The organism is Streptomyces sp. WAC 01529 (assembly GCF_003945545.1).
GTDB lineage: Bacteria > Actinomycetota > Actinomycetes > Streptomycetales > Streptomycetaceae > Streptomyces > Streptomyces anatolicus.
Genome location: NZ_CP029617.1, coordinates 4,135,930 through 4,193,600 on the forward strand (window position 1 = coordinate 4,135,930; position 57,671 = coordinate 4,193,600).

Sequence of the window (57,671 nt, forward strand, 5' to 3'; positions counted from 1 at the left end):
CCTTCCAGGTCGTCTACCAGATCCCGACGATGATCTACATCCTCACCGTCGGCGGCGGCCTCAACTCCGTCTTCGTGCCGCAGCTGGTGCGCTCCATGCGGGAGGACGAGGACGGCGGCGAGGCCTACGCCAACCGCCTGCTGACGCTCGTCATGGTGGCGCTCGGAGCACTCACCGTCCTCGGCATCCTGCTGGCCCCGCAGCTGGTGCGCGTGATGTCCGTCCCGGTCGCGAACAACCCCGACGCCACCGCGGTCGGCACCACGCTGCTGCGCTACTTCCTGCCCTCGATCTTCTTCATGGGCATCCACGTGGTGATGGGACAGATCCTCAACGCCCGCGGAAAGTTCGGCGCGATGATGTGGACCCCGGTCCTCAACAACATCGTCATCATCGCCACGCTCGGCATGTTCATCTGGGTGTACGGGACCGCCGCGACGTCCGACATGGAGGTCACGACCATCCCGCCGGAGGCCGAGCGCCTCCTCGGCATCGGCGTCCTGCTCGGCCTCGTCGTCCAGGCCCTCGCGATGATCCCGTATCTGCGCGAGACCGGCTTCAGGCTGCGTCCGCGCTTCGACTGGAAGGGCCACGGCCTGGGCAAGGCCGCCAAGCTCGCCAAGTGGACGATCCTGTTCGTGCTGGCCAACCAGGCCGGCGCCCTCGTCGTCACCCAGCTGGCCACCGCCGCCACCACCGACCTGCCCTCGGTCAGCGGCATCGGCTTCGCCGCCTACGCCAACGCCCAGCTCATCTGGGGCCTTCCGCAGGCGATCATCACGGTGTCCCTGATGGCGGCCCTGCTGCCCCGGCTGTCCCGCTCGGCACAGGACGGGGACGCCGGGTCCGTCCGCGACGACATCTCCCAGGGTCTGCGCACGACAGCGGTCGCGATCGTTCCCATCTCCTTCGGGTTCGTCGCGCTCGGCATCCCCATGTGCACGCTGATCTTCGGCTCCTCGGGCAGCGCCCAGTCGACGAACATGGGCTTCATGCTGATGGCCTTCGGCCTCGGCCTGATCCCCTACTCCGTGCAGTACGTCGTGCTCCGCGCCTTCTACGCCTACGAGGACACGCGGACGCCCTTCTACAACACGGTCATCGTGGCCGCCGTGAACGCCGCCGCCTCCGCGGCCTGCTACTACGCCCTCCCCACCCGCTGGGCCGTCACCGGCATGGCCGCCGCCTACGGCCTCGCGTACGCCATCGGCGTGGGCGTCGCCTGGCAGCGGCTGCGCAAGCGGCTCGGCGGCGACCTGGACGGCGCCCGCGTACTGCGTACGTACGCCCGGCTCGGCATCGCCGCCTGGCCCGCGGCGGTGCTCGCCGGTGGTGCCGCCTACGCCATCACCAAGACGCTCGGACAGGGTGTCCTCGGATCGCTGGCGGCCCTCGCCGGGGGCGGTGCCGTGCTGATCGGTGTCTTCTTCCTCGCCGCCAAGCGCATGCGCATCGAGGAGCTCAACTCCATGGTCGGCATGGTCCGCGGCCGCCTCGGCCGCTGAGATGAGGGGTACCGCACAACCATCACCGGGTACCGCGTGTCGTGCATAGCACTGGACTGTGGGCACAATTGGCTTTGGCGTCTGACGAAGCGCAACGGATGGGGAGGCAGGAACGACGGTGGCGGAACGGAGCACGGCTGCCGTCGACGTGGCAGACAACAGCGGTGACAAGCCGCTGACCGCCAAGGCGGAGCAGCCCACGGCCGACGGGGTGGCCCAGACCCGGGAGCGGGACACGGCAGCAGACGAAGACGCGGCGGAGGCCCATAAGCCCATGAGCCGTGGGGCCTCCTCACCCCCGGAACTGCACAGCGGCCACAAGCTCGCGAGGCGCTACCGCCTCGAGGAGTGCGTCACCCGTCTGGACGGTTTCAGCAGTTGGCGCGCGGTGGACGAGAAGCTCCGCCGCGCCGTGGGCGTGCATCTGCTGCCCGCGGACCACCCGCGCGCCCGCTCGGTGCTGGCGGCGGCCCGTTCCTCAGCCCTCCTCGGCGACCCGCGGTTCGTACAGGTCCTGGACGCGGTCGAGGAGAACGACCTCGTCTACGTCGTCCACGAGTGGCTGCCGGACGCCACAGAGCTGACCACTGTCCTCGCCGCGGGCCCGCTGGAGGCGCACGACGCCTACCAGCTCGTCAGCCAGATCTCCCAGGCCATGGCGGCGGCACACCGCGAAGGGCTCGCCCATCTGCGGCTGACCCCGAGCGCCGTCCTGCGCACCTCCTCCGGCCAGTACCGCATCCGTGGCCTCGCCGTGAACGCGGCGCTGCGCGGCATCAGCTCCGACACCCCCCAGCGCACGGACACCGAGGCGATCGGCGCCCTCCTGTACGCCTCGCTGACCCAGCGCTGGCCGTACGAGGACGACGCCTACGGCCTCTCCGGCCTGCCCAAGGACATCGGTCTCATCGCCCCCGACCAGGTGCGGGCGGGCGTCCACCGCGGCCTCTCCGAACTGGCCATGCGGGCGCTCGTCAACGACGGCGCGACCGCCTCCCGCCAGGACCCCCCGTGCACGACTCCGGAGGAGCTGGTCAAGGCCATCGGCGAGATGCCCCGCATCCGCCCGCCGGAGCCCGCCTTCACCGCCCCGCCCGAGTACCAACGCACCACGTACCAGCAGGGCAGCTACGGCCGCCCCGCGCCCCACATGGGCGCGACCCAGCCCGTGGTCGCCCCGCCGCCCCCGCTGCAGAGCCGCACCGGCAGGGCCCTCAAATGGGCCGTCTCCGCACTGCTCATCGCCGCGCTCGGCCTGGGCAGCTGGCAGCTCGCGGACGCCCTCATGGACCGCGAGAACTCGGACGACACCAACACGACGCAGACCACCGGGGGCGACGACAAGGGCCGGCCGAAGCCCAAGAAGCCGATCAGCGTCGAGCAGGGTCAGGAGTACGTCCTCCAAGGCGACGCCCAGGACCCGCGAGCCGTCGGCAACACCTACGACAAGGACAGCTCCTCGCTCTGGCGGACCGCCACATTCAAGGACGGCCCGAAGCTCGCCCCGTACAAGCCCGGTGTCGGTATCGTCTACGACCTCGGCTCGGAGCAGGACGTCTCGGTGGCCTCGATAGCCCTTCAATACGGCGGACCCCACACCACGGTCTCGCTGTACGGCACGGACTCGCTGACGCCCTCGACGCCGATCCGATCGATGAAGAAGATCGGTGGCGTCACCACCTCGGACAAGACCGCGAAGATCGAGGCCAAGAAGGCCGTGAAGACGCGGTACGTGCTTCTGTGGATGACCGCGCTGCCGTACTCCGGCCCCGAGGGGTACTCCAGGGCGGGATACAAGCAGGCCATCACGGACGTGAAGTTCAAGGGCTGAGACTCGGCTCGGCGCAGCTCACTGGGGGAGGGGGTTCGACGGTGGACGGCACCGCGCACGGCGACATGAACGACCAGGACCTCCTCGCCCGCCATGTCGCCGGCGACAAGGACGCCTTCGGTGAGCTTGTCCGGCGCCACCGTGACCGCCTGTGGGCCGTGGCGCTGCGCACCCTGGGGGACCGCGAGGAAGCCGCCGACGCGGTGCAGGACGCCCTCGTCTCCGCCTACCGCGCGGCGCACACCTTCCGTGGGCAGTCCGCCGTGACGACGTGGCTGCACCGGATCACCGTGAACGCCTGCCTCGACCGCGCCCGCAAGGCGGCATCCCGCAAGACCTCGCCCATCGACGACGCCGAGCGCCTCGAACAGCTCTTGGAGCCCGAGGAATCAGCGGCCGCCCCCGTCGAGCGGGACGATCTGCACCGGGAGCTCCTGGAAGCCCTGGGCACGCTCCCGCGGGACCAGCGCGCCGCTCTCGTCCTGGTCGACATGGAGGGTTATCCGGTCGCCGAGGCCGCCCGCGTCCTGGACGTGCCCGCCGGCACGGTCAAGAGCCGCTGCGCCCGCGGAAGAGCCAAGCTGCTGCCGCTGCTCACTCACCTGCGCACGGAGACGCGTCCGCGGACCGGTGACAGCGGCGAGGACGGCGAAGACGCGAAGCCGGGCGCGGGAAGGAACCGGACGCAGGGGACATCCGTCCCACCGGCAGCAGGGCCACAGGACACAGGGCCACGGGATGCGGGACCAAGCGATTCAGCCGCGGTGAAGGGCGGAGGTGGGCGAGCGTGACAGCCACGACCGACTCGGACGGGCACCCGGAGATCACCGAGATCTCCGACCTGACCGAGGGGCTGCTCCCCCCGTCACGCACCAGCGAGGTGCGGCGACATCTGGACGGCTGTGAGCTGTGTGCCGACGTCTACGCCTCCCTGGAGGAGATCCGCGGCATGCTCGGCACCCTGCCCGGTCCGCCGCGCATGCCCGCCGATGTCGCGGGCCGCATCGACGCCGCCCTGGCGGCCGAGGCCCTGCTGAACGCCACCGCTCCGGACGGTCCGCCTTCGACGGACGTGCCCCCCGAGTCTGAGCCCCAGACCGAGACCGAGACCGAGTCCGAACCTGCACTGGCCGCTCCTACGACGTCCGTCTCGGCGCGTGTTTCACGTGAAACATCGCCCGCCCCGGTCTCCGGCACAGCCGCCGACCGCCCCGCCGACCGCCCCGCCGGGCGCCCGCGTGCGGCCACCGGCCCGGGGCGCGGTGCCCGTCCGCGGCGCACCCGCCGCCGTACGGCTGTGCTCGGCGCCGTCTTCACCGCGGCCGCCATCGGCCTCGGCTCTCTGCTGATGCAGACCTGGGGCGGTGACTCGGACGGCGCCTCCGTCGGCCACCGGGACACCGCCGACTCGTTCTCCGAGGGAAAGCTCAAGGGACGGGTCGCCGATCTGCTCGCCAAGAGCCCCGTCAAGGAACCGCGCGGCGGAAAGTCGGAAGGGGCCAAGGAGTCGGACGGGTCCAAGCCGTCCTTCGACACCCGCTCCACCCCGGAGTCCCCCACGGGCAACTCCCCGCTGCGTGGGGAGGCGGTCCAGGTGCCCGAGTGCATCCAGCGCGGCATCGGCTCCAGGACTCCGCTCGCCGCCGAACAGGGCTCGTACGAGGGCAAGCGCGCCTACCTCGTCGTGGTGCCGCACGATTCCGACGCCGGTCAGGTCTCCGCTTACATCGTCGACGCGACGTGTGTGGGCAAGTCCTCACCGAGCGCGGGCAAGGTTCTGCTGACGCATTCCTACCCTCAGGGCTGACACGCTTCCGTACGCGCGGGCCCGTCGGGGAATGCACGCCCCGTAGGATCCGTTGGGTGGGGTGAGTAGTCCTGAGACAGGCACCCACCAGCAGTACGCAGCAGTCCCCAGAGACGAGGAATCAAGCCGTGACCGACGTCCGTAACGTGATCATCATCGGCTCCGGGCCCGCCGGCTACACGGCGGCGCTCTACACCGCGCGCGCGTCGCTGAAGCCGCTGGTGTTCGAGGGCGCCGTCACCGCAGGCGGTGCGCTGATGAACACCACCGAGGTGGAGAACTTCCCCGGCTTCCAGGACGGCGTCATGGGCCCCGAGCTCATGGACAACATGCGCGCCCAGGCCGAGCGCTTCGGCGCCGAGCTCGTGCCCGACGACGTGGTCGCCGTCGACCTCAGTGGTGAGATCAAGACCGTGACGGACACCGCGGGCACCGTGCACCGCGCGAAGGCCGTCATCGTGACGACCGGCTCCCAGCACCGCAAGCTCGGCCTGCCGAACGAGGACGCCCTCTCCGGACGCGGCGTCTCCTGGTGCGCCACCTGCGACGGCTTCTTCTTCAAGGACCAGGACATCGCCGTGATCGGCGGCGGCGACACCGCGATGGAGGAGGCCACCTTCCTGTCGCGCTTCGCCAAGTCCGTGACGATCGTGCACCGCCGCGACAGCCTGCGCGCCTCCAAGGCGATGCAGGAGCGCGCCTTCGCCGACCCGAAGATCAAGTTCGTCTGGGACAGCGAGGTCGCCGAGATCAAGGGCGAGCAGAAGCTCTCCGGCCTGACGCTGCGGAACCTCAAGACGGGTGAGACGTCCGAGCTGCCGGTGACCGGCCTGTTCATCGCGATCGGTCACGACCCGCGCACGGAGCTGTTCAAGGGTCAGCTCGAGCTGGACGACGAGGGCTACCTGAAGGTCGAGGCGCCCTCGACCCGCACGAACCTGACCGGTGTCTTCGGCGCCGGGGACGTCGTCGACCACACGTACCGCCAGGCGATCACGGCGGCCGGCACCGGCTGCTCCGCCGCCCTCGACGCCGAGCGTTTCCTCGCCGCCCTCGCCGACAGCGAGTCCGCGACGGCTGCCACCGTCTGACCCCCCATCTTCCCCACCGCACCAAGTTAAGGAGACTGCCGTGGCCGGCACCCTCAAGAACGTGACCGACGCCTCCTTCGAGGAGGACGTCCTCAAGAGCGACAAGCCCGTACTGGTGGACTTCTGGGCCGCCTGGTGCGGTCCGTGCCGCCAGATCGCCCCGTCGCTCGAGGCGATCGCCGCCGAGCACGGCGACAAGATCGAGATCGTCAAGCTCAACATCGACGAGAACCCGAACACGGCCGCGAAGTACGGCGTCATGTCGATCCCCACCCTGAACGTGTACCAGGGCGGCGAGGTGGCCAAGACGATCGTCGGTGCCAAGCCGAAGGCCGCGATCGAGCGTGACCTGGCGGACTTCATCGCCGAGTAGTCAGCGACGCCGTTTCACGCGAGGCACGATGTTTCACGTGAAACACGAATGGACCAGTCCCTCCTGGGGGCTGGTCCATTCTTCTGTCCGGCGTCAGAGCGGTCGGAGCACGGGCTCCTTCTGCACCGCTCCCAGCAGGCGGTCGAGCGCCAACTCGACATCTTCCTTCCAGGAGAGCGTCGTCCGCAGCTCCAGCCTCAGCCGCGGGTAGGTGGGGTGCGGGCGGACCGTCTTGAAGCCCACCGCCAGAAGGTGATCCGCGGGCAGGAGACACGCCGGCTTCTCCCATCGCGCGTCCCCGAAGGCCTCGATCGCCTTGAATCCTCGGCGCAGCAGATCCTTGGCGACCGTCTGGACGATCACCCTGCCGAGCCCCTGGCCCTGGTAGTCGGGCATGATCCACGCCGTCATGAGCTGAACGGCGTCCGGGGAGACCGGGCTCGTGGGGAACGCGGTGGAGCGCGGAACATAGGCGGGGGGTGCGTAGAGCACGAAGCCCACCGGCACATCGTCGACGTACACGACCCGGCCGCAGGATCCCCACTCCAGCAGGACCGCGGAGATCCACGCCTCCTTCTCCAGCTCCGGGGTCCCCGCCTTTACCGCGGCTTGGCCGCTGACCGGGTCCAGCTCCCAGAAGACGCACGAGTGGCAGCGTTCGGGGAGGTCCGGGAGGTTGTCCAGCGTGAGCGGTACGAGCCGACGCCCCATGAAGGCGGTTCCTCACTTTCCTCGCCCGCCGCGCTGCGGGCGGCTGTCAGAGCACTGCGTTCCCGGAGCAGGCTGCCGACGAACCCGCCGACCGCTCCCAGCCCCAGGCCCGCGGTCATCAGTCCGGTGCGGCTCATCGATCGCATGGCCCCCGCCTCCCCAATGAGGTGCCGTCAGGTGGATGCGCCATACCCAGACGCATCGTATCCACGAAGTGATTCCATCGATACCGTAGGAAAGCAAAGAGCGGGCCGTGTTCCGGTACAGACCGGACACGGCCCGCTCTCGCGGGGTCAGCCCTGGTGGTTCAGGCCTTGTCGTCCTCAGAGGTGTCTTCCAGGTCGTCCTCGGCCTGCCCGTTCCGAAGGACTGGACCCTCGCCCGGAGCCAGCGTGCTCAGGATGCGCTCCAGGTCCTCCAGAGAGGCGAAGTCGACGACGATCTTGCCCTTCTTCTGGCCCAAATCCACCCGCACCCGGGTTTCGAACCGGTCGGAGAGCCGGGTGGCGAGACTGCTCAGCGCCGGAGAGAGCCGGGCGCCCGCACGCGGTCCCTTGGCCTTCGGAGTGCTCTGGGGCCGCGACCCCATGAGGGTCACGATCTCCTCGACGGCACGCACCGAAAGACCCTCGGCCACGATCCGGTGAGCCAGCCGGTCCTGCTCCTCCGAGTCCTCGACGGAGAGCAACGCCCGGGCGTGACCCGCGGAGAGAACCCCGGCGGCCACCCTGCGCTGCACGGCCGGCGAGAGCTTCAGCAGGCGCAGCGTGTTCGAGACCTGCGGGCGGGACCGGCCGATGCGGTCCGCCAGCTGGTCGTGCGTGCAGTTGAAGTCCTTGAGCAACTGGTCGTAGGCGGCGGCCTCTTCCAGCGGGTTCAGCTGGGCGCGGTGCAGGTTCTCGAGCAGCGCGTCCAGCAGGAGCTTGTCGTCGTCCGTGGCCCGCACGATCGCCGGGATGCGCTCCAGGCCCGCCTCACGGCAGGCCCGCCAGCGCCGCTCGCCCATGATGAGTTCGTAGCGCGCGGGACCCATCTGCCGTACGACGACCGGCTGGAGAAGCCCGACCTCCTTGATGGAGGTGACCAGCTCCGCGAGGGCGTCCTCGTCGAAGACCTCACGCGGCTGCCGCGGGTTGGGCGAGATGAAGTCGAGCGGCAGCTCGGCGAAGTGCGCGCCGGCCACCGGCGCGTTCTCCGGTGCCTCCACCGACTGCTGGACCGGCTCCGCCGTTTCATGTGAAACAGGGCTCTGCGGAAGTGCCGTCACCTTCGCGGCGGCCACCCCCCGCTCGGCGGTGAGTACGGGCACAGCCGTGGGAGAGGTCGAGGCTCCCGCCGCGCGCTGCGGCACCTGCTTCTCTGTCGGGGCCGCAGGGATCAAGGCGCCGAGGCCCCGCCCCAGTCCTCTCCGTCGCTCGCTCACTGCATCCCCTCCGTCATGCTGTGCTGGTCGTTCTGAGCGCCCGTGTGGGCGTGTTGGACGTCGTAGCGCACTCCGACTCCGCGCAGCGCGATCTCGCGTGCCGCTTCGAAGTAGGAGAGGGCGCCACTTGAGCCCGGGTCGTAGGTGAGCACCGTCTGGCCGTAGCTCGGTGCCTCCGAGATGCGGACCGAGCGCGGGATGCTGGTCCTCAGGACCTCGCTCCCGAAGTGGCTGCGCACCTCGTCCGCCACCTGGGAGGCGAGGCGGGTCCTGCCGTCGTACATGGTGAGCAGGATCGTCGAGACGTGCAGGTTCGGGTTGAGGTGGCCCCGTACGAGGTCGACGTTGCGCAGAAGCTGGCCGAGTCCTTCCAGTGCGTAGTACTCGCACTGGATGGGGATCAGCACCTCCGCACCGGCCACCAGGGCGTTGACCGTCAGCAGTCCCAGGGACGGCGGGCAGTCGATGAGGATGTAGTCCAGCGGCTGCTCGTAGGCCTGGATGGCCCGCTGCAGCCTGCTCTCCCGTGCCACCAGCGACACCAGCTCGATCTCCGCACCGGCGAGATCGATCGTGGCCGGGGCACAGAAGAGACCCTCGACATCCGTCACCGGCTGGACGACATCGGAGAGCGGCTTGCTCTCGACCAGGACGTCATAGATCGACGGCACTTCGGCGTGGTGGTCGATGCCGAGAGCGGTGGAGGCGTTGCCCTGCGGGTCGAGGTCGATCACCAGGACGCGTGCGCCGTGCAGAGCGAGCGAGGCGGCGAGATTGACGGTCGTCGTCGTCTTGCCCACCCCGCCCTTCTGGTTGGCGACCACCATGACTCGGGTCTGCTCGGGGCGTGGCAGGCCTTCGCCCGCGCGGCCAAGTGCTTCCACCGCCAGTTGGGCAGCACGACCGATGGGTGTGTCGTCCATCGGGGTCGGTGTTTCACGTGAAACATCCTCCCCCGCCGACTCGGTACGGGGACCGGGGACCGGATCGGTCATCGGTCCCGCGATGTTGGCGTCGGACCGCAAGGATTCACTCTCCTCGACATCAGGCTCGCAATGAACAGAGCCTCCCATGCTTTGAGGGGCATGAACCAGCGAGGCCCGGTCTTCTGTGGACGAATCCCCCTCTGTGGACAACTCCGTGCCCTTATCGAGGGAACCGAGGGGCCGACGGTCGCGAGGTTCCGCAGCGCGGCCGCGATTGATGATGCCATGCAGCAGTGAGCGACGTTTCACGTGAAACACGATGCACGGCAGCCGGGGTGCCGCTGGCGCGACACCCCGGTATGCGTACGTTTGGCAGGTTTTGCGGAGTACAGCCCGCACGCCGCCAAAGCAGACAGACAGCCAGGCAGGCAGTCAGTCAGTCGGGCAAGCAGTCAGGCAGCCGGAACTTCCGTCAGCCGCGGCGGCGCCGCGTACGGCCCGTGCGCGCGGCCTTGGCCCGCTTCGCGGCGAAGCGCACACCGCCCGGGCTCTCCCCGACCTCGACACGCACGACGGTGGAGAGCGGATCCACCACACCCTCACCGACATGCAGGACCGAGGTGCCCACCGCACCGAGCTTGCTCAGCGCGGAGCCAGCGGCCTTGACCTCTTCCTCGGCGGTGTCGCCCTTGAGGAGAAGCATCTCCCCGTAAGGACGCAGCAGCGGAACGCCCCAGGCCGCAAGGCGGTCCAGCGGCGCCACGGCCCGTGCGGTCACCACATGGACCGGGGGCAGCTTCCCGAGGACTTCCTCGGCGCGGCCCCGCACGACCGTCACATGGTCGAGGCCGAGCAGCTCGACCACCTCGGTGAGGAAGTTCGTACGCCGCAGCAGGGGCTCAAGGAGCGTGATCTTCAGATCCGGGCGGACCAGGGCCAGCGGGATACCGGGCAGGCCGGCACCGGAGCCGACATCGCACACCGTGACGCCCTCGGGCACGACCTCGGACAGCACCGCGCAGTTCAGCAGGTGCCGCTCCCAGAGCCGGGGAACCTCCCGGGGGCCGATCAGGCCTCGCCGCACTCCCGCATCGGCGAGCAGCTCCGCGTACCGGACCGCGTCCGTGAAGCGATCGCCGAATACCGTCCGGGCCTCTTCAGGCGCCGGGGGGAGCTCCGCATCCTCCGTCACGGGGACCGTCCTTCCGTACCGCACTGGGGTGGCTGACTATCAGGCTGACAAAGACCGGCCCCGCCTGCGAACAGACGGGGCCGGACACACGCGGTACCGCTCAGGCGGGGAGCACGACGACGAAGCGCTGCGGCTCCTCGCCCTCGGACTCACTGCGCAGACCGGCGGCCTTGACCGCATCATGCACGACCTTGCGCTCGAACGGCGTCATCGGCTGGAGCTTGGCCGGCTCACCGGAGCTCCTGACCTCGGCCGCGGCCTTGGCGCCGATCTCCGAGAGCTCCTCGCGCTTCTTGGCGCGGTAGCCCGCGATGTCCAGCATCAGGCGGCTGCGGTCACCGGTCTCGCGGTGCACGGCGAGACGCGTCAGCTCCTGGAGCGCCTCCAGGACCTCGCCGTCCCGGCCGACCAGCTTCTGCAGGTCCCGGCTGGCGGTGTCGCTGATGATCGAGACAGCGGCCCGGTCGGCCTCGACGTCCATGTCGATGTCGCCGTCGAGGTCGGCGATGTCCAGCAGACCCTCGAGGTAGTCCGCCGCGATCTCGCCCTCCTGCTCGAGGCGGGTGAGAGTGTCGCCGGCCTCAACTGCGGCGGAGGTGGTGCCTTCCGTCACGGGATGGACTCCTTCTACTTCTTGGAGGACGGGTGCTTGGGCCGCTGCTGGCCCTTGCGCTGCTGTCCCGACTTGGCTTTGCTGCGCGTTCCGGAGCCGGGCTTGTTGCCCGTGGTGTTGCCGCCCGCCGGCTTGGCCTTGGGGGTGGCGTCCTCAGGCTGGTCCTGAGCCTTCTCCAGCGACGTCTTGGGTTCCTCTTCGCCCTCCGCCTTGGCGGCGGCCTGCGCGATGGCGGACTGGCGCTTGGCCTTGCTCTGCCGCTTGGGCTGCTGGCGCCGCGGGGCACCGGAGGCCGTGGCCCCGTCCTCGGTCGCCGTGGCGACGACGGTCTCGCTCTCCACCACGGTGCCGTCGGCCTGGGCCGCGAGGCCCGCCTTGGTGAGGCCGTTGATGAACTTGCGCTCGAACTCGTTGCGGTCCCGGCCCTTGGCGACGATCGCCTTGATGACGTTCACGTTGCCGCGCCCGCGCACGTTCTTGTGGTGCGTGACCTGCTTCTGCAGGCGCTCCAGGAAGGCGGCCTGCGCCTTGGAGCCCGGCGTCGGGTTCCTGCGGATCACGAACATCTGCTGGCCCATGGTCCACACGTTGGTGGTCAGCCAGTAGACGAGGACACCGACGGGGAAGTTGATGCCGAACACGGCGAACATGATCGGGAAGACGTACATCAGCATCTTCTGCTGCTGCATGAACGGCGTCTTGACCGTCGTGTCCACGTTCTTCGTCATCAGCTGGCGCTGCGTGAAGAACTGCGACGCCGACATCAGGATGATCATGACCGCCGTGATGACACGGACGTCCGTGAGGGAGGCGCCGAGCGAGGCGACCTTGTCCGCGCCGTCCGTGAACTTCGCGGCCAGCGGGGCGCCGAAGATGTGCGCCTTACGCGCGCTCTCCAGGAGGGGGCCGTCGATGACCCCGATTTCCTTGCCCGTCGCGATGCTGTTCAGCACGTGGTACAGGGCGAAGAAGAACGGCGACTGCGCCAGGATGGGAAGGCACGAGGAGAGCGGGTTGGTACCCGACTCCTTGTACAGCTTCATCATCTCTTCGGACTGGCGCTGCTTGTCGCTCTTGTAGCGCTCCTGGATCTTCTTCATCTCGGGCTGCAGCGTCTGCATGGCCCGAGTGGCCTTGATCTGCTTCACGAAGAGCGGGATCAGGCAGATACGGATCAGGATCACCAGGGACACGATGGACAGGCCCCAGGCCCAGCCCGTGTCGGCGCCGAAGATCTTCCCGTACACCGAGTGGAACTGGACGATGACCCACGAAACTGGTGTGGTGATAAAGCTGAAGAGACTGGCAATCGTGTCCACTAATCAGGCTCCTTGAGCATGGGACGGGGTCTCGGTCTCGGCAGCCGTGCTCGGGGGAAGAGCCCCGGTCGGCGCGCCTGCGGCGGAGGGCCCGCCCTTGCGTTCGCGCCAGGCGGCGCGCAGCATCTCGTGCCACCGCGGACGCTTGCGCGGCGGAACATGGTCGACACCACCGAGCGACCACGGGTTGCACCGCAGGATGCGCCAGGCGGTGAGCGCCGTTCCCTTGATCGCACCGTGCCGGTCGATGGCCAGGTAGCCGTAGCGGGAACACGATGGGTAGTACTTGCACACCGGGCCCAGAAGCGGACTGATCGTCCACTGGTACAGCTTGATCAGGGCCAACAGCGGGTACTTCATCGCGCGCCCCCTCCCAGCAACCGCTGCAAGGCGGCATCCAGGTCTCGGGCCAGCTGTGCATGGTCGGCGTCACCCGCTCCGGGCAGCGCTCGTACGACTACCAGGCTACCGGGGGGCACCGCGGCCAGCCGGTCGCGCATGAGGTGGCGAAGCCTGCGCTTCACCGTGTTGCGTACGACTGCTCCACCCACGGCCTTGCTGACAACGAAACCCGCACGTGTCGGGGGAAGGCTCTCCCCAGGCACGTGCGGGTCCGTTGCACCGCTACGTAGATGGACGACGAGAAGCGGGCGTCCAGCCCGGCGTCCCCGGCGTACCGCGGTCGCGAAGTCTTCGCGCCGCCTCAGCCGATGCTCGGTAGGCAGCACGACGTCATGACCTGACTGAGATCAGGCGGACAGGCTGGCGCGACCCTTGCCACGACGGTTGGCGAGGATGGCGCGGCCGGCGCGGGTGCGCATCCGCAGGCGGAAGCCGTGGGTCTTGGCACGACGGCGGTTGTTCGGCTGGAAGGTGCGCTTGCTCACTCGGGGGCTCCAGAAATGATCGTGTGGTGGCGGGACATCGCCTGGCTGTCACCGTGCGCCCACGAGAAGCTCGCGAATACGCACCGAGTGCACCGCTTCACAATCACAGATCGTGATCTTTGCCCATCGGAGGCAGGCGGCAGCAGCCATCGACAACTCGACCTGGTCACGGTACGCGGGGCTACGCCATCCGGTCAAACCGACCGCTGGAGCGAGACACTGTGCACAGCCTGTGGACAACAACTTGAACCGCAGCCGTCGCCCTGACTACCTTGGCTGAACTCCGATTCGTTCCCTTCCCCCTCCCCATCCCGATTTCCGTCCCAAGAACCACACCTTCGTGGGACCCCGTGAGAGAGCGTGCCCTGTGGCTGATGTACCTGCCGATCTTGCCGCAGTGTGGCCACGAGTTCTGGAACATCTGCTGGGTGAGGGGCGAGGTCAGGGCGTCGAGGCGAAGGACGAGCGGTGGCTCAGGAGCTGCCAGCCCCTGGCGCTGGTCGCCGACACCGCGCTGCTCGCCGTCCCGAACGAATTCGCCAAGGGCGTACTGGAGGGCCGCCTCGCGCCCGTGGTCAGCGAGACCCTGAGCCGCGAGTGCGGCCGCCCGATCCGCATCGCCATCACGGTGGACGACTCCGTGGGCGACCCCGCGGGCCTGCTCGCGCCGCCGGTCCAGCACCAGCAGGGCCAGCAGCAGTCGCACCAGCAGCGCTACGAAGAGCCCGAGCTGCCCTCCGGCTCCGGTCAGGGACGCGACTCGTACGACGGCTACGGGCGCCGCCCCTCGGACGAGCACCAGTCGGGCTCCCGGTCCGACCAGATGCCCAGCGCGCGCCCCGCCTACCCGGACTACCAGCGCCCCGGCCCCGGCGCGTGGCCCCAGCCGCAGGACGACTACGGCTGGCAGCAGCAGCGGCTCGGCTTCCCCGACCGCGATCCGTACGCGAACCCGGTCCAGCAGCCGCAGCACGACTACCGCTCGCAGCCGCCGCAGGACCGCTCGTCGTACGAGCAGCAGCGCTCCGACCAGCAGGACCGGCGTGAGCGCCACGACATGCCCGACTCGTCCGGTGATCACCGTGACCACCGCGATCACCGTGACCCGCGTGACCACCGCGATCCTCGCGACCACCGGGGCAACGCCGGGCACGGCGGCCACGGCGTGCACCGGGGCGGCCCGGTGGGCCCCACCTCGTCGAGCGGCGCCCCCGGCCCGCTGGCCGCGCAGCCGGCGCCCGCGACGGGCCCCGGCGAGCCGACCGCACGGCTCAATCCCAAGTACCTCTTCGACACCTTCGTCATCGGCGCGTCCAACCGCTTCGCGCACGCGGCCGCGGTCGCTGTCGCCGAGGCGCCCGCGAAGGCCTACAACCCCCTCTTCATCTATGGGGAGTCCGGCCTCGGCAAGACGCACCTGCTGCACGCGATCGGGCACTACGCCCGCAGCCTGTACCCCGGCACGCGCGTGCGGTACGTCAGCTCCGAGGAGTTCACCAACGAGTTCATCAACTCCATCCGCGACGGCAAGGGCGACAGCTTCCGCAAGCGCTACCGCGAGATGGACATCCTGCTCGTCGACGACATCCAGTTCCTCGCGGACAAGGAGTCGACGCAGGAGGAGTTTTTCCACACCTTCAATACGCTCCACAACGCGAACAAGCAGATCGTGCTCTCCAGTGACCGGCCGCCCAAGCAGCTGGTCACCCTGGAGGACCGGCTGCGCAACCGCTTCGAGTGGGGGCTGATCACCGACGTCCAGCCGCCCGAGCTGGAGACGCGTATCGCCATCCTCCGTAAGAAGGCGGTGCAGGAGCAGCTCAACGCCCCTCCGGAGGTGCTCGAGTTCATCGCGTCGCGGATCTCGCGGAACATCCGTGAGCTGGAGGGCGCGCTGATCCGGGTCACGGCGTTCGCGTCGCTGAATCGCCAGCCCGTGGACCTGGGGCTCACCGAGATCGTCCTCAAGGACCTCATCCCGGGCGGTGAGGACGCGGCTCCGGAGATCACGGCGACGGCCATCATGGCCGCGACAGCCGACTACTTCGGGCTGACGGTGGACGACCTGTGCGGATCCTCGCGCAGCCGCGTCCTGGTGACGGCGCGCCAGATCGCCATGTATCTGTGCCGCGAGCTGACCGATCTCTCCCTGCCGAAGATCGGGGCGCAGTTCGGCGGCCGCGACCACACGACCGTCATGCACGCGGACCGCAAGATCCGCGCGCTGATGGCCGAGCGGCGCTCCATCTACAACCAGGTCACCGAGCTGACCAACCGCATCAAGAACGGCTGACAGCCGCCGCGACACGCCGCTGAGGGCGCCCCGGGACCACTCCCGGGGCGCCCTTTTCCGTCGCCCACGCACGCGTGGAGCCCGTTCCGACCGCACAGGAGCCTCGTACGACCGGCTCCCGCTGTTCGATTTCCCCTGTTCAGACGGGGGTTCTCCACAGATGTTCGAACTTTTTCGCGTCCACACCCTGGGGACTGGAAAGTTGTCCAGACGCTGTCCACAGGGGACGCTGCTGAGAGATCATCAGGCCAGGTCAGGTGGTTGTGGATTCGTGGACGAAGACTGTCCACAGGGTGTGGATGAAAATCTCGTCCACAGGGTGTGCGCGGCGTTGTCCACCGGCGGCCCACAGGCTCAGGCCTGTTGTCCCCAGCTTTCCCCAGCTTCTCCACACGGCTGTCCACTGTTCGGCAACGTGACGCGCCCTCTCACCGGGTCGAGTGAAAGGCGTCACACCAAGGTGGTCGGTTGCCCTGTGGGGAAGCTGGGTAAAGCTGGGGACAGCGCTGGGGAGAAGTGGCCCTTGCCTGTGCACCGGTTGTGCAGAACTTTTCGCCGTCCACAGAAACGCCGGGTTGTCCACCGGCTCCGCCCACAGGGTCAGTGGATAAAAAACCGGTGCTGACCAGCGCATTCACGGTTATCCACGGTTTCCACAGGCCCTACTACTACTCCCAACTAGAGAGTCCAGGGAAATCGTTTGGAAGTGGGTCCTGTGCACAACTCGCGCTCCGGGCCTCCGACGCCGCTCGCCACGACTTGACCCCGACGGGCACCGACTGTCAGTGCCGTGCGTCAGACTGGACCCCGGTGTCCTTCCCACGGCATGGCTGAGAGACACCGAGTCAGACGACGAGGGCCACAGGCCCAGCGGGCGAGAGCAGCCAGCAACAGCAGGAGGGCGGCTTACGGTGAAGATCCGGGTTGAACGCGACGTACTCGCGGAGGCGGTGGCCTGGGCGGCGCGCAGCCTCCCGGCCCGGCCGCCTGCGCCCGTCCTCGCAGGCCTCCTGCTGAAGGCCGAGGAAGGCGCGCTGAGCCTGTCGAGCTTCGACTACGAGGTCTCGGCACGCGTCTCGGTCGACGCCGAGGTGGACGAGGAAGGCACGGTCCTCGTCTCCGGCCGGCTGCTCGCGGACATCTGCCGCGCGCTCCCCAACCGCCCGGTGGAGATCTCCACAGACGGTGTACGGGCGACGGTGGTCTGCGGCTCCTCGCGATTCACACTCCACACGCTTCCTGTGGAGGAGTACCCCGCGCTGCCGCAGATGCCGACCGCCACGGGCACCGTCCCCGGTGAGGTCTTCGCCTCCGCCGCCGCCCAGGTCGCCATCGCCGCGGGCCGTGACGACACGCTGCCCGTGCTGACCGGTGTGCGCATCGAGATCGAGGGCGACACGGTCACCCTGGCCTCCACCGACCGCTACCGCTTCGCGGTCCGCGAGTTCCTGTGGAAGCCGGAGAACCCCGAGGCGTCCGCGGTCGCCCTGGTGCCCGCCAAGACGCTCCTGGACACCGCCAAGGCCCTCACGAGCGGCGACACGGTCACCCTGGCGCTGTCCGGCTCGGGAGCGGGCGAGGGGCTGATCGGTTTCGAGGGCGCCGGACGCCGTACGACGACGCGTCTGCTCGAAGGCGACCTGCCGAAGTACCGCACGCTGTTCCCGACCGAGTTCAACTCGGTGGCCGTGATCGAGACCGCCCCCTTCGTGGAGGCCGTCAAGCGTGTGGCCCTGGTCGCCGAGCGGAACACCCCGGTGCGCCTCAGCTTCGAGCAGGGCGTGCTCATCCTGGAGGCCGGTTCCAGCGACGACGCACAGGCTGTGGAAAGGGTCGACGCCCAGCTCGACGGCGACGACATCTCCATCGCGTTCAACCCGACGTTCCTGCTCGACGGTCTGAGCGCGATCGACTCCCCGGTCGCCCAGCTGTCGTTCACGACCTCCACCAAGCCCGCGCTGCTGAGCGGCAGGCCGGCCGTGGACGCCGAGGCGGACGACGCCTACAAGTACCTGATCATGCCGGTACGTCTGAGCGGCTGAGCCCACAGGTGTGTGCGTGCGTCCGGGCGTAGGCTCGGACGCAGGTACGAAAGTGCCGTAACGCCACGTCGCTAGTGAAGGAACCTCTGATGGAGCTCGGTCTCGTCGGCCTCGGCAAGATGGGCGGCAACATGCGCGAGCGCATCCGCCGCGCAGGTCACACCGTCATCGGATACGACCGCAACCCGGACCTCGCCGATGTCCACAGCCTGGAAGAGCTTGTGGGCAAGCTCAAGGGTCCGCGGGTGGTGTGGGTGATGGTCCCGGCCGGAGCCGCGACCCAGTCGACCATCGACGAGCTGTCCGAGCTGCTCGAGCCCGGAGACGTCGTCGTGGACGGCGGCAACTCCCGCTGGACGGACGACGAGAAGCACGCCGAGGAGCTGAAGGCCAAGGGCATCGGCTTCGTCGACTGCGGTGTCTCCGGCGGCGTCTGGGGCCTGGAGAACGGCTACGCGCTGATGTACGGCGGCGACAAGGAGCACGTCGCCAAGGTCCAGCCGGTCTTCGACGCGCTGAAGCCCGAGGGCGACTTCGGCTCGGTGCACGCGGGCAAGGTCGGCGCGGGGCACTTCGCGAAGATGGTCCACAACGGCATCGAGTACGCGATGATGCAGGCCTACGCCGAGGGCTGGGAGCTGCTGGAGAAGGTCGACTCGGTCACGGACGTCCGTGAGGTCTTCCGCTCCTGGCAGCAGGGCACGGTCATCCGCTCCTGGCTGCTCGACCTCGCGGTCAACGCCCTGGACGACGACGAGCACCTGGAGGGCCTGCGCGGCTTCGCCCAGGACTCCGGCGAGGGCCGCTGGACCGTCGAGGCGGCCATCGACAACGCGGTGCCGCTCCCGGCGATCACCGCGTCCCTCTTCGCCCGCTTCGCCTCGCGGCAGGACGACTCGCCGCAGATGAAGATGATCGCCGCGCTGCGCAACCAGTTCGGCGGCCACGCGGTAGAGAAGAAGTAATCCACAGCCTGTGCGTCGCGCACGGGCTTGCCGGGGGAGGTCGGCGCACACCATGCACGTCACGCATCTGTCGCTGGCCGACTTCCGGTCGTACGCCCGGGTCGAGGTCCCTCTCGACCCGGGCGTCACCGCGTTCGTGGGGCCCAACGGCCAGGGCAAGACCAACCTCGTCGAGGCCGTCGGCTATCTCGCCACGCTCGGCAGCCACCGGGTCTCCTCGGACGCCCCCCTGGTGCGCATGGGCGCCGAGCGGGCCGTCATCAGGGCCAACGTCCGCCAGGGCGAGCGCCAGCAGCTGATCGAGCTGGAACTCAACCCCGGCAAGTCCAACCGCGCCCGCATCAACCGGTCCTCGCAGGTCAGACCACGGGACGTCCTGGGGATCGTACGCACGGTGCTCTTCGCACCCGAGGACCTCTCGCTGATCAAGGGTGACCCCGGGGAGCGGCGGCGCTTCCTCGACGAGCTGATCACCGCGCGCTCCCCGCGGATGGCGGGCGTCCGGTCCGACTACGACCGCGTCCTGAAGCAGCGCAACACCCTCCTGAAGTCGGCCGCGCTCGCACGGCGCCACGGCGGGCGCTCCATGGACCTGTCCACGCTCGACGTCTGGGACCAGCACCTCGCGCGCGCGGGCGCCGAGCTGCTCGCGCAGCGGCTCGACCTGATCTCGGCGCTCCAGCCACTGGCCGACAAGGCGTACGAACAGCTGGCGCCCGGCGGCGGACCGGTCGCCCTGGAGTACAAGCCGTCCGCGCCCGGCGACGGCCACACGCGCGAGGCGCTGTACGAGCAGCTGACCGCCGCCCTCGAAGAGGCCCGCAAGCAGGAGATCGAGCGGGGCGTCACCCTGGTCGGCCCGCACCGCGACGACCTGCTGCTCAAGCTGGGCCAGCTCCCCGCGAAGGGGTACGCGAGCCACGGCGAGTCCTGGTCGTACGCCCTGGCCCTGCGCCTCGCCTCGTACGACCTGCTCAGGGCCGAGGGCAACGAGCCGGTGCTCGTCCTCGACGACGTCTTCGCGGAGCTGGACGCGCGCCGCAGGGAGCGGCTGGCGGAGCTGGTGGCCCCGGGCGAGCAGGTGCTCGTCACGGCCGCGGTCGACGACGATGTGCCGGGCGTGCTCGCCGGTGCGCGGTACGCGGTGGCGGAGGGCGCGGTGGACCGCGTATGAGCGACGAGAAGCCCGCCAAGGGGGACCCCGAGGGAGCGGCGCAGAAGACGCCCGAGCCCTCCGGCGTCGACCTGGCCCGGGTCGCCCTGCGGGCCGCGAAGGAACAGGCACGCGCGCGTGGGGACGCGGCTCAGCAGAAGAAGCAGGCCCGCCGCGGCGGGCTGCGCTCCGGGGCGCGGGCGGACGGGCGCGATCCGCTGCCGCTCGGCTCGGCGATCAACCGGCTGATCACCGAGCGCGGCTGGGAGACCCCGGCCGCGGTCGGCGGGGTGATGGGCCGCTGGCCGCAGATCGTCGGCGACGACCTGGCCAAGCACTGCGTCCCGCAGAAGTACGACGAGGACGAGCGCGTCCTGACCGTGCAGTGCGACTCGACGGCCTGGGCCACCCAGCTGCGGCTCATGGCCCCCCAGCTGGTGGCACGCCTCAACGAGGACCTGGGCCACGGCACCGTGCGCCTCCTCAAGGTCCTCGGCCCCAACGGCCCCGCACACCGCTTCGGGCCCTTGCGCGCCCCGGGCAGCACCGGCCCCGGCGACACCTACGGCTGAGGGTGCCGCCGACCGTAGCTGGCGGTTGACGTCCCGAAGCGCTGAGTGCCGCTGTGAGCCCTCTGGAGCCCCGTTCCGTATATGGGGAGTCGGCCGAGTCCGGTTCAGGGCGGCACATGAGGACTCAGGTACCGGCAAGCCCCCATCAATGTCAGTGCTACCGGTAGACTGGAAGCTAATCCCGCCCCACTTGTGGGACGCACCGAGCAACGCTGACTATCGCTGAACGACGCAGCCGCTCCGGCCACCGCCGGGAGCTTGGCTTGTGCTGTGCCAGAAAGGGCGCTTCGTGGCCGATTCCGGCAACCCCAACGAGAACATCCCGTCCACCGCCGCCGGCGAGAACGGCGAGGCCCCGCCCTCGTACGACGCCAGCGCGATCACCGTCCTCGAGGGTCTGGACGCGGTCCGCAAGCGACCCGGCATGTACATCGGTTCGACCGGTGAGCGCGGCCTGCACCACCTGGTGCAGGAGGTCGTGGACAACTCCGTGGACGAGGCCCTCGCCGGCCACGCGGACGCGATCGACGTCACGATCCTCGCCGACGGCGGCGTGCGCGTCATCGACAACGGCCGTGGCATCCCGGTGGGCATCCACCCCGTCGAGAAGAAGCCGGCCGTCGAGGTCGTGCTCACCGTGCTGCACGCGGGCGGCAAGTTCGGCGGCGGCGGCTACGCCGTCTCCGGTGGTCTGCACGGCGTCGGTGTCTCCGTGGTGAACGCGCTCTCCACCAAGCTCGCCGTCGAGATCAAGACAGACGGCTACCGCTGGACGCAGGAGTACAAGAGCGGCGTACCCACCGCCCCGCTCGAGCGGCACGAGGCCACCAGCGAGACCGGCACCACGGTCACCTTCTGGGCCGACCCGGATGTCTTCGAGACGACCGAGTACTCCTTCGAGACGCTGGCGCGGCGTTTCCAGGAGATGGCGTTCCTCAACAAGGGTTTGACGATCAAACTCACTGATGAGCGCGCTTCGGCGAAGGCCACGGTGGGTGCGGACTCCCCGGAGGCGACCGACGACGAGGCCCCCGAGGCCCGCACGGTCACGTACCACTACGAAGGCGGCATCGTCGACTTCGTGAAGTACCTCAACTCCCGCAAGGGCGAGGTCATCCACCCGACCGTCATCGACGTGGAGGCCGAGGACAAGGAGCGCCTCCTCTCGGTCGAGATCGCGATGCAGTGGAACTCGCAGTACACCGAGGGTGTGTACTCCTTCGCGAACACGATCCACACGCACGAGGGCGGTACGCACGAAGAGGGCTTCCGGGCCGCGCTGACGGGTCTGGTGAACCGATACGCGCGCGACAAGAAGCTGCTGCGCGAGAAGGACGACAACCTCACGGGTGAGGACGTCCGCGAGGGTCTGACCGCGATCATCTCGGTGAAGCTGGGCGAGCCCCAGTTCGAGGGCCAGACGAAGACCAAGCTGGGCAACACGGAGGCGAAGACCTTCGTGCAGAAGGTCGTGCACGAGCACCTGACGGACTGGTTCGACCGGCACCCGAACGAGGCCGCGGACATCATCCGCAAGGGCATCCAGGCCGCCACGGCCCGCGTCGCCGCCCGCAAGGCGCGCGACCTGACCCGCCGCAAGGGCCTCCTGGAGACCGCTTCCCTGCCGGGCAAGCTCTCCGACTGCCAGTCGAACGACCCGACGAAGTGCGAGATCTTCATCGTCGAGGGTGACTCCGCCGGTGGTTCGGCGAAGTCCGGCCGCGACCCGATGTACCAGGCCATCCTGCCCATCCGAGGCAAGATCCTGAACGTCGAGAAGGCGCGGATCGACAAGATCCTGCACAACCAGGAAGTCCAGGCCCTGATCTCGGCCTTCGGCACCGGTGTGCACGAGGACTTCGACATCGAGAAGCTCCGCTATCACAAGATCATCCTGATGGCGGACGCCGACGTCGACGGTCAGCACATCAACACGCTGCTCCTGACGTTCCTCTTCCGCTTCATGCGGCCGCTGGTCGAGCACGGGCACATCTACCTGTCGCGCCCGCCGCTCTACAAGATCAAGTGGTCGCGGGACGACTTCCAGTACGCGTACTCCGACCGCGAGCGCGACGCCCTGGTGGAGCTGGGCCGGCAGGCCGGCAAGCGCATCAGGGACGACTCGGTCCAGCGCTTCAAGGGCCTCGGCGAGATGAACGCCGAGGAGCTGCGCATCACCACGATGGACCAGGAACACCGCGTGCTCGGCCAGGTCACCCTGGACGACGCGGCACAGGCCGACGACCTCTTCTCGGTGCTGATGGGAGAGGACGTGGAGGCACGGCGCTCGTTCATCCAGCGTAATGCCAAGGACGTCCGCTTCCTCGACATCTGAGTCGGCCCGTACAAGCCGCACCTCGAAAGGACTTTGACCAGCAATGGCCGACGAGAACACCCCTGTGATGCCCGAAGAGGAACCCGCCGTTCCCGGTGTGGGCATGCGTGTCGAGCCCGTCGGGCTCGAGACGGAGATGCAGCGCTCCTACCTCGACTACGCGATGTCCGTCATCGTCTCCCGCGCGCTGCCGGACGTACGGGACGGCCTGAAGCCCGTCCACCGCCGCGTCCTGTACGCGATGTACGACGGCGGCTACCGCCCCGAGAAGGGCTTCTACAAGTGCGCCCGCGTCGTCGGCGACGTCATGGGCACCTACCACCCGCACGGCGACTCCTCCATCTACGATGCCCTGGTCCGCCTGGCCCAGCACTGGTCGATGCGCATGCCGCTGGTGGACTCCAACGGCAACTTCGGCTCCCCGGGCAACGACCCGGCGGCCGCCATGCGGTACACCGAGTGCAAGATGGCGCCGCTGGCCATGGAGATGGTCCGTGACATCGACGAGGAGACCGTCGACTTCACGGACAACTACGACGGCCGCAACCAGGAGCCGACCGTCCTGCCGGCCCGCTTCCCGAACCTGCTGATCAACGGCTCGGCGGGCATCGCGGTCGGCATGGCCACCAACATCCCGCCGCACAACCTCCGCGAGGTCGCGGCGGGCGCGCAGTGGGCCCTGGAGCACCCCGAGGCCACGCACGAGGAGCTGCTCGACGCCCTCATCGAGCGCATCAAGGGCCCCGACTTCCCGACCGGCGCCCTGGTGGTGGGCCGCAAGGGCATCGAGGAGGCCTACCGCACGGGCCGCGGCTCCATCACGATGCGCGCGGTCGTCGCGGTCGAGGAGATCCAGAACCGCCAGTGCCTGGTGGTCACGGAGCTTCCGTACCAGACCAACCCGGACAACCTCGCGCAGAAGATCGCCGACCTGGTCAAGGACGGCAAGGTCGGCGGCATCGCCGACGTCCGCGACGAGTCGTCCTCGCGCACCGGCCAGCGTCTGGTGATCGTCCTGAAGAGGGACGCGGTCGCCAAGGTCGTACTGAACAACCTCTACAAGCACACCGACCTCCAGTCGAACTTCAGCGCCAACATGCTGGCCCTGGTCGACGGCGTGCCGCGCACGCTCTCGCTGGACGCGTTCATCCGCCACTGGGTGACGCACCAGATCGAGGTCATCGTCCGGCGTACGAAGTTCCGGCTGCGCAAGGCCGAGGAGCGGGCGCACATCCTGCGCGGCCTGCTCAAGGCCCTGGACGCCATCGACGAGGTCATCGCGCTCATCCGCGGCAGCCAGACCGTCGACATCGCGCGCGAGGGCCTCATGGGCCTGCTGTCGATCGACGAGATCCAGGCCAACGCCATCCTCGAGATGCAGCTGCGCCGGCTCGCCGCACTGGAGCGCCAGAAGATCGTCGCCGAGCACGACGAGCTGCAGGCGAAGATCAACGAGTACAACGCGATCCTGGCCTCGCCCGCGAGGCAGCGCCAGATCATCAGCGAAGAGCTGGCGGCGATCGTCGACAAGTTCGGCGAGGACCGCCGCTCGGCGCTCGTGCCCTTCGACGGCGACATGTCCATGGAGGACCTGATCGCCGAAGAGGACATCGTCGTCACGATCACCCGCGGCGGCTACGTCAAGCGCACCAAGACGGACGACTACCGCTCGCAGAAGCGCGGCGGCAAGGGCGTGCGCGGCACGAAGCTCAAGGAAGACGACATCGTCGACCACTTCTTCGTGTCGACGACGCACCACTGGCTGCTCTTCTTCACCAACAAGGGCCGCGTCTACCGCGCCAAGGCGTACGAACTGCCCGACGCCGGACGCGACGCCCGCGGCCAGCACGTGGCGAACCTCCTCGCCTTCCAGCCGGACGAGCAGATCGCCGAGATCCTCGCGATCCGTGACTACGAGGCGGTGCCCTACCTGGTCCTCGCCACCAAGGGCGGCCTGGTCAAGAAGACCTCCCTCAAGGACTACGACTCGCCTCGCTCCGGTGGCGTCATCGCCATCAACCTCCGTGAGAAGGACGACGGTTCGGACGACGAGCTGATCGGCGCCGAACTGGTCTCGGCCGAGGACGACCTGCTGCTCATCAGCAAGAAGGCCCAGTCGATCAGGTTCACCGCGACGGACGACGCGCTGCGCCCGATGGGCCGCGCCACCTCGGGCGTCAAGGGAATGAGTTTCCGTGACGGCGACGAGCTGCTCTCGATGAATGTGGTCCGGCCAGGTACGTTCGTGTTCACCGCCACCGACGGTGGGTACGCGAAGCGGACCAACGTCGACGAGTACCGCGTCCAGGGTCGCGGTGGCCTCGGCATCAAGGCTGCCAAGATCGTGGAGGACCGCGGCGAACTGGTCGGCGCCCTGGTGGTCGAGGAAACCGACGAGATCCTCGCCATCACGCTGGGCGGTGGTGTGATTCGTACGCGAGTCAACGAGGTCAGGGAGACGGGCCGTGACACCATGGGCGTCCAACTGATCAACCTGGGCAAGCGCGATGCCGTGGTCGGCATCGCTCGTAACGCCGAGGCCGGGCGCGAGGCCGAGGAAGTCGACGGAGACATCGTCGTCGACGACTCGGACGGCGGCGAGCCGGCCGTCGGTACGGACGAGGGCATGGACTCCTCGGCCGAGTAGCGCGAGGAGTGAGTCATCGTGAGTGGAGCCACGGGTGCCGAGGCGAAGCGGTCCGGCACTACCGGTAAGGACGGTGCCCGTGGCTCCGCCGCTGATGCGAAGGACGCCGAGTCTCATGGATCCCAGGGGGGGACTGTGACGGACACCCGAGACGCCGATACGGCCGGCGGGGCGCTGCCCGGGGAGCGCAAGACCCAGCAGCAGGCGTCTCAGCCGTATCACCCGCCGCAGGCGTATCAGCAGGGCGCCGGGGGCGGCTCGGGCGCCCAGGCGGGCGCGGTGCGCAAGCCGCGGACGGGGGCGCGCACGGTGCCGCGTACGCGCAAGGCGCGGCTGCGGGTCGCCAGGGCCGATCCGTGGTCGGTGATGAAGGTCAGCTTCCTGCTCTCCATCGCACTCGGCATCTGCACGATCGTCGCCGCGGCCGTCCTGTGGATGGTCATGGACGCGATGGGCGTCTTCTCGACGGTGGGCGGCACGATCTCCGAGGCGACGGGCTCGAACGAGTCCAACGGCTTCGACCTGCAGTCCTTCCTGTCGCTGCCGCGCGTCCTGACGTTCACCGCGATCATCGCGGTCATCGACGTCGTCCTGGCCACGGCGCTGGCGACGCTCGGCGCGTTCATCTACAACCTCTCCGCGGGCTTCGTGGGCGGCGTCGAGCTGACGCTGGCGGAGGACGAGTAACGGCGTCTTCACCGGGGCCACGGCCCCGGTTCGCCTTGCTCCGTTCCCCGCGCGGCCATCGATTTTGGGACTGGCCCGCAGGTGCGCTAATCTTCAGGGGTCAGCGCGCGGGACACCACCGCAGCGCGGCGGGGCTATAGCTCAGTTGGTTAGAGCGCATCCCTGATAAGGATGAGGCCACAGGTTCAAATCCTGTTAGCCCCACAGTGGCTCAGTGCCCGTCGGAAGGCCGGTAGATCTCAGGATCTACCGGCCTTCCGCGTTGTCGGGGTTCTACGTAGTGGTGAGCCTGCGTGGGTGGGGTCCTACGTAGTGGTGCGCCTGTGTGGCTGGGTTCTACGTGGCGGGGGCGTACGCGGGGTCGGGCCCTGCGCGGTCGGGCCCTGCGCGGTCGGGGTCTGCGTGGCCGGGGCCTGCCTGGTCGGGGTGCTGGCTTGGGTGCTGGGGGTGCGTGAAGGCCCCCAGCCGGGGTGGCTGGGGGCCTTCGGGAGTTGTGGGGGTGTGCGGCTCGGGTTACGGCTCTGGGGCGGGGCCCGGGTCGTCGTTGGCCGTGTCAGCCTCGGCTTCCGTGTCCGTGGGGGGCAGGTGCCGGCAGCTGGGGGACGAGCCGTGGGCCTCGGCGCGGATGCGCTGCTTCATCGTGGGCGGCAAGGAGCGTTCGTAGGCCGCTGTCCAGAGGGCCGCCATGGCCGGGGTGGGCGCGCACCGCGTGGCGTTGCGTGCGTTCGTGGTCTCCTGTACCGCCGTGGCCGCGGTGGCCGTCGTGGTGAGTCCCAGCGCGGCGAAGAGCGCGAGGAAGGCGGTGACGATCGTGGTCCACAGTTTCATGGGCTTGTTGCCGGTCATGGCCCCTCAATTCGGGTTGGGCGATTTGCGTACTTTCCTCATGATGTGTATGCGGGGCCGAGAGTGAGGGACCGACGCTCGCGCGGCGCCGATGTTCAGATGAACACCACCCGGATGGCCCCAAGGGGCCCGAGAAAGCGGTGAGGGCGGCGAAAATCACAGCGTGGGGGCGTTTTGTGGAGTGCCGAGGTCCGTTTCGACTGCTGTGCGCGGGGCCGGAGTTGGGGGCGGATCCAGGTCACCGATCGATATCGGTCGGTGTGTATAGTCGGGCGCCAGAAGTCCCCTACGTCAAGGAAAGACGAGGTCGCGCGGTGAAGAAGCTTCTCCTGGTCGCACTGGCCGCCATCGGCGGGCTCCTCGTGTACCGCCAGATCCAGGCGGATCGCGCCGAGCAGGATCTGTGGACGGAGGCGACTGACTCCGTGCCCACGGGTTCGTGAGTCATCGACACCAGTCTCTTCACAGGCCCCGGTCGCTTTTGCGGCCGGGGCCTTGTGCTGTGCAGGGGCACGGGAGGGCTCAGGGGACTTTGTTCGCTTGCGTGAAGAGGGTGGTTGCGCGAGCGAAGGTGGGGGTGGCGCGGTTGCGTCGGTGGCGGGGGCGTGGTGGTGTCCGCGTGGCGGCGGGCGGGCAGGACGGTCGGGACGGCTGGGACGGCTGAGTTCGCGACGAGGGGTGGCGCGTGATGGGGCGGCGGCTTGGCGGGGGCTGGGGCGCGGCGGCGGTCTGCGCGGTGGTGGGGGCGGCGGGGGTGTTCCCGGGACAGGCCTGGGGAGCGGGGACGCCTGCTCCGTACGGCTTCGCTGAGGGCGCCGAGACGATCGACGGCGCGGTGAGCAACGTAGAAGGGCGTCGGCTCAGCCCAGGGAAGGTCTACAGGAGTGCCCTCCCGCGCGCGGGGCAGCGTTTTTACCGTCTGGAGCTGGGGGCCGAGGAGAGCGCGTACGTCGCGGTGACCGCGGTTCCCGCGGTCGGCAGCAAGGTGTCGTACGCCGATGGGGTCGAGGTCTCCGTTCAGGACGCCGACGGAAACAACTGCAGCCCCCTGGAGTCGCAGGAGGCCAGGTTCGGGGCTTCGGAGAGTCCGCGTCCCCTTACGGCCACGGCGGCGCGCAGGGTCGGCCCTGACGAGAAGAGCTGCGTGGGGGCGGGCACGTACTACGTACTCGTCGAGCGGGTCGGCGCCCCGGAGTCCTCCCGCGAGAGCTGGGACCTGGAGCTTCGGGTCGCGTCGGAACCCGCGCTGCGGACGGAAGGACCGACGGCCCCGCCGCGGTCCTGGAACTCCGCGTCCCCCGTCGCGCCGGTCGGCGAGCGGAAGGTGCGCGAGGGCGGTACGAGCTTCAACCGTGCGCGGGCGCTGGGGAGAGGTGTCTGGGGGGACAGCATCGGGCCCGGTGAGACGCTCTTCTACCGGGTGCCGGTCGACTGGGGTCAGCGGCTCTCCGTCGGTGCGGAGCTGGGCAGCTCCAGGGGCGCCGGTGGCGGTGGCGGTGGACGGGGTGGCAGGGGGTATGTCTCGTCCGCGCTGGTCATGGCGGTGGCCAATCCGGTGCGCGCGGAGGTCGATGACGTGGACACGGCTTACGACGGGAAGCAGAAGTCGGCGGTACTGGATCCGCTGCCGCCGGTCGCGTACGAGAACCGCTTCGCTCCGGAGGATGGGGTGGCCGCGATGCGGTTCGCCGGTTGGTACTACGTGTCGGTCCACCTCAGCGCGGAAGTGGCGGAGACGTTCGGCGGGGCTCCGGTGGATCTGACGCTTCGGGTGGACGTCGACGGGGCGGCTCGGCCGGGTCCGGCGTACGCGGGGTCGTCCGTGCCGGCCGGTGAGTTCGACGTCACGGAGCGGGACGCGGAGGCCGCACGGCGCGGGGAGACGGCTGTCGGGGGCGACGACCGGGCGATGGCGGTTCTTGCCGTCGGCGGGATCGGGGCCGGGGTGGTGCTGTTGGGCGTCCTCGCCGGGTGGACGCTGATCGCGCGGCGGAGGGCGGCGGTCGAGACGGCGGCGCCGGGTGGCGGGCAGCGCGGGGCGGGCGGGGTGCGCCCGGCCGTCAGAGCTGCGTCAGGGCCCAGAGGCCGACCGTGAGGCAGACCAGCGCGAGGAGAAGCATCGGCACCGCGACCTTCGCGGGCGGGCCCGGGCGCCTTCGCGGGGCGTGGGAGGCCGGTGGGCAGGGCGTGGAGATCGCCTGGTTCAGGGGTGGGACCTGCGTGGTGTGAGCGCTGTTGGGGGGAGCAGGGGCGTGGGGGTGGTGCACTGCGGACGTCACGGCGTGTGCGGGGTCGTGGGGCGCGGGCTGGTAGGGGGAGTTGACGTGTGTGGGTTCGGGCGAGGGGGCCTGCGGGGGCCGCAGGGGCGGGGGGAGGTGGAAGCTGCCGGTCGCTGAGGGGAGGTTGGTCGCCGAAGTCGAGGCCGAAGCCGAGGCCGAAGCCGAGGCCGGGCTGGTCGGCGGGGCAGGTGAGGGGCCCGGGGGGCCGGGTGTCGGCGCGGGCCCCGGAGGGCCGGGTGGAGGAGGTGTCGGCGCGGTGGGCGGGGGTGCTGGGGCGGAGGGGGTGCGGGGGTGGTTCGGTTGCGGAGAGTGGCGTATGTGGGTGGGGGTGGGGGCTGGGTGAGGTGCGGCGGCTGGGCTTGGCTGGGGTGCTGAGGCGGGGACCGGTTGAGGCGCGGGTGCTGGGCCTGGCTGCGGTGTTGAGGTGAGGCCCTGCTGAGGTGTGGGCGTGGCGTTCTGGGGTGCAGGGATGGGACCCGGCTGACGTGCGGAGGCGGGGTTGGGCTGAGGTGCGGGTGCCGGGCCCGACCAGGGCGTTGGGGCGGGGCCCGGCTGAGGCGCGGGAGTGGCGTCCGGCTGGGTTGCAGGGGCGGGGCCCGGCTGAGGTGCGAGGGCAGGGCCTGGGTGGGGGGCTGGGGTGAGGCTCGGCTGAGGTGTGGGGGTGGGGGGTGGTTCAGGGGTTGGCTTGGGGGATGCCGTCAGGGGGGATTGGGGCGCGGAGGGCAGGGGGCCCTCGGGGGTGAAGCCCGGGGGTAGTGGGGGGAGTTGGTCGAAGATCTCGATGAGTTCGTCGTCCGGGCCGGGCTCGGGCAGCATCTCGGCGGCACACGCCAGCGCCTTGCGCGCACCCGTCGCGGTGCGGAAGCGCGCCTGGGGGTCCGGCTGGAGCAGGGTCGCGATGACCTGCCAGAGCGGCTCCGGCATACCGCGGGGGGCGCCGGGAGTGCCGTGCTCGGCGTAATGCTCGATCAGCGCCTTCGCGTCCGGCTTGGCGCCCTCCAGAAGGTAGAGGGCGACCAGGCCGACGGCGAAGAGATCGGCGGCGCAGTCCGGCTCCGCTCCCAGCATCTGCTCCGGGGCGAAGTAACCGGGCGTTCCCACCACGTAGTCGGTCTCGGTGAGCCGGGGCTCGCCCTTGCGCATCGAGATGCCGAAGTCGGACAGGCGCAGATGGGGGCGCCCGGCGCCGGTGGCTTCGAGCAGGATGTTGGCCGGCTTGATGTCGCGGTGGACCACGCCCTCGGCGTGCACGGCCGCGAGACCGGAGAGGAGCTGGTCGAGGAGCGTACAGACGAAGCGGGGCGGCAGCGGGCCGTAGTCCCCGATGACGTGCGCCAGGGAACCGCCGCCGACCAGGTCCATGGTGAACAGGACCTTGTCGTCGTCGGCGGCCCAGCTGGCGGGCGCGAGCACATGGGGATGGTCGATCCGCAGGGCCTGTTCCCGCACGAACCTCAACAGGGCGTGCGCGTCGCTCTGTTGCAGGACCTTGGCGGCCACGTACCGGCGCCGCCGGTGGTCCCAGGCGCGCCAGACCGCTCCGGCTCCCCCGTGCCCGATCGGATCGACCAGTCCGTACCGACCGGCGAAGACCTCACCCATGGTCGCGCTCCGCTCCCCTTCCGGGCCGCGTGGCGGCCCGGTCGACGGATCAGCTCCAGATCAGCCCGGATCAGCCCCCGGACCAGCCCGGATCAGCCCGGGATCAGCTCTGGTGCGCCTCGTAGTGGGCGACCGCGTCCGCGGTGCGCCCGGCGCCGTACACCCGGAGGAACTCTGCCAGCTCCGGATGGGTGGGGGCGAGGGAGTCGGCGGCGTCGATGATGTCGCCGGCGGCCGCGACGGAGCGCAGCAGCGACTGGATCTCGCGCACCACGCGCTTGACCGTGGGCGCGCCCGAAGTGGTCGCCGTCTGCGAGGTGTTGGTGAGGACGGAGCCGCCCTGGGACTTCTTGATCTCGTCCATGCGGTCGGTCGCCTCGGCGGCGCTGACGCTGCCGTCCGCGACCTGGCCCGCCAGTTCCTGGAGGAGCTGGACGCGCTGGACCACCGCGGGGTTGCCGATCTTGGCGCGCTGACCGCTCATCAGCTGGGACAGCATGGGCGCGGAGAGACCGAGGACTCCGGCGAGGCGCGCCTGGTTCAGGCCCAGGTCATCGATGAGGCGACGGAAGAGCGCCCCCAGCGGCTCCCCGTACCAGTTCCGCTGGAGCTCTCGTGCTCTCGCGGTGGTGTCCTGCTGTGCGGCGTCCATTGCGTCTCCCCATCGCTTCCCCTAAGACCGTGGTTCGCTGCCGCGAACCACGTCGTGCATCTTACGGAGCGTGGTCGTCGACCGGGACCCCCAATCCTTTTGCGGGATCCGGGGGGAGACCCGGTACTCTGGTCTGCGACGCGCGCCGGGAGGTGATTCCTCCGGTCCGGCGCATCGTTCTCGGGGCCTTAGCTCAGTTGGTAGAGCGCTGTCTTTGCATGGCAGATGTCAGGGGTTCGACTCCCCTAGGCTCCACATCGGCTTCACAGCCCAAGAGCCCCCCTGACCTGCGGAAACGCGGGTCAGGGGGGCTCTGCGCGTGCATGGCTTCAGTACCGGGCGTTCATGGCTTCAGCACCGGCCCCGGTCGGCGCCGGAGCAGGTAGACGCCCGCGGTCGACACCAGAAGCGTCATGCAGGCGATGAACACAAGCCCGGCGCCCTCCAGGCCCATCGGCCCCGCCAGGAGTCCGACGCCGATCACCGGCACCGAGATGCCCGCGTAGGCCACCACGAACAGTGCCGAGATCACCGCCGCCCGCTGGTTCGCCTCGGACGCCGCGGCCACCGCGGCGAGCGAGCCGCGGAACGCCAGCCCGTGCCCGACGCCGCCGACGAGCGCGCTCAGCACCACCAGCGGCAGCAGATCCCACCACAGCGCGCCCGCCAGCAGGGCGAGACCGCCGAGGAGCGCGGCGCAGCCCAGCGGCAGTGAACGGCCCAAGCCGAACCGCCCGACGGCCAGTTGGCCGGCGGTCGAGGCGAAGAAGGCCAGCGCGACGATCAGCCCGCTCACCGCGTGGTTGCGCACGTCCAAGGAGTGGGCGAGGAAGGACGGGCTGACCGACGTGAAGACGCCGAACAGGGCGAACCCCACGAAGGTCGCGGCCGCCGCCGGGCCGAAGACCGTCCGCACCCGCGGGGGCAGCCCGGGCCGCTGCGGCCGGACGGTACTGAGCGGCCGCCGCTCCCGCACGGTCTCCGGGAGCCGCAGCAGAACGGCGGCCGAGCACGCCACGAGGGCGAGATGGACGGCGAACGGCAGGTACAGCGGCCCGTCGGCGTACTGCGCGAGCACCCCGGCGAGCAGCGGCCCGCACCCGAGCCCGCCCATGTTGGCGGCGGTCGCGAGGAAGGTGGCCCGCGAGGTCCCGCCCTGCGGTGCCAGTTCCATGACGTACGCGGTGGCGGCCCCGGTGAACAGGCCGGCGGACAGCCCGGACAGCAGTCGGCCCACGTACAGCCAGCCCAGCGTGGTGGCGAAGAGGAAGCAGACGGCGCTCGCCGTCGCGGCCCCCAGGCCCCACAGCAGGACCGGGCGCCTGCCCACGGCGTCCGAGGCGTTGCCCGCAAGGAGCAGGACTCCGATGACGCCGACCGCGTAGACGGCGTACACGACGGTGACCGTGAGTTCGGAGAAGCCGAACTTCTCCTGGTAGAGGCCGTAGAGGGGAGTCGGCAGCGTCGTGCCGGCCATGCATACGGCGAACACCGCCCCGCCGAGCAGGCACGGGCGCCAGCCTCGAAGATCACCGTCCATACCGCTCCGGTCCGCCGGAGGCTGCCTCGACCAGGCCGTCCAGCCAGGCCTGGTGGCCTTTGAGTACGCGGCCATCGGGCAGGTCCTCGACCAGCCAGGCGTGCAGTACGTCCAGCGCGTTCTGCGTGGTCATGCGCTCACCCATACCCATATCCGTACCCGCACCCGGGAGGGTCGTATCGGGGTGTTGTCACACAAAAGAGGCGCTCGGTGCCGTCCGGGACGTTCCGGTCACTCCGCGAGGATCGTCGCGATGGCCTCGTGGGCCAGCGCCTCGGCGTACTGGTTGCCCAGGCGCGGGGCCAGTTCCAGGGTCTGGCGGTGCAGGCGCAGGGCCTCTTCGGGCAGGCCCGCGAGGCGGCAGGTCTCGGCGTAGCCGTAGAGGAAGTGGATCTTCCAGTGTTCCTCGAACACCTCGTCGAGCAGGGCGAAGGCCTCCCGGTGGCTGGCCAGTGCCTCCTCGTACCGGCCCATCCGACGCAGCGCGACGCCCCGGCAGTTGAGGCACCAGGCCTGGTTGTGCAGGTGCCCGTCCTCGCGGGCCAGCTCCAGGGCGCGGCACAGGTGTTCCGCCGCCTCGTCGGGGGCGTCGGGGGCGAGGGCCACGCCGAGGGTGAGGCGCGCCGTCAGGGCGGGTGGCCACGCCGGGTCGGTGTGGGGGGTGTCGAGCACCGCGCGGGCCCGTCGCGCGGCCTCCTCGCCGTGGCCCAGTTGCAGCATCGCCCAGGCCTCCGACGCGGCCGCGTGGGCCGCGCCCGTCGGGCTGCCGGACTTCTCGTACAGCTCCCCCGCGAGCCGGAAGAGCGCGAGCGGTTCCTCCACGTGTCCCGCGTCCCAGCTCAGATAGCCGCGGCGCAGGGCCAGTTCGGCTTCGGCACGGGTGTCGCCCGCCTGTGTATCGCCTGCCCGTGTGTCGCCCGCCCGGGACAACTGGAGCCCGGCCGCCTCGTACGCGGCGGCGGCCTCCGCCACCCGGCCCGCGTTGTAGCGCGCGAAGCCCAGGTCGCTGTGGGCCTCCGCCAGTTGGAGCGGATCGCCCAGGCGTTCGGCGGCGGCGAGGGAGCGCTCGAAGAGGACGTTGAGGTGGGTCGTGCCGCAGCGTCGGGCGAAGTACGCGCGCAGGAAGCGAGGCAGCTCGCAGACGTGCGCGTCGGCCCCGATGGCGGCCGCCGTCTCGAAGGCGGCCAGCAGGTTTCCGTACTCCGCGACCAGCCAGGCGAAGGCCGCGTTCCGGTCGGCGAACCGCGGCAGCTCGGCCGGCGGGCGGCCCGCGGCGGGTGGCCGGCCGGACGACAGGAACGGCATCGCGGCGTCGGCTGCGGCCGCCGCGTGCACGTAGTAGTCGAGCACCCGGCCCAGCGCCCGCTCCCGCTCCGCCGCCGGATCCTGCTCCGCCGCGGCCCGGCGCGCGTGCTGGTGCACCAGGTCGTGCAGCCGGTACTGGTCCACCGCGGGCTGCTGGACCAGGTGTGCGTCGAGCAGGTCCTCCAGCATCGTGCGGGCGCTGCGCAGCGGCACATCGGCCAGCGCCGCGACCACGTACTCGTCGAAGGTCGCCCCGGGCAGCAGGCCAAGGAGACGGAACAGGCGCGCCTGCGTCCGGTTCAGCTGCCGGACCGACATGGCGAACGCCGTGTCGAACTCGTCCGCGCCCTCCGCCAGCCGTTCGACGAGGATGCCCACGGTCCAGCCCGGCCGGTGCCGCAGCCGTGCCGCCGCCAGCCGCAGGGCGAGCGGCAGGTGTCCGCACAGGCGCAGCACCTCGGCGGCGGACTCCGGGTCGCGGGCCAGCCTGCCGTCGGCGCCGCCGGTGTCACCGCTGGCGCGGGCCAGCAGCTCCGCGCTCTCCCGGGGACTCAGCACGTCGAGTGAGACCGGGGGCACCTCGTCCAGCTCCAGGAGCCGGTTGCGGCTGGTGATCAGGGCGACCGAGGGGCCCGCGCCGGGCAGCAGCGGGCGGACCTGTTCGGCGTCGGCGGCGTTGTCGAGGACCACGACGACCCGGCGCCGGGCAAGCTCCGACCGCCAGCAGGCCGCCAGCTGTTCGATGCCCTCCTGCGGGACCCGCTCGGAGGGGACGTCGAGCGCGGAGAGCAGCATCCGCAGCGCTGAGTCGGGGTCGAGCGGCGGCCGGCCTTCGGTGAAGCCGTGCAGGTCCACATAGAGCTGGGCGTCCGGGAAGTCGGCGGCGAGCCGGTGCGCGGCGTGCACCGCCAGCGCGGTCTTGCCGACGCCCGCCATGCCGTCGACGGAGACCGCCCGGTGGCTGTCGAGCGCGGCGAACACGGCGGCGAGCCGCTCCTCGCGCCCGGTGAAGTCCGGCACGTCACGCGGCAGGTCGTTGCGGGGCACCGGCCGCATCTGGCGGGTGCTCTTCGGGGGCGCGGGCAAGGGGGTCGAGGTCCGTTCCCACAGGGGGCGCAGCGGGCGGGGGTCGCGTTTGACGAGGCGGCAGAGGGCGACCACCGCGGGCCAGGGCGGGACGGTCTGCCCGTTGAGGTAGCGCGACAGTGAGGAGGAGCTGAGGCCGGTGTCCCTGGCGAGGGCCCGTACGCCGAGGCCGGAAAGCTCCTGGAGCAGGCGCAGCCGGGCGGCCAGCTCGCTCTGGGGGTCGCCCTTCGCCGTGTGCTCGTACGCGTCCATCGTTCCCCCGCCTCGTCGGCTCCCCGTGCCCTGCGTCCCCGTCCCGCCCCGGCCGAAGTCTCCCGACCCAAGTCGCCGCTGGTCAAGGCCTGTTCAGCTGTCCCACGGTGTCCCAGCGCCGTGGTCCTGCCCGGCGGGGGCGGCTGTCATGGAGTCACACCCCGAGAGAACGAGGAGAAACCCCAGATGCAGTCCCGTATGAAGAACCCCGCCGTCGTCCTTTCCGACGCGATGCAGCCCATCCAGCAGCTCCTCAAGGCCGCGCAGGCAGGGGGCGTCGACGGTCAGACGCTGGAGCTGGTGCACCTGCGGGTCAGCCAGATCAACGGTTGCAGCTCCTGCGTCGACGGCGGTGCCAAGACCGCCCGTAAGGCCGGAGTGAGCGACGAGCGGCTCGCCGCGGTCGTCGCCTGGCGCGAGGCCCCGTACTTCACCGAGGAGGAGCGGGCGGCTCTCGCCCTTGCCGAGGCCGCGACGCGGCTCGCCGACCGTCCCGACCCGGTGAACGACGAGGTCTGGGACACGGCCGCCACCTACTTCGACGAGAAGCAGCTGGCCGCGCTCGTCCTGATGATCGGCGTCACCAACCTGTTCAACCGGCTCAACGCCACGACCCGCCAGATCGCCGGCGCCTGGGGCTGACGGACACCGGCCCGGGACGACCCAGCAGAGGGGCACGCTCTGAGGGGGCGGCGGGCCGAGACAGGAAGAGCGCGGGCGCTGTTTCACGTGAAACATCGAGGGGCGGGAGGCCACTGGCCTCCCGCCCCTCAACGCTGCGTGGCGTGCGTCAGCTCCGCTTGTCCCGGTCCGCCGCCTCCGCCTCGGCCTGCTTGGCCTGGACCTCGGGGTCGAGGGCCGCCTGGTCACTGCCGTCGACCGAGGTCAGCGGCGTGGTGTCCGGGACCTCGGTGGCCGCGGGCGGCTCGACGAGCCAGTCGGGGTTGGCCTGCTTGTCCCACCACTTCCAGGCGGCGAAGGCACCACCGGCGAGGATGCCGACGACGGCGAGCCTCTTGGCGATGCGGCCGTTCCTGGCCCGGCGCTCGTGCTTGCGGATCAGGCGCTGGACCTCCTTCACGGAGACCTGGCCGCGGAGCGCGGCGAGGGCGGCGGTGCTGCGGGCAGCGGCCTCCTCGCGGACGGGCTGGGCGGCGGCCACCGCGGACTCGATGCGGGGCTTTGAGTAGTCGGCGGCCTGGCGGGCGGCCTTGCGGGTGCGGATGGCCGCCTCGTGCGCCGCGTGGTCGACCTTCGGCGGCACATGCGTACGCGCCTGCTCGACGCGGGGGGCGACATGGGCGCCGTACTGGACACGGGCCTGTTCGGCCGCCTGTGACACCTTGGGTGCCAGCCGTGCACGCGCCTCCTGGGCGTAATGCGCGGCTCGGTCCTTGGCCGTGTCGGCGTATGGCGCCACCGCGTCCGCGGCGTGCCGCACGCTGTCCTTGGCCGAGCCGGTCGCGGCGCGCACGCTGTCGATGCGGGTCACGTGATCCTCCTCCTCGGTGGCGTATACGTATGTCACCTTTCCACCCTTTGAAAGATCATGCCTTCTGAATGGCACTCAGGCACGAGAGGGTGGGCATCCGGGTCAAGGGCGCCGACTCCGGCTGAACGGTGCGATAGGCGCTCTTCGCCGACAATGCCACGGATCCCCCCGGCGCGCGCCCACTCGGTGGCTACTCGTCGCAATCCGGTCCGTGCGAGGATCGGGGTGTCACAGAAGACAACGGAAGGCAGATCGTGGCTGAGCAGCTTTACGCCACCCTGAAGACCAACCAGGGCGACATCGTGGTCCGGCTCCTGCCGAACCACGCGCCCAAGACGGTCAAGAACTTTGTCGAGCTCGCTCAGGGCGAGCGCGAGTGGGTCCACCCCGCGACCGGACAGAAGACCACGGACCGCCTGTACGACGGCACGGTCTTCCACCGCGTGATCCAGGGCTTCATGATCCAGGGCGGCGACCCGCTGGGCAACGGCACCGGTGGCCCGGGTTACGAGTTCGGGGACGAGTTCCACCCGGACCTCTCCTTCAACAAGCCCTACCTGCTGGCGATGGCCAACGCCGGCCCGGGCACGAACGGCTCGCAGTTCTTCGTGACTGTGTCGCCGACCGCGTGGCTGACGGGCAAGCACACCATCTTCGGTGAGGTCGACGACCCGGCCAGCCAGAAGGTCGTGGACGCCATCGCGACGACCCAGACCAACCCGCGCACCGACCGCCCGGTGAGCGATGTGGTCATCGAGTCCGTGGTCATCGAGACCCGCGACGCCTGATCAGCGCGTACCCGCGCGTAGCGCGAGGGAACCGAACCGCCCCGCCCATCCGTAAAGGAAGGGCGGGGCGGCGCGTTGCCGTGTCGTGCCGTCACAGTGCCTTCGTACGGAGATTGAGGGGACCCCATGGAGCAGGTGCCAGGCAGCCCGCAGGAGCCGCGAGGGGCATCGGGCCTGCCCGTCTGCTACCGCCACCCGGACCGTGAGACCGGCATCACCTGCACGCGCTGTGAACGGCCCATCTGCCCCGAGTGCATGATCAGCGCCTCGGTCGGCTTCCAGTGCCCGGAGTGTGTGCGTGGCGGCTCGGGGACCGGTCACGACCCGGCGGCCAACCAGCCGCGCACGGTCGCGGGCGGCACGGTCACCGCCGATCCGCGTCTGATCACCAAGGTCCTTGTGGGGCTGAACCTCGCCCTGTTCCTGGTGCAGATGGCGGTCGGGGACCGCTTCACCGACCGGTACGACATGCTCGGGCTGGCCTTCGTCCCGGAATTCGGCTCGGTCGAGGGGGTCGCCGAGGGCCAGTGGTACCGCCTGGTCACAGCGATGTTCCTGCACGGCGGCGTCATGCACATCGCCTTCAACATGCTGAGCCTGTGGTGGATCGGCGGCCCGCTCGAAGCGGCGCTCGGCCGGGCCCGCTACCTCGCCCTCTATATGGCATCGGGCCTCGCGGGCAGCGCGCTGACGTATCTGCTCGCCGAGCCGAACCAGCCCTCGCTCGGAGCCTCCGGCGCCATCTTCGGTCTGTTCGGCGCGACCGCGATCCTGATGCGGCGCCTGAAGTACGACATGCGGCCGGTGCTCGCCCTGCTGGCGATCAACCTGCTCATCACCGCGTTCTGGCCCAGCATCGCGTGGCAGGCGCACGTCGGCGGTCTCGTGGGCGGCGTCATCGTCGGGTACGCCATGGTGCACGCGCCCCGCGAGCGGCGGAGCCTCATCCAGTACGGGAGCTGTGCGCTGGTGCTCGTCGCGGCCGTGGTGATGGTGCTCGTGAGGACCGGCCAGCTGACCTGAGCCCCCGTTGTCCACAGCGTGTGTTCGACCCTGTGCATGCGGTGGGGAACAACCGTGCCCCTCGTCGCTGACCTGGGTTTCCCCAGGAAGGACAAGGGGCGAGCGGCGTCGGCGAACCGGTGGTCCAGTCACACCGGCGTCAACCGGCGGAGAGTTATCCACAGATCTTCAGACCTTTTCCACTCGTGTGGATAGCGCTGTGGATAACTCAGGGCAAGGCTTGCGCGGAGGGGTCTACCTGCGCTCTGTGGAGGTGACTACTTCCCCTGGGCGGAGCGGACTACTTCCACTGCGTGGAGACGCCGAATCCCGCCGCGATGAAGCCGAAGCCGACCACGATGTTCCAGTTGCCGAGCGGGTCGATCGGCAGATTGCCGTCCGTGACGTAGAAAACGACGATCCAGGCGAGTCCGATGAGGAACAGCGCCAGCATCACGGGAGCCACCCAGCTGCGGTTGGTCAGCTTGATGGCCGTCGCCTTCTTGGAGGGCGGCGGCGTGTAATCGTCTGCTGCCTTCTTGCGGATACGTGACTTCGGCACGAGGGTCTCTCCTGTCGATGCGCTGCGTGGCCGCGCAGGTAACTGTGGGCTGGCGCCGGGCGGGACACCACGGGGAGCTGAGGCCTCCCCCGGGCGTCCGTTAGCGTAGTGCTTCCGCGGCGCTGAAGGAGATAAGGGTACGTTGAGCAATTCTGCCGACTCCCCCAAAGGTGCCGGTCGTCGCATCCGATGGCGTCCGGTTCGGGTGCTTACGGGCGCCGTTTTCGCGCTCGCCGGCCTGATTTTCTTCACCAGTTTCAACACGGCCAAGGGCACCAACATCCGTACGGACGCATCACTGCTGAAACTCTCCGACCTGATTCAGGAGCGCAGCCACAAGAACGGCGCGCTCGACGAGTCCAACGGCTCCCTGCGCGACGACGTCGAATCGCTCGCCCAGCGCGACAACGGCGGCACCAAGGCCGACGACGCCCGGCTCAAGGCCCTGGAGGAGAACGCCGGCACCAAGGAGCTGACCGGCGAGGCCGTCACGGTCACCCTCGCGGACGCCCCGCCCGACGCCACCGCCAAGCTCCCCGGCTACCCCGAGCCCCAGCCGAACGACCTGGTCATCCACCAGCAGGACCTCCAGGCCGTGGTCAACGCCCTGTGGCAGGGCGGCGCCAAGGGCATCAAGGTCATGGACCAGCGGCTGATCTCCACGAGCGCCGTGCGCTGCGTCGGCAACACCCTGATCCTCCAGGGCCGCGTCTACTCCCCGCCCTACAAGGTGACCGCCGTGGGTGACCCCGACAAGCTCAAGAACGCCCTCGCCGCGTCCCCCGAGATCCAGAACTACATGCTGTACGTCAACGCGTACGGCCTCGGCTGGAAAGTGGACGAGGACGGGGCGGTGACTCTTCCCGGCTACTCGGGCACAGTGGATCTCCACTACGCGAAGCCCGTGGAGTGAGGCGGAGCCAGCCTCGGGGAGGGGCCGCCCTGTGTCCGTGCGTGCGCTCGTCAGGACCTTCAGCGAACTGTGCGTCACCGTCGGCGCGCTGATCGTCCTCTTCGTGGTCTACGTCCTGTTCTGGACCGGTGTGAAGGCCGACAGTGCCATGGACGACCAGATCGACCGGCTCCAGGACCGGTGGGCACAGGACTCGGCACCCACGGGGGCGGACGGCGGCGGGGACGCCGTCGAGGCCGCCCCGAAGAAGCCCGGCCCCTACAAGGACGGCGAGCCCTTCGCCGTGATGTACATCCCGCGGTTCGGTTTCACGTGGAACAAGCCCGTGCTCCAGGGCACCGGCACCGACGTGCTGAAGAAGGGCCTCGGCCACTACGCCTCCACCGCGCGGCTGGGACAGCCGGGCAACTTCGCCGTGGCCGGGCACCGCCGCACCTACGGCGACCCCTTCAAGGACTTCCCGAGACTGCGGCCGAACGACCCCGTCGTGCTCACCGACGGCACCACCTGGTTCACGTACCGCGTCGCCAGGAAACCGCACAAGACCGTTCCCGGCGATATCGGCGTCATCGATCCCGTCCCGCGCCGGTCCGGCTTCGACGGGCCTGGCCGATACCTCACCCTCACGACCTGCGAACCGGAGTGGGGCCGCAGCCACCGGCTGGTCGTCTGGGCGCATCTGGATGCCACCCAGCCCGTGGACGCCGGGAAACCGGAGGCACTGCGCCGTTAGTCTGTTGCCGTACGGCGAGAGAGGCCTGTTGCCGTACGCGACGGAAGGGACGGCATGTACGGCTGGATCTGGCGGCATCTGCCGGGAAACGCATGGGTGAGGGCACTGATTTCCCTGGTGCTCGTCTTCGCGGTGGTCTATCTGCTGTTCCAGTACGTCTTCCCCTGGGCCGAGCCGCTGCTGCCCTTCAACGACGTCACCGTGGACGGCCAGTGAGCACCCCCGGCGGCGACCGCCGCACCCGCGTCCTGGTCGTGGACAACTACGACAGCTTCGTCTTCAACCTCGTCCAGTACCTGTACCAGCTGGGCGCCGAGTGCGAGGTGCTGCGCAACGACGAGGTCGAGCTGCGGCACGCGCAGGACGGCTTCGACGGCGTCCTGCTCTCACCGGGCCCCGGCACCCCCGAGCAGGCGGGCGTCTGCGTCGAGATGGTGCGGCACTGCGCGGCGACCGGCGTGCCCGTCTTCGGCGTCTGTCTCGGCATGCAGTCGATGGCGGTGGCGTACGGCGGTGTGGTCGACCGCGCCCCGGAGCTGCTGCACGGCAAGACCTCGCTCGTACGCCACGAGGGCAAGGGCGTCTTCGCGGGGCTGCCGTCGCCGTTCACCGCGACCCGCTACCACTCGCTGGCCGCCGAGCCGGCCACGGTCCCTGCGGATCTTGAGGTCACGGCGCGCACGGAGGACGGCATCATCATGGGGCTGCGCCACCGCGAACTGCCGGTCGAGGGCGTGCAGTTCCACCCGGAGTCCGTACTGACCGAGCACGGCCACCTCATGCTCGCCAACTGGCTTGCGGAGTGCGGCGACAGCGGGGCCATCGGCCGATCGAGTGGGCTCGCCCCGGTGGTGGGCAGGGCCACGGCGTGACGGCCGCGTCGGACGCGGGGGAGCCGGGCGCGGGTGCGGATCCGCTGCCGGGGCAGCATCCCTCCCCGTGGTTCCGCAGCGCGTCGGTGGAACCAGAGCCGCAGCCGCAGCCGCAGCCGCAGCCACAGCCGTACTCCGGCGACTGGTACGCGGCCCCGGAACCGGCGCAGGGCCCCCCTGAACCCACGTACGAGCAGCTCTACGGCGCCTACGCCCCCGAGCCGATAGCCGACGACGAGACGGTCGGCCTGCGCACCGCGGACACCCGCCGCGCCATCGAGCCGGAGCCCGGCCGCCCCGCCGAAGGCACGGCCGCCACCGGGAGCACGGCCGCCACCGAGGGCGCGGTCGCCACCGGGGGCAGGGCCGCCCGTCGCAAGGCGGCCAAGAAGGGCGGCACACCCGTCGCCGCTCCCCGGCCGGGCGCCGCTCCCCTCTCCCGCGTCGAGGCCCGCCGCGCGGAGCGTGCCCGCAGGCCCTCGCCCGGCGCGGTGATCAGCCGGGGGCTCGGCGAGGTCTTCATCACCGTGGGCGTGCTGATGCTGCTGTTCGTCACCTACCAGCTGTGGTGGACGAACATCCGGGCCCAGCAGCAGGCCGACGGCGCCGCCCACGACCTCCAGGAGGACTGGGCGAGCGGCAAGGGCAAGCCGGGCGCGTTCGAGCCGGGCCAGGGCTTCGCGCTGCTGCACATCCCCAAGCTGGACGTCGTCGTGCCGGTCGCCGAGGGCATCGACAAGCAGCAGGTCCTCGACCGCGGGATGGCCGGCCACTACAACGAAGGCGCCACCAAGACCGCGATGCCCGACGCCGAGAAGGGCAACTTCGCGGTGGCGGGCCACCGCAACACCCACGGCGAACCCTTCCGGTACATCAACCGCCTGGAGCCGGGCGACCCCATCGTCGTGGAGACGCGGGACAAGTACTTCGTCTACAAGATGGCGAGCATCCTGCCGCAGACGGACCCCGGCAACACCCGCGTGCTCGACCCGGTCCCGCGGGGCAGCGGCTTCACGAAACCCGGGCGCTACATCACACTGACCACCTGTACCCCGGAATTCACGAGCAAGTACCGAATGATCGTCTGGGGCAAGATGGCCGAGGAACGGCCGCGCAGCAAGGGCAAGCCGAGCGCGCTCGTCAACTAGAAGTGTGAGAACGGGGCAGAACCAGTGGCAGCCACGACCGAAGACGACGAGAAGCAGGCTGAGGCGCCCGCTCCGGCGCCCGCACCACGACGCCGGGGCCGCGGCCCCCTCGCCACGGCGGTCAGCGTCTTCGGCGAACTCCTGATCACCGCGGGCCTCGTCCTCGGCCTCTTCGTCGTCTACTCCCTGTGGTGGACGAACGTCGTCGCCGACCGCGAGGCGCACAAGCAGAGCGACAGGATGCGCGACCGCTGGGCGGGCGGCCCGGGCAGCGTCGACACCAGGGGCGGCATCGGCTTCCTGCACGTCCCCGCGATGGGCGGCGGTGAGATCCTGGTCAAGCCGGGCACCGACAGCAAGCTCCTCAACGACGGCGTCGCCGGTTACTACAAGAAGCCGGTCAGGTCCGCCATGCCCGAGGACGAGAAGGGCAACTTCGCGCTGGCCGCGCACCGCGACGGGCACGGCGCGAGGTTCCACAAGATCGACAAGATCAAGAAGGGCGACGCGATCGTCTACGAGTCGCGGGACAAGTGGTACATCTACAAGGTGTACGCGACCCTGCCGTCGACCTCGAAGTACAACGTGAAGGTCCTCGACCCGATCCCCAGGGAGTCGGGCGTGAAGAAGGCCGGCCGCTACATCACGCTGACGACCTGCACGCCGGTCTTCACCTCCAACTACCGCTATGTCGTGTGGGGCGAGCTGGAGCGGATCGAGAAGGTCGACCACGACAGGACGCCCCCGGCGGAGCTGAAGTGAGCGTCTGACCAGTCGGTGCACGACAGAGCCCCGGTACCGCTCGGGTACCGGGGCTCTGTCATACGCGGCTGACGGATCAGTCCGACGGATCAGGCGGCTGACGGGTCAGTCCTCGTAGGGGTCCCAGCCCTGGCGGGAGTCGCGCTGCGAGAGGCCGCCGATGAAGCCGCCGCCGTCGTCTCCGCCGCCGATTCCGCCGTTGCCGTTGCCGCCGCCGTTGCCGTTTCCGCCGTTGTCGCCGCCGCCACCGCCACCGCCCGCGGTGGTCAGGTTGACCGCCGTGCCGGGCTCCGCCTTCTGGCCCGCGTCCGGCGAGGACTGGACCACGAAGGCGTCGTCGTCCTGCGGGCCCGTGATGGTGCCGACCGACAGGCCGGCGTCCTCGATGGCCTTGCGGGCGTCCTTCAGCTTCTGGCCGACCACCGTCGGGACGGTGGTCTCCTCGGGCGCCTTCGCGACCTGGACGGTGACGGTGGAGCCGGGGTCGGCGAGGGTGCCGGCCGACGGCGTGGTCTTGATGACCTTGCCCTCGTCGACCTCGTCACTGGCGACATCCGACCGCTGGGGGGTGAAGCCGCTGTCCGTGATCTGCTTCGCGGCCGCCTCGTAGGACTGGCCGGTCACGTCGGGGACCGCGCTCTGCTTCTTCTCCTTGGCGACCGTGAGCGTGATGGTCTCGCTCTTCTCGATCTTGCTGTCGCCCGGCGGGTCCTGGTCGATGACCTTGCCGGGAGTCCGGTCGGACTCCTCGTTCTCCCTCTCGATGGAGGTGAACCCCTTGGCCTTGAGCTGGCTCCTGGCCTCTTCGAAGCTCAGCCCCTGCACGTCCGGGACGAGGATCTTCGGCGAGCCCGTCGACACCGTCACCGTGACCGTGTCGCCCTTCTTGACGTCGGCGTCCACCCCGGGGCTCTGGTCGCAGACCTCGCCCTTGGGGTACTTCGCGCACGCCTTGCGGTCGCCGACGGCGAACTTGAGACCGACGTTCGTGGCCGACTCCTTGGCCTCGGCCTCGGTCTCGCCGATGAGGTTCGGCGCCTTCAACGAGTCGTCGGTGCCGTTCCCGCTGAACGCGTACTTCCCGATGAGGATCGCCCCCACCAGGACCAGCACGCCCGCCAGGATCAGCAGCCACGTCGAGGTGTTGTTCTTCTTCTGGCGCCGCCCGTGCCCGCCCTCGTCGTGGCCGTAGCCCCCGCCGTCGGCGTCGACCGGCGGCATCATGGACGTCTGGCCGCCGCCGTTCTGCGGGCGCAGCATCGCCGTCTGCTGGTCGTTCGGGTGGCCGCCGTAGCCCACCGCGCCCATGGCGGCGGTGGCCGCGACGGGCTGGCCGTCCAGGCACGCCTCGATGTCGGCGCGCATCTCGTCGGCCGACTGGTAGCGGTAGTCCGGATCCTTGGTGAGGGCCTTCAGGACGATGGCGTCCATCTCCGGAGTGATCTCTCCGTCGAAGACGCTGGGGGCCTGCGGCTCCTCGCGTACGTGCTGGTAGGCGACCGCGACCGGGGAGTCGCCGACGAACGGCGGCCGGACGGTGAGCAGCTCGTAGAGCAGACAGCCGGTCGAGTACAGGTCGGAGCGGGCGTCGACCTGCTCGCCCTTGGCCTGCTCCGGGGAGAGGTACTGTGCCGTGCCGATGACCGCCGCGGTCTGCGTCATCGTCATGCCGGAGTCGCCCATGGCGCGGGCGATGCCGAAGTCCATGACCTTGACCTGGCCGTTGCGCGTCAGCATGACGTTCGCGGGCTTGATGTCGCGGTGGACGATGCCGTTCCGGTGGGAGTACTCCAGGGCCTGGAGGATGCCGATCGTCATCTCCATGGCCCGCTCAGGCAGCAGCTTGCGGCCGGAGTGGAGGAGCTCGCGCAGCGTGGAGCCGTCGACGTACTCCATCACGATGTACGGGATGGAGACACCGTCGACGTAGTCCTCGCCGGTGTCGTAGACCGCGACGATCGCCGGGTGGTTGAGCGAGGCGGCAGACTGGGCCTCACGGCGGAACCGGGCCTGGAACGACGGATCGCGGGCGAGGTCGACCCGCAGCGTCTTCACCGCCACGGTGCGTCCGAGGCGGGTGTCGTGCGCGAGGTAGACCTCCGCCATCCCACCACGGCCGAGCACCTGGCCCAGCTCGTACCGGCCGCCGAGGCGACGCGGCTCTTCCATAGCTAATCCAGCCCTCTCCGTCGGTCCCGACCGCACCTTTGTGTGGTCCGGCGGTGTGCTGTCCGGGCATACGGTACCCGGCTCGACTTGCGTGACCCGGACGTGACCGTCAGCCGATACCGGACCGGTACCGCAACGTGCACCGATGTCGAGTGGCCGTGACGGGCGTCACTTCTTGCTCTTGATGACCGCTTCCATCACGGACTTGGCGATGGGCGCGGCGAGCCCGCCACCGGAGATGTCACCGCGGTCGGCGTCGCTGTCCTCGACGACCACGGCGACGGCGACCGGCGACCCGGAGTCCGTCTTGGCGTACGAGATGAACCAGGCGTAGGGGTTCTTGCTGTTCGCCACACCGTGCTGGGCCGTGCCCGTCTTGCCTCCGACGGTGACGCCGGGGATCTGGGCGTTGGTTCCGGTGCCTTCCTCGACGACCGTCTCCATCATCTCCTGGAGCTTCTGGGCGTTCTCCTTCGACAGCGGCTCGCTCATCTCCTTGGGCGAGTGCTTCTCGATGACGTCCAGGTTCCGCGCCTGCAGCTCGCTGACCATGTACGGCTCCATGAGCGTGCCGTCGTTGGCGATCGCGGAGGCGACCATGGCCATCTGGAGCGGGGTCGCGGCGGTCTCGAACTGGCCGATGGAGGAGAGCGCGGTCTGCGGCTTGTCCATCTCCTCGGGGAAGTGCGAGGCGTTGGAGCGGACCGGCACGAACTGCTGTTCGTTGAACCCGAACTCCTTCGCCGTCTCCAGCATCTTGTCCTTGCCGAGATCGGAGCCGATCTTGCCGAAAACGGTGTTGCAGGAGACCCGCAGCGCCTCACGCAGCGTGGCGTTCTTGCAGGGGATGTTCCCCTCGTTCTTCAGCGGGGTGGTGGTGTTCGGCATGGTCCACGGCAGCGGCGACTTGGTCTTCTCGTCGATGCCGTCGTACAGGCCGTGCTCAAGGGCGGCCGCCGCCGTGACCACCTTGAAGGTGGAGCCGGGCGGATAGGTCTCGCGCAGGGCGCGGTTGACCAGCGGCCTGTTCTCCTTGTCCTTGTCGAGTTCGAGGAACTTCTCGGCCTCTTCGTTGGTGTTGCCCGCGAAGTCGCCGGGGTCGTACGAAGGGGTGGAGGCCAGCGCCAGGATCGCGCCCGTCGACGGGTCGATGGCGGCGACGGCGCCCTTGCCCTTGCTCTTCAGGCCGTCGTACGCGGCCTTCTGCGCGGCGGAGTTGAGGGTCGTGACGACATTGCCGCCCTCCTTCTTCTCGCCGGTCAGCATGTCCAGGGTGCGGCGGAAGAAGAGCCGGTCGTCGTTGCCGGTCAGGATGCCGTCGTCGATGCTCTCCAGCTGCGTGGCGCCGATGCGCTGCGAGGAGTACCCGGTGATGGGGGCCCACATGGGCCCGTTCTTCCAGGTGCGCTTGTACTTCAGGTCGCTGCCCGGGGTGGCCTTCGAGCCGGTGATGGGCTTGCCGTCGACGATGATGTCGCCGCGCGGCTGGGAGTAGCGCTCGATGGTGACGCGGCGGTTCTTCTCGTGCTTGGCCAGGGTGTCGGCCTGGACGTACTGGAGCCAGTTGTCCCGGGCGAGCAGGGCGAGGACGAGCAGCCCGCAGAAGATCGCGATCCGGCGCAGGGGCTTGTTCACGGTCGGACCACCTGGGTCATTTCGGCGTCGGGGTTCGGGGCGGGGGACGGCGCGGGACGGCGCGCGGTGTCGCTGATCCGGAGCAGGATGCCGACCAGCGCCCAGTTGGCGATGACGGACGAACCGCCGTACGCCAGGAAGGGCATGGTCATACCGGTCAGCGGGATCAGGCCCATGACGCCGCCGGCGACGACGAAGACCTGGATGGCGAAGGCTCCGGAGAGGCCGATCGCCAGGAGCTTGCCGAACGGGTCGCGGGCGGCGAGGGCCGTGCGGACACCGCGCTCGACGATCAGGCCGTAGATCAACAGGATCGCCATGACGCCGGCCAGACCCATCTCCTCGCCGAAGGTGGCGAGGATGAAGTCGGAGTTGGCGGCGAAGCCGATGAGGTCGGAGTGGCCCTGGCCGAGTCCGGTGCCGAGGACACCGCCGGAACCGAACGCCATCAGCGACTGGGCGATCTGGTCACTGTTGTTCTGGATGACCGAATCGGAGAACGGGTTCAGCCAGGCGTCCACACGCTGCTGTACGTGGGGCTCGAAAGAGGCCACGCTGACCGCGCCGACGGCGGACATCAGCAGACCGAACACGATCCAGCTGGTGCGCTCGGTGGCGACGTAGAGCATCACGACGAACATGCCGAAGAACAGCAGCGACGTACCGAGGTCGGTCTCGAAGACGAGGATCAGGATCGACATCGCCCAGACGACGATGATCGGCCCGAGGTCGCGGCCGCGCGGCAGGTACAGGCCCATGAAGCGGCGGCTGGCCAGGGCGAGGGCGTCGCGCTTCACCATCAGATAGCCGGCGAAGAAGATCGCGATGACGATCTTCGCGAACTCACCGGGCTGGATGGAGAATCCGCCGACCCGGATCCAGATCTTGGCGCCGAAGACATTCATGCCGAGACCCGGCACGAGCGGCAGCAGCAGCAGGACGAGGGCGCCGACCATGGAGATGTACGTGTAGCGCTGCAGGACGCGGTGGTCCTTGAGCAGGAGCAGCACACCGACGAAGAGCGCGACGCCGATCGCGGAGTACATCAGCTGGTTCGGCGCGGCCTCGACGAAGTTCTTGCGCTGCTGGAGCTTCTCCGACTGGTCGAGCCGCCAGATGATCACAAGGCCGAGGCCGTTGAGCAGCGTGGCCAGCGGCAACAGCAATGGATCCGCATACGCGGCGAACTTGCGTACGACGATGTGGCCGACGCCTGCGAGCAGGCCGAGCCCCATTCCGTACCCGAGCATGCCGGTGGGCAGCTCGCCGGTGAGCGCGAGGCCCACGTTCATATAGGCGAACAGCGGGATGACGACCGCGAACGCGAGCAGCGCGAGCTCGGTGTTGCGCCGGCTCGGCGCCCCGATCGCGCCGATCGTCGACGTGTGTGTAGTACTGCTCATGGCGTGCAGAGGCCCCCAACGGCTGCTTACTGCTTACCGCACAGCGGGACCAGCTTCTGCTCATCCTCGGAGAGGCTGGGGCCGGGTGTGGGAGTCGGTGCGGTCTTGGACTTGTTCTTGTCGGTCGTGCTGTTCTTGTCGTTCTTGCCGGTCGGGTCCGACGACGGGTTGGTGGTGGGGTCGTCGCCCGGGGCCTTGGTCACGCCGGTCGCGCCGCCCGCCTCGCCCTCGCCGGTCCGTGCGTTGTTCTCCCGCTCGGCCTGGCGGCGCTCGGCGTCCTTCTTGCACGCCGAGGCCTGGAGGCCCAGCTCCTGGATCTTGCTCTGGGCCTCGTCGAGGTTGCCCTCGGCGATGGTGGCCTCGACCTGCTTGCGCTGGTACGGCGGCAGGTACTTGAGTTCGATCTCGGGGTGGTCCTTCTCGACCTTCGACAGGCTGACCCAGGCCAGGTCCTGGTCGATGCCGCGGTAGAGCGCGATGTGCTTGTCCTTCGTGCCCACGTAGTACTGGGTCTGGGTCCAGCGGTAGCCGCCGTAGAGGCCGCCGCCGATCACCGCGAGCGCGAGCGCCGCGTAGAGGGATCTCTTGAGCCACTTGCGGTTGCTGCCGGGCTTCACGAAGTCTTCGTCGTCGTACGCCCCGAAGCTGCCCTCGGGGACGTACCCCGTGGTGTCGCCGCTGCCGGGCGGGCCGAAGCCGCCGCCCTGGCCGTGGGGCGTCTGCGGCGGCACCGGGCGGCCGAGGCCGGAGGCGCGGCCCGCGGGCGTCTGCATGGCGCCGTCGTCCTGCGCCTGGAGCTGGTTCTCGGCGACCGCGCCGACCACCACGGGGGTGTCGGAGAGCCGGCCGGCGAGGGTGTCGCCGCTGTCGATGTCCAGGACGTCGGCGACGATCACGGTGATGTTGTCGGGGCCGCCGCCGCGCAGCGCGAGCTGGATCAGCTCCTGCACGGTCTCCTGCGGGCCCTGGTAGGAGGCGAGGGTGTCCTCCATGGTCTGGTGCGAGACGACTCCGGAGAGGCCGTCCGAGCAGATCAAGTAGCGATCGCCGGCGCGGACCTCGCGGATGGAGAGGTCCGGCTCGACGTGGTCACCGCTGCCCAGCGCGCGCATCAGCAGGGAGCGCTGCGGGTGGGTGGTGGCCTCTTCCTCGGTGATGCGGCCCTCGTCGACGAGGCGCTGCACCCAGGTGTGGTCCTGCGTGATCTGCGTGAGGACGCCGTCCCGCAGGAGATACGCGCGCGAGTCGCCGACGTGTACGAGACCGAGGCGCTGGCCCGTCCACAGGAGGGCGGTCAGGGTCGTCCCCATGCCCTCGAGCTGGGGGTCCTCCTCGACCATCAGGCGCAGCTGGTCGTTGGCCCCCTGCACGGCGGTGCCGAGCGACGTCAGGATGTCCGAGCCGGGGACGTCGTCGTCGAGCGTGACGAGGGTCGAGATGACCTCGGAACTCGCCACCTCACCCGCGGCCTGGCCCCCCATGCCGTCGGCGATGGCGAGGAGACGGGGGCCGGCGTAACCGGAATCCTCGTTCCCCTCCCGGATCATGCCTTTGTGCGATCCGGCGGCGAAACGCAGAGAGAGACTCATGCGCACCTCGCCCGTCGGCTCCGGGTACATCCGCACGGTGCCCACCCTCCGGTCGGGAGCGCGCCGGCGTCCAGTGCCTGGACAGCCGCTTCGGCTCGCTCGCTCCGCTCGCGCTCTTTCATGACGTAGCACTACTTCCGCAGCTCGATGACGGTCTTGCCGATGCGGATCGCCGTGCCCAGCGGAATGGGCGTCGGGGTGGTGAGTCGGGTCCGGTCGAGATACGTGCCGTTGGTGGACCCGAGATCCTCGACGATCCACTGGCCGTCACGGTCCGGGTAGATCCTGGCATGCCTGCTGGAGGCGTAGTCGTCGTCCAGCACGATCGTCGAATCGTGCGCACGGCCCAGCGTGATGGTCTGGCCCTGCAGCGCGACCGTCGTCCCGGCGAGGATGCCCTCGGAGACGACCAGCTTGCTGGGAGCGCCGCGGCGCTGGCGGCCGCCGCCGCTCTGCTGCTGGCGCTGCGGCGGTGGTGTTGCGGCCTGCTGCGGTCGGGCGGCCTGTTGGGGCCGCTCGCGGCGCGAACCGCGCTGTGTGACGCGCGTTCCGAACAGGTCGCTGCGGATGACCTGGACGGCCACGATCACGAACAGCCACAGAACGGCTAGGAAACCTAGCCGCATGACCGTCAGGGTCAGCTCTGACATTGCCCCCGCTTCACCCTTCGGCTTGCCGGTAAACGATGGTGGTTTGGCCCACGACGATCCGCGAGCCGTCGCGGAGCGTAGCGCGGGTGGTGTGCTGCCCGTCTACCACGATGCCGTTGGTAGACCCGAGATCCTGGATCGTCGAGGGCGTTCCGGTCCGGATCTCACAGTGCCGGCGCGAGACGCCGGGGTCGTCGATCCGCACATCGGCGTCGGTGCTGCGTCCCAGCACCAGCGTCGGGCGGGAGATCTGATGGCGATTGCCGTTGATCTCGATCCAGCGCCGCACCTGGGCGCCCGGGAGCGATCCGGCGCCGGGACCCGAGGGTCTGGCGGCCGCCGGGGACTGACCGCCGGGGCGGGCCCCGCCGGGAGGTGGTGCCGCCGGCATGGGAGGTGCCCCGCCGGGAGCCGCTGAGGGCGGCTGCGGATAGCCATAGCCGCCGCCCGCGCCGCGGCCGGGGGCCGCGGGACCACTGGGGCCGCTGGGGCGGCCGCCACCGGGGCCACCGGCGCCAGGGCCCGCGGGGCCCGGCTCAGGAGACTGGGAGGTGCTGGAGGCGAGGGTGCGGCTGCGTACGCGATACAGGCCGGTGTCGAGATCCTCGGCCTTCTCCAGGTGGACCTTGATGGGGCCCATGAAGCTGTAGCGCTGCTGCTTGGCGTAGTCGCGCACCATGCCGGACAGCTCGTCGCCGAGCTGTCCGGAGTAGGGACTCAGGCGCTCGAAGTCGGGCGCGCTGAGCTCCACGATGAAGTCATTGGGGACGACCGTCCGCTCGCGGTTCCAGATCGTCGCGTTGTTGTCGCACTCCCGCTGGAGGGCGCCGGCGATCTCGACGGGCTGGACCTCGGACTTGAACACCTTGGCGAAGGTGCCGTTGACCAGACCTTCAAGTCGCTGTTCGAACTTCTTCAGGACTCCCATGGGGCACCTCCTCCGTCGTAGTCATCCTGGTACTGCTTACTGATCGTATCCACGCGCCGGGAAATCGGCTGGTTCCCCCTGTCTGCCCGGTCGACGAGTGTCGCCTCTCACAAGGCATGCCCGCGCCCGGCCTCCAGGGATCCTCCCAGGACCCCTGAGGAAGCCCTGATCTCCGGATCCGGAAACCCTTCCGGGCAGCTGCTGGGGGCGGCTGCTCGAGTCTCCTCTTACCAGGGATCGTAGAGGGGGCCCCAAGCCAGTGTCCCGCACCTGGCCCCGGAGCTCGCCGGGCTCGTCGGGCGCGGCCCGGCTCGTTCGGGGGGCGGATCCCTTGGCAGGTGCCCGCCGAATACGGATGTGAATCCACCCTCGCCAGCGTGCTAATCTTCTGGATGTCGGCAGGCGCTCGCACCACACAGTGAGAGACCCAAAGGCAACACCCATGCGCGGGTGGCGGAATAGGCAGACGCGCTGGATTCAGGTTCCAGTGCCCGAAAGGGCGTGGGGGTTCAACTCCCCCCTCGCGCACCATGAGGAAGCGGTCCTCCTCCGGATGAAAGTCCGGAGGAGGACCGCTTCTTTTTGTCGTCGTCCTCGGCTTTGTCGTCGTCCTCGGCGGGGCGGTGATGTATGTCACCGAAGTTATCCACAGGCTCTGACGGGAGTTGGCGCGCGGGGGTACTTTCGATGCCAGGTTCGGTGACGGTCGGCGGGGGCGATGGGCATGGCGGAGCTGGGGAAGGCGATTCCCGGACAGCGTGGGCGGCAGGGGCGGGCGGACGCGAGGCTGCCGGAGGTGCCGGGGTTCGCGGCGTGGCCGGCGCCCGCGCAGGGGTCGCCCAAGGGTGAGGGCAAGGCGCTGCGGAAGCGGGTCCCGCGCTCGGAGCACGCGCGGTTCGAGGTGGACGCGGGGCGCCCCGACGCCGTGACGGCCGTGGAGGCGTCGAACCGCAGCAGGCTCCCTGAGCTGACGCCGATCCGGGTCGGCAGGATGACGGCCTCTCCCTTCGCGTTCCTGCGGGGCTCCGCGGGACTCATGGCGTACGACCTCGCGCGCGCCCCGCTGACCGGCATCGGCGCGCAGATATGCGGTGACGCGCACGCGGCGAACTTCGGGCTCTACGCGGACGCGCGGGGTGGGCTCGTCATCGACCTCAACGACTTCGACGAGACGGTGTACGGACCCTGGGAGTGGGACCTCAAGCGCCTCGCCACCTCGCTGGTGCTCGCGGGGCGCGAGGCGGGCGCCGGTGAGGATGTGTGCGCGGAGGCGGCGCTGGACGCGGTGGGGGCCTATCGCCGCACCATGCGGCTGCTCGCGAAGCTGCCCGCCCTGGACGCGTGGAACGCCATCGCGGACGAGGAGTTGGTCTCGCACACGGACGCGCGCGACCTCCTCGGCACGCTGGAGCAGGTCTCCCAGAAGGCCCGGCAGAACACGAGCGCGCGGTTCGCCGCGAAGTCGACGGAGCCGGTCGAGGGGGAGGACGGTTCGGTGGGGCGGCGCTTCGTCGACGCCCCTCCCGTACTGCGGCGCGTACCGGACGCGGAGGCGGCCCAGGTGGCCGCTTCCCTGGAGGAGTATCTGGGGACGCTCGCCGAGGACCGGCTGCCGCTGATCGGGAGGTACGCGATCCAGGACGTGGCGTTCCGCGTCGTGGGCACGGGCAGCGTCGGCCTGCGGTCGTATGTGGTGCTGCTGCTCGACCACCGGGGCGAGCCGCTGATCCTCCAGGTCAAGGAGGCGCGGCCCTCCGCGCTGCTTCCGCATCTGCCCGAGGCGGGCTTCGAGGTGCCCGAGACCGGGCACGAGGGGCACCGGGTGGTGCTCGGCCAGAAGCGGATGCAGGTCGTCAGCGACTTCCTGCTGGGGTGGACGACGGTGGACGGTCTGCCTTTCCAGGTACGCCAGTTCAGGAACCGCAAGGGCAGCGTGGACCCGGCCGGGCTGACCGCCGACCAGCTCGACGACTACGGCCGCATGACCGGCGCCCTGCTGGCCCGCGCCCACGCACACAGCGCCGATCCGCGCCTCATAGCCGGGTACTGCGGCAAGGGTGATGCGCTGGACGCGGCGATCTCGCGCTTCGCGACGGCGTACGCGGACCGCACGGAGGAGGATCACGCGCTGCTGGTGCGGGCGGTCAAGGAGGGGCGGGTGGCGGCGGAGGTGGGGGTGTGAGGTTCGTGGGCGACCGGGGTTCCGGCCGGCTGTGGGCGGGCGGAGCGGCCGGGCTCCTGGGTGGCTGTCGGTGAGCGGAGCTGCCGGGCTTCTGGGGCGGGGGCCTCCGTGGCCTACGCTGGGCGGGTGACGATCCCGGAAGCCGAGCCACCGCAGCCCGAGACTCCTGAGACTCCCGGCGAGGAGTCGCGGCAGGCGGGCCCCGAAGGGCGGCTCAAGCACCAGCTCAAGGAGCGGCTCAGGGCGCGGTCCGAGGGGCGGCGCCAGGAGCGTGACGACGAGCGCGGCGGGCAGCCGGACGAGGGCCGGAGCGACGTGGGCGCGGGCGCGGTGCCTGAGCGGCCCGAGGAGCGCCTGGAGAGGGCCGTGCGCGCCGCCGAGCAGGCGCTGATCGAGTACGAGATCGCGTTGGAGACCTTCCGGGTGGAGGTCGAGAACTTCTCCCGCCTGCACCACCAGAAGCTCGGCCCGATGTACGCGCGCCTGGACGAACTGGACGCGCGGATCGCCGAGGCCACCGCGGCCCGCACAGGCGACCCCGAGGACCGGCGCAAGGCGGACGAGGCGCGGGCGCGGGTCATGCCGATGCCGGGCGTCGAGGAGCTGTTCCACGGCTGGATGGACGACGAGGGGCTCTACCCCGAGGCCGCCGCGATGCTGACCGATCAGTCGGTGCGGCCGCCGCAGCGTGTGCGCCCCGGCGAGGAGGCCCGCAAGCTCTACCGCGACCTGGTCCGCAAGGCGCATCCGGACCTGGCGCAGGAGGAGGGCGAGCGGCAGCGGCGCGAGGAGTTCATCACGCGCGTCAACGCGGCGTACGCCCGTGGCGACGAGGCGCTGCTGCGGGAGCTGTCCGAGGAGTGGGCCGCGGGACCCGTGCCCGAGGAGCAGCGGCTCACCCGCAGCGAGGAGCTGTACGCGCGGCTCGAATGGCTCGCCCAGCGCAAGGAACTCCTCTCCGTCCTCGCCAAGGAGCTGGAGGAGAGCGCGATCGGCGGCATGCTGCGCATCGCCCCGGACGACCCCGACACGCTCCTCGACGAGATCGCCGAGCAACTGCTCGCGCAGGTCGCCGAGCGCGAGGCCGAGCTGGAGCGGCTGACGGCGTAGCCGTGGCCGTGCAGGCCCGGCCTCGTGGTCCTGTCCGTGGGCCGTGGGACGTGGTCCGTCGGGTAGCGTCGGGGCATGGCTTTCGGATCTCAAGTGCCCACCGTCGGCGTCGACGACCTCACGAGCGGTGACTTTCTGCTGGACGTCCGGGAGGACGACGAATGGCAGGCGGGCCACGCCGCGGGCGCGCTGCACATCCCGGTGAGTGAATTCGTCGCCCGGTACGGCGAGTTGACTGAGGCCGCGCCGCAGGACGGCAAGGTCAACGTCATCTGCCGGTCCGGCGGGCGCTCCGCCCAGGTCGCCATGTACCTCGGGCAGCAGGGCATCGACGCGGTGAATGTCGCCGGCGGCATGGAGGCCTGGGAGGCCTCCGGGCGCCCGGTCGTCGACGACAAGGGACAGCCGGGCGCTGTCATCTGAGGTTCCTCGGAGTCATCTGCGGGTCCGCGGAGTCGTCTGCGGTTCCGCGGAGTCACCTGCGGTTCCTCGGATCCTCGCGGCTCCGCCGCTCTCAGCTGAGCGCGTGGGCGGCCAGTAGGTCGCCCAGTGCCTCCTCGTGCGCTGCGGACGGACCGAGGGACAGCTCCAGCTGCTTGGCCCAGGCGTGGTAGCGGTGCAGGGGGTAGTCGGTGTCGGCGCCGAAGCCTCCGTGCAGGTGCTGGGCCGTCTGCACGACCCTGCGTACGCCGTCCGACGCCCAGATCTTGGCGACCGCCACGTCTCCCGCCACCGGCAGCGCGCTCTCCGCCGTAGTGCTGATGCGCCAGGCGGCCTGCCAGAGGGTGACCTCCATCGCGCGCAGGTCGATGTAGCGGTCGGCGGCCTGCACCGCCACGGCCTGGAACGTGGCGACGGGGTGGCCGAACTGCTCGCGCTTGCTGGTGTATTCACCGGTCATCCGCAGGACGCCCTCGCCGAGACCCAGGGCCAGCGCGCAGGTGCCGGTGGCGAGCAGGTCGCGCAGGCGGTCCCAGGCGCCGTCGGCCTCGATGACATCGGCGTCGGCGACGCGCACGGCCTCCAGGTGCAGCTCGCCAAGGCGCTCGCCGCTTGTGGAGTACTGCTCGGCCAGGGTGAGGCCTTCGTGGACGCGGGGGACGAGGGCGAGGAGGGGGCGGCCCTCGGGGGTGTGGGCGGGCAGGACGACGAGGTCGGCGTTGTGCGCCCAGGGCACGGCCGTCTGGAGCCCGTCCAGGAGCCAGCCGTCGCCGTCGCGCCGGGCGGTGACGGCGAGTTCGGCCGGATCGTGGCCCGTGCGGCCGTTGGCGGCGACCGTCAGGACCAGCTCCCCCCGAGCGGCCCGCGGCAGGACCCGCTCCCTCAACTCGGCGCCGCCATGGGCCTGTACAACCCACGCGGCGGCGCTGCTCTCCAGGAGCGGCACCCGCGCGAGGACCTTCGCGGACTCGCGGAGCACCAGGCACAGGGCGATCGGATCGAGGCCCACACCGCCGTGCTCGGCGCCGATGAGCAGGCCGAGCAGGTCGGCATCGGCGAGCCGGGACCACAGGGCGCGGTCGAAGTCCTCGGCGACGGCACCGGGCGTGAGGGCGGGGCTCGGCACCTGGTCCGGCGCGACATCGGCGAAGAGTGCCTTCGCGGCCTCGACCACGGCCTGCTGTTCCTCGGTGAAGGTGAAGTCCACTGGCTGTCCTCCCGTGCACCGGTTCCGTACCTGACGGGGCGTCAAGATAGAACAGGTTCTAGCGGAAGGGAACAGGGGCGGCGCCTCAGCCTGACGCCACGGCGGCTACTCCTCGGCAGCTGCCTCTTGGCAGTGACTTCTCAGCAGCTAC

Annotated in this window: 51 protein-coding genes and 3 tRNA genes (1 of these 54 running past the window's edge); 30 read left to right on the forward strand and 24 right to left on the reverse strand. The window is 69.9% G+C overall.

What is annotated here, in order from left to right; translation table 11 throughout:
• The 6 genes from murJ to trxA form a co-directional block, all read left to right on the forward strand.
• A protein-coding gene (gene murJ, locus DMA15_RS18645; protein WP_125513939.1) for a murein biosynthesis integral membrane protein MurJ crosses the window boundary here: on the forward strand, nt 1–1,505 show its 3' portion. The gene continues 868 nt to the left of window position 1, outside the view; only the last 1,505 of its 2,373 coding nucleotides appear in the window; the start codon falls outside the window, past its left edge; its stop codon occupies nt 1,503–1,505.
• A gap of 118 nt (nt 1,506–1,623) precedes the next feature.
• Complete coding sequence (locus DMA15_RS18650; RefSeq protein WP_125513940.1) at nt 1,624–3,336, forward strand: protein kinase family protein; 1,713 nt, start codon at nt 1,624–1,626, stop codon at nt 3,334–3,336.
• Between the two features lie 41 nt (nt 3,337–3,377).
• Nucleotides 3,378–4,127 (forward strand): RNA polymerase sigma factor SigM, encoded by a 750-nt coding sequence (gene sigM / locus DMA15_RS18655; protein ID WP_125513941.1) that lies wholly within the window; start codon nt 3,378–3,380, stop codon nt 4,125–4,127.
• Nucleotides 4,124–5,143 carry a hypothetical protein gene (locus DMA15_RS18660; protein WP_125513942.1) on the forward strand — a complete coding sequence of 340 codons (1,020 nt, stop codon included), beginning with the start codon at nt 4,124–4,126 and terminating at the stop codon, nt 5,141–5,143. Before sigM ends, DMA15_RS18660 begins: the two co-directional genes overlap by 4 nt.
• Nucleotides 5,144–5,271: 128 nt before the next feature.
• A complete protein-coding gene (gene trxB, locus DMA15_RS18665; RefSeq protein WP_125513943.1) occupies nt 5,272–6,234 on the forward strand; it encodes a thioredoxin-disulfide reductase in 963 nt (320 codons plus the stop codon).
• Between the two features lie 40 nt (nt 6,235–6,274).
• Entirely contained in the window at nt 6,275–6,607 is a 333-nt protein-coding gene (gene trxA, locus DMA15_RS18670; RefSeq protein WP_125513944.1) for a thioredoxin, read from the forward strand.
• Nucleotides 6,608–6,700: 93 nt separating this feature from the next.
• Here the strand turns inward: trxA and DMA15_RS18675 are convergent, their stop codons facing one another.
• From DMA15_RS18675 to rpmH, 9 genes are all read right to left on the reverse strand, one after another.
• Complete coding sequence (locus tag DMA15_RS18675) at nt 6,701–7,318, reverse strand: GNAT family N-acetyltransferase (protein ID WP_125513945.1); 618 nt, start codon at nt 7,316–7,318, stop codon at nt 6,701–6,703.
• Nucleotides 7,319–7,625: 307 nt separating this feature from the next.
• On the reverse strand, nt 7,626–8,741 hold the full coding sequence (locus tag DMA15_RS18680; protein ID WP_125513946.1) for a ParB/RepB/Spo0J family partition protein: 1,116 nt from the start codon (nt 8,739–8,741) through the stop codon (nt 7,626–7,628).
• Nucleotides 8,738–9,814 (reverse strand): ParA family protein, encoded by a 1,077-nt coding sequence (locus DMA15_RS18685; protein WP_125513947.1) that lies wholly within the window; start codon nt 9,812–9,814, stop codon nt 8,738–8,740. Before DMA15_RS18685 ends, DMA15_RS18680 begins: the two co-directional genes overlap by 4 nt.
• Nucleotides 9,815–10,139: 325 nt before the next feature.
• Nucleotides 10,140–10,859 (reverse strand): 16S rRNA (guanine(527)-N(7))-methyltransferase RsmG, encoded by a 720-nt coding sequence (rsmG, locus tag DMA15_RS18690; RefSeq protein WP_125513948.1) that lies wholly within the window; start codon nt 10,857–10,859, stop codon nt 10,140–10,142.
• A gap of 100 nt (nt 10,860–10,959) precedes the next feature.
• The gene (locus DMA15_RS18695) at nt 10,960–11,472 is read right to left on the reverse strand and encodes a R3H domain-containing nucleic acid-binding protein (protein ID WP_125513949.1); all 513 of its coding nucleotides are present in this window, start codon (nt 11,470–11,472) and stop codon (nt 10,960–10,962) included.
• 14 nt (nt 11,473–11,486) lie between these two features.
• Complete coding sequence (gene yidC, locus DMA15_RS18700) at nt 11,487–12,791, reverse strand: membrane protein insertase YidC (protein WP_125513950.1); 1,305 nt, start codon at nt 12,789–12,791, stop codon at nt 11,487–11,489.
• 3 nt (nt 12,792–12,794) lie between these two features.
• Nucleotides 12,795–13,151: a membrane protein insertion efficiency factor YidD gene (gene yidD / locus DMA15_RS18705; protein ID WP_125513951.1), complete on the reverse strand. Its 357-nt coding sequence runs from the start codon at nt 13,149–13,151 to the stop codon at nt 12,795–12,797.
• The gene (rnpA, locus tag DMA15_RS18710; protein ID WP_125513952.1) at nt 13,148–13,519 is read right to left on the reverse strand and encodes a ribonuclease P protein component; all 372 of its coding nucleotides are present in this window, start codon (nt 13,517–13,519) and stop codon (nt 13,148–13,150) included. Before rnpA ends, yidD begins: the two co-directional genes overlap by 4 nt.
• Nucleotides 13,520–13,540: 21 nt before the next feature.
• Entirely contained in the window at nt 13,541–13,678 is a 138-nt protein-coding gene (rpmH, locus tag DMA15_RS18715) for a 50S ribosomal protein L34 (protein ID WP_006381191.1), read from the reverse strand.
• Nucleotides 13,679–14,045: 367 nt separating this feature from the next.
• On the opposite strand from rpmH, the gene dnaA reads away from it, so the two are divergent.
• From dnaA to DMA15_RS18765, 9 genes are all read left to right on the forward strand, one after another.
• Nucleotides 14,046–15,971, forward strand: a complete 1,926-nt coding sequence (gene dnaA, locus DMA15_RS18720) for a chromosomal replication initiator protein DnaA (RefSeq protein WP_125513953.1) — start codon at nt 14,046–14,048, stop codon at nt 15,969–15,971.
• Between the two features lie 911 nt (nt 15,972–16,882).
• Nucleotides 16,883–18,013 (forward strand): DNA polymerase III subunit beta, encoded by a 1,131-nt coding sequence (gene dnaN, locus DMA15_RS18730; protein ID WP_125513955.1) that lies wholly within the window; start codon nt 16,883–16,885, stop codon nt 18,011–18,013.
• Between the two features lie 89 nt (nt 18,014–18,102).
• A complete protein-coding gene (gene gnd, locus DMA15_RS18735) occupies nt 18,103–18,978 on the forward strand; it encodes a phosphogluconate dehydrogenase (NAD(+)-dependent, decarboxylating) (RefSeq protein WP_125513956.1) in 876 nt (291 codons plus the stop codon).
• Between the two features lie 52 nt (nt 18,979–19,030).
• Entirely contained in the window at nt 19,031–20,152 is a 1,122-nt protein-coding gene (recF, locus tag DMA15_RS18740; protein WP_125513957.1) for a DNA replication/repair protein RecF, read from the forward strand.
• Nucleotides 20,149–20,703, forward strand: a complete 555-nt coding sequence (locus tag DMA15_RS18745; protein ID WP_125513958.1) for a DciA family protein — start codon at nt 20,149–20,151, stop codon at nt 20,701–20,703. The genes recF and DMA15_RS18745 overlap by 4 nt, the downstream gene beginning before the upstream one ends.
• A 265-nt stretch (nt 20,704–20,968) precedes the next feature.
• A complete protein-coding gene (gene gyrB, locus DMA15_RS18750; protein ID WP_125513959.1) occupies nt 20,969–23,038 on the forward strand; it encodes a DNA topoisomerase (ATP-hydrolyzing) subunit B in 2,070 nt (689 codons plus the stop codon).
• Between the two features lie 43 nt (nt 23,039–23,081).
• Nucleotides 23,082–25,685 (forward strand): DNA gyrase subunit A, encoded by a 2,604-nt coding sequence (gene gyrA / locus DMA15_RS18755; protein WP_125513960.1) that lies wholly within the window; start codon nt 23,082–23,084, stop codon nt 25,683–25,685.
• Between the two features lie 18 nt (nt 25,686–25,703).
• On the forward strand, nt 25,704–26,372 hold the full coding sequence (locus DMA15_RS18760; protein ID WP_125513961.1) for a DUF3566 domain-containing protein: 669 nt from the start codon (nt 25,704–25,706) through the stop codon (nt 26,370–26,372).
• A 130-nt stretch (nt 26,373–26,502) separates the two neighbouring features.
• Nucleotides 26,503–26,576: transfer RNA gene (locus DMA15_RS18765), tRNA-Ile, on the forward strand.
• 309 nt (nt 26,577–26,885) lie between these two features.
• Here the strand turns inward: DMA15_RS18765 and DMA15_RS18775 are convergent.
• Entirely contained in the window at nt 26,886–27,218 is a 333-nt protein-coding gene (locus DMA15_RS18775) for a DUF6344 domain-containing protein (protein ID WP_125513962.1), read from the reverse strand.
• Between the two features lie 314 nt (nt 27,219–27,532).
• Between DMA15_RS18775 and DMA15_RS37530 the strand changes: the two genes are divergently transcribed.
• Entirely contained in the window at nt 27,533–27,661 is a 129-nt protein-coding gene (locus DMA15_RS37530) for a DLW-39 family protein (RefSeq protein WP_003999697.1), read from the forward strand.
• Nucleotides 27,662–27,906: 245 nt separating this feature from the next.
• The gene (locus DMA15_RS18785; RefSeq protein WP_206302761.1) at nt 27,907–29,313 is read left to right on the forward strand and encodes a hypothetical protein; all 1,407 of its coding nucleotides are present in this window, start codon (nt 27,907–27,909) and stop codon (nt 29,311–29,313) included.
• Here the strand turns inward: DMA15_RS18785 and DMA15_RS18790 are convergent.
• Together DMA15_RS18790 and DMA15_RS18795 are read right to left on the reverse strand one after the other, a co-directional pair.
• Complete coding sequence (locus tag DMA15_RS18790; protein WP_125513963.1) at nt 29,279–31,099, reverse strand: serine/threonine-protein kinase; 1,821 nt, start codon at nt 31,097–31,099, stop codon at nt 29,279–29,281. The two genes, DMA15_RS18785 and DMA15_RS18790, sit on opposite strands and share 35 nt — an antisense overlap.
• Nucleotides 31,100–31,202: 103 nt before the next feature.
• Nucleotides 31,203–31,751 (reverse strand): DNA-binding protein, encoded by a 549-nt coding sequence (locus DMA15_RS18795; RefSeq protein ID WP_125513964.1) that lies wholly within the window; start codon nt 31,749–31,751, stop codon nt 31,203–31,205.
• A 182-nt stretch (nt 31,752–31,933) separates the two neighbouring features.
• Here DMA15_RS18795 and DMA15_RS18800 point away from each other — a divergent pair.
• Nucleotides 31,934–32,006: transfer RNA gene (locus DMA15_RS18800), tRNA-Ala, on the forward strand.
• 88 nt (nt 32,007–32,094) lie between these two features.
• Here DMA15_RS18800 and DMA15_RS18805 read toward each other — a convergent pair.
• From DMA15_RS18805 to DMA15_RS18810, 3 genes are all read right to left on the reverse strand, one after another.
• Entirely contained in the window at nt 32,095–33,291 is a 1,197-nt protein-coding gene (locus DMA15_RS18805) for an MFS transporter (RefSeq protein WP_125513965.1), read from the reverse strand.
• Nucleotides 33,281–33,424: a hypothetical protein gene (locus DMA15_RS36715; RefSeq protein WP_164551786.1), complete on the reverse strand. Its 144-nt coding sequence runs from the start codon at nt 33,422–33,424 to the stop codon at nt 33,281–33,283. Before DMA15_RS36715 ends, DMA15_RS18805 begins: the two co-directional genes overlap by 11 nt.
• 98 nt (nt 33,425–33,522) lie before the next feature.
• Nucleotides 33,523–35,934 carry an XRE family transcriptional regulator gene (locus DMA15_RS18810; protein WP_125513966.1) on the reverse strand — a complete coding sequence of 804 codons (2,412 nt, stop codon included), beginning with the start codon at nt 35,932–35,934 and terminating at the stop codon, nt 33,523–33,525.
• A 186-nt stretch (nt 35,935–36,120) separates the two neighbouring features.
• Between DMA15_RS18810 and DMA15_RS18815 the strand changes: the two genes are divergently transcribed.
• The gene (locus tag DMA15_RS18815) at nt 36,121–36,576 is read left to right on the forward strand and encodes a carboxymuconolactone decarboxylase family protein (protein ID WP_125513967.1); all 456 of its coding nucleotides are present in this window, start codon (nt 36,121–36,123) and stop codon (nt 36,574–36,576) included.
• A 148-nt stretch (nt 36,577–36,724) separates the two neighbouring features.
• Here DMA15_RS18815 and DMA15_RS18820 read toward each other — a convergent pair whose 3' ends face one another.
• Entirely contained in the window at nt 36,725–37,426 is a 702-nt protein-coding gene (locus DMA15_RS18820) for a DUF5324 family protein (protein ID WP_125517867.1), read from the reverse strand.
• 254 nt (nt 37,427–37,680) lie between these two features.
• Here DMA15_RS18820 and DMA15_RS18825 point away from each other — a divergent pair, with 254 nt between their 5' ends.
• Both DMA15_RS18825 and DMA15_RS18830 read left to right on the forward strand, forming a co-directional pair.
• Nucleotides 37,681–38,214, forward strand: a complete 534-nt coding sequence (locus DMA15_RS18825; protein WP_125513968.1) for a peptidylprolyl isomerase — start codon at nt 37,681–37,683, stop codon at nt 38,212–38,214.
• Nucleotides 38,215–38,340: 126 nt separating this feature from the next.
• On the forward strand, nt 38,341–39,237 hold the full coding sequence (locus tag DMA15_RS18830; RefSeq protein ID WP_125513969.1) for a rhomboid family intramembrane serine protease: 897 nt from the start codon (nt 38,341–38,343) through the stop codon (nt 39,235–39,237).
• Nucleotides 39,238–39,517: 280 nt separating this feature from the next.
• Here the strand turns inward: DMA15_RS18830 and crgA are convergent, their stop codons facing one another.
• On the reverse strand, nt 39,518–39,778 hold the full coding sequence (gene crgA / locus DMA15_RS18835; protein WP_125513970.1) for a cell division protein CrgA: 261 nt from the start codon (nt 39,776–39,778) through the stop codon (nt 39,518–39,520).
• A gap of 142 nt (nt 39,779–39,920) precedes the next feature.
• Here crgA and DMA15_RS18840 point away from each other — a divergent pair, with 142 nt between their 5' ends.
• The 5 genes from DMA15_RS18840 (at nt 39,921) to DMA15_RS18865 (ending at nt 44,206) form a co-directional block, all read left to right on the forward strand.
• Nucleotides 39,921–40,691, forward strand: coding sequence for a DUF881 domain-containing protein (locus DMA15_RS18840; protein WP_125513971.1), 771 nt, complete (start codon nt 39,921–39,923; stop codon nt 40,689–40,691).
• Nucleotides 40,692–40,728: 37 nt separating this feature from the next.
• On the forward strand, nt 40,729–41,424 hold the full coding sequence (locus DMA15_RS18845) for a class E sortase (protein WP_125517868.1): 696 nt from the start codon (nt 40,729–40,731) through the stop codon (nt 41,422–41,424).
• Nucleotides 41,425–41,636: 212 nt separating this feature from the next.
• Nucleotides 41,637–42,296, forward strand: a complete 660-nt coding sequence (locus DMA15_RS18855) for an aminodeoxychorismate/anthranilate synthase component II (protein WP_125513973.1) — start codon at nt 41,637–41,639, stop codon at nt 42,294–42,296.
• Entirely contained in the window at nt 42,293–43,444 is a 1,152-nt protein-coding gene (locus DMA15_RS18860) for a class E sortase (RefSeq protein WP_240659851.1), read from the forward strand. The genes DMA15_RS18855 and DMA15_RS18860 overlap by 4 nt, the downstream gene beginning before the upstream one ends.
• Before the next feature lie 24 nt (nt 43,445–43,468).
• On the forward strand, nt 43,469–44,206 hold the full coding sequence (locus DMA15_RS18865) for a class E sortase (RefSeq protein ID WP_125513975.1): 738 nt from the start codon (nt 43,469–43,471) through the stop codon (nt 44,204–44,206).
• Between the two features lie 105 nt (nt 44,207–44,311).
• Here the strand turns inward: DMA15_RS18865 and pknB are convergent, their stop codons facing one another.
• From pknB to DMA15_RS18900, 6 genes are all read right to left on the reverse strand, one after another.
• A complete protein-coding gene (gene pknB / locus DMA15_RS18870) occupies nt 44,312–46,375 on the reverse strand; it encodes a Stk1 family PASTA domain-containing Ser/Thr kinase (protein WP_125513976.1) in 2,064 nt (687 codons plus the stop codon).
• Between the two features lie 168 nt (nt 46,376–46,543).
• A complete protein-coding gene (locus DMA15_RS18880) occupies nt 46,544–48,010 on the reverse strand; it encodes a penicillin-binding protein 2 (protein ID WP_125513977.1) in 1,467 nt (488 codons plus the stop codon).
• A complete protein-coding gene (locus tag DMA15_RS18885; RefSeq protein ID WP_125513978.1) occupies nt 48,007–49,413 on the reverse strand; it encodes an FtsW/RodA/SpoVE family cell cycle protein in 1,407 nt (468 codons plus the stop codon). Before DMA15_RS18885 ends, DMA15_RS18880 begins: the two co-directional genes overlap by 4 nt.
• 26 nt (nt 49,414–49,439) lie before the next feature.
• Nucleotides 49,440–51,002 carry a Stp1/IreP family PP2C-type Ser/Thr phosphatase gene (locus tag DMA15_RS18890; RefSeq protein WP_206302763.1) on the reverse strand — a complete coding sequence of 521 codons (1,563 nt, stop codon included), beginning with the start codon at nt 51,000–51,002 and terminating at the stop codon, nt 49,440–49,442.
• A gap of 131 nt (nt 51,003–51,133) precedes the next feature.
• Entirely contained in the window at nt 51,134–51,652 is a 519-nt protein-coding gene (locus DMA15_RS18895; protein ID WP_125513980.1) for an FHA domain-containing protein, read from the reverse strand.
• Between the two features lie 10 nt (nt 51,653–51,662).
• Entirely contained in the window at nt 51,663–52,580 is a 918-nt protein-coding gene (locus DMA15_RS18900) for a DUF3662 and FHA domain-containing protein (RefSeq protein ID WP_125513981.1), read from the reverse strand.
• 444 nt (nt 52,581–53,024) lie between these two features.
• Between DMA15_RS18900 and DMA15_RS18905 the strand changes: the two genes are divergently transcribed.
• From DMA15_RS18905 to DMA15_RS18920, 4 genes are all read left to right on the forward strand, one after another.
• Nucleotides 53,025–53,111, forward strand: a tRNA-Leu gene (locus DMA15_RS18905).
• 193 nt (nt 53,112–53,304) lie between these two features.
• Nucleotides 53,305–54,762 (forward strand): DUF2252 domain-containing protein, encoded by a 1,458-nt coding sequence (locus DMA15_RS18910; RefSeq protein WP_164551787.1) that lies wholly within the window; start codon nt 53,305–53,307, stop codon nt 54,760–54,762.
• A gap of 315 nt (nt 54,763–55,077) precedes the next feature.
• On the forward strand, nt 55,078–55,872 hold the full coding sequence (locus tag DMA15_RS18915; protein WP_240660231.1) for a hypothetical protein: 795 nt from the start codon (nt 55,078–55,080) through the stop codon (nt 55,870–55,872).
• 93 nt (nt 55,873–55,965) lie between these two features.
• Nucleotides 55,966–56,295 (forward strand): rhodanese-like domain-containing protein, encoded by a 330-nt coding sequence (locus tag DMA15_RS18920; RefSeq protein WP_125517869.1) that lies wholly within the window; start codon nt 55,966–55,968, stop codon nt 56,293–56,295.
• A gap of 91 nt (nt 56,296–56,386) precedes the next feature.
• Here the strand turns inward: DMA15_RS18920 and DMA15_RS18925 are convergent, their stop codons facing one another.
• A complete protein-coding gene (locus DMA15_RS18925) occupies nt 56,387–57,520 on the reverse strand; it encodes an acyl-CoA dehydrogenase family protein (RefSeq protein WP_125513984.1) in 1,134 nt (377 codons plus the stop codon).
• Nucleotides 57,521–57,671 lie beyond the last annotated feature (151 nt).

What these genes read in the sequence shown, in the direction of transcription:
- DMA15_RS18675 (WP_125513945.1), bottom strand. Translation starts at nt 7,318, where the DNA reads ATGGGGCGTCGGCTCGTACCGCTCACGCTGGACAACCTCCCGGACCTC.
- DMA15_RS18685 (WP_125513947.1), bottom strand. Translation starts at nt 9,814, where the DNA reads ATGGGAGGCTCTGTTCATTGCGAGCCTGATGTCGAGGAGAGTGAATCC.
- yidD (WP_125513951.1), bottom strand. Translation starts at nt 13,151, where the DNA reads ATGAAGTACCCGCTGTTGGCCCTGATCAAGCTGTACCAGTGGACGATC.
- gnd (WP_125513956.1), top strand. Translation starts at nt 18,103, where the DNA reads ATGGAGCTCGGTCTCGTCGGCCTCGGCAAGATGGGCGGCAACATGCGC.
- recF (WP_125513957.1), top strand. Translation starts at nt 19,031, where the DNA reads ATGCACGTCACGCATCTGTCGCTGGCCGACTTCCGGTCGTACGCCCGG.
- DMA15_RS18745 (WP_125513958.1), top strand. Translation starts at nt 20,149, where the DNA reads ATGAGCGACGAGAAGCCCGCCAAGGGGGACCCCGAGGGAGCGGCGCAG.
- gyrA (WP_125513960.1), top strand. Translation starts at nt 23,082, where the DNA reads ATGGCCGACGAGAACACCCCTGTGATGCCCGAAGAGGAACCCGCCGTT.
- DMA15_RS18775 (WP_125513962.1), bottom strand. Translation starts at nt 27,218, where the DNA reads ATGACCGGCAACAAGCCCATGAAACTGTGGACCACGATCGTCACCGCC.
- DMA15_RS18785 (WP_206302761.1), top strand. Translation starts at nt 27,907, where the DNA reads ATGGGGCGGCGGCTTGGCGGGGGCTGGGGCGCGGCGGCGGTCTGCGCG.
- DMA15_RS18790 (WP_125513963.1), bottom strand. Translation starts at nt 31,099, where the DNA reads ATGGGTGAGGTCTTCGCCGGTCGGTACGGACTGGTCGATCCGATCGGG.
- DMA15_RS18795 (WP_125513964.1), bottom strand. Translation starts at nt 31,751, where the DNA reads ATGGACGCCGCACAGCAGGACACCACCGCGAGAGCACGAGAGCTCCAG.
- DMA15_RS18805 (WP_125513965.1), bottom strand. Translation starts at nt 33,291, where the DNA reads ATGGACGGTGATCTTCGAGGCTGGCGCCCGTGCCTGCTCGGCGGGGCG.
- DMA15_RS36715 (WP_164551786.1), bottom strand. Translation starts at nt 33,424, where the DNA reads ATGACCACGCAGAACGCGCTGGACGTACTGCACGCCTGGCTGGTCGAG.
- DMA15_RS18810 (WP_125513966.1), bottom strand. Translation starts at nt 35,934, where the DNA reads ATGGACGCGTACGAGCACACGGCGAAGGGCGACCCCCAGAGCGAGCTG.
- DMA15_RS18815 (WP_125513967.1), top strand. Translation starts at nt 36,121, where the DNA reads ATGCAGTCCCGTATGAAGAACCCCGCCGTCGTCCTTTCCGACGCGATG.
- DMA15_RS18830 (WP_125513969.1), top strand. Translation starts at nt 38,341, where the DNA reads ATGGAGCAGGTGCCAGGCAGCCCGCAGGAGCCGCGAGGGGCATCGGGC.
- pknB (WP_125513976.1), bottom strand. Translation starts at nt 46,375, where the DNA reads ATGGAAGAGCCGCGTCGCCTCGGCGGCCGGTACGAGCTGGGCCAGGTG.
- DMA15_RS18885 (WP_125513978.1), bottom strand. Translation starts at nt 49,413, where the DNA reads ATGAGCAGTACTACACACACGTCGACGATCGGCGCGATCGGGGCGCCG.
- DMA15_RS18890 (WP_206302763.1), bottom strand. Translation starts at nt 51,002, where the DNA reads ATGAGTCTCTCTCTGCGTTTCGCCGCCGGATCGCACAAAGGCATGATC.
- DMA15_RS18895 (WP_125513980.1), bottom strand. Translation starts at nt 51,652, where the DNA reads ATGTCAGAGCTGACCCTGACGGTCATGCGGCTAGGTTTCCTAGCCGTT.
- DMA15_RS18900 (WP_125513981.1), bottom strand. Translation starts at nt 52,580, where the DNA reads ATGGGAGTCCTGAAGAAGTTCGAACAGCGACTTGAAGGTCTGGTCAAC.
- DMA15_RS18910 (WP_164551787.1), top strand. Translation starts at nt 53,305, where the DNA reads ATGGCGGAGCTGGGGAAGGCGATTCCCGGACAGCGTGGGCGGCAGGGG.